General features: G+C 37.2%; 49 protein-coding genes, 18 pseudogenes and 1 other annotated feature (1 of these 68 running past the window's edge). Of the genes and pseudogenes, 28 read left to right on the forward strand and 39 right to left on the reverse strand.

Going from position 1 to position 57,671, the window contains the following annotated elements; all coding sequences use genetic code 11:
• The first annotated feature begins 174 nt into the window (after positions 1 to 174).
• The gene (locus FTU69_RS06370; protein WP_163143654.1) at positions 175 to 2,112 is read left to right on the forward strand and encodes an ATP-binding cassette domain-containing protein; all 1,938 of its coding nucleotides are present in this window, start codon (positions 175 to 177) and stop codon (positions 2,110 to 2,112) included.
• A 184-nt stretch (positions 2,113 to 2,296) separates the two neighbouring features.
• Entirely contained in the window at positions 2,297 to 3,019 is a 723-nt protein-coding gene (locus tag FTU69_RS06375) for an SDR family oxidoreductase (RefSeq protein ID WP_228722301.1), read from the forward strand.
• Between the two features lie 72 nt (positions 3,020 to 3,091).
• On the opposite strand, the pseudogene dnaK reads toward FTU69_RS06375, so the two are convergent.
• The 4 genes and pseudogenes from dnaK to FTU69_RS06395 form a co-directional block, all read right to left on the reverse strand.
• Positions 3,092 to 3,361, reverse strand: a pseudogene (gene dnaK, locus FTU69_RS06380) (molecular chaperone DnaK); the annotation flags it as partial.
• A gap of 656 nt (positions 3,362 to 4,017) precedes the next feature.
• Entirely contained in the window at positions 4,018 to 4,332 is a 315-nt protein-coding gene (locus FTU69_RS06385) for a hypothetical protein (RefSeq protein WP_104505826.1), read from the reverse strand.
• Between the two features lie 38 nt (positions 4,333 to 4,370).
• The gene (locus FTU69_RS06390; protein WP_104505827.1) at positions 4,371 to 4,685 is read right to left on the reverse strand and encodes a DNA-binding transcriptional regulator; all 315 of its coding nucleotides are present in this window, start codon (positions 4,683 to 4,685) and stop codon (positions 4,371 to 4,373) included.
• On the reverse strand, positions 4,666 to 4,989 hold the full coding sequence (locus FTU69_RS06395) for a transcriptional regulator (protein WP_104505828.1): 324 nt from the start codon (positions 4,987 to 4,989) through the stop codon (positions 4,666 to 4,668). The genes FTU69_RS06390 and FTU69_RS06395 overlap by 20 nt, the downstream gene beginning before the upstream one ends.
• 88 nt (positions 4,990 to 5,077) lie before the next feature.
• Here FTU69_RS06395 and FTU69_RS06400 point away from each other — a divergent pair.
• The 3 genes and pseudogenes from FTU69_RS06400 to FTU69_RS06410 all read left to right on the forward strand — a co-directional run.
• Positions 5,078 to 5,173, forward strand: a pseudogene (locus tag FTU69_RS06400) (transposase domain-containing protein); the annotation flags it as partial.
• A 133-nt stretch (positions 5,174 to 5,306) separates the two neighbouring features.
• The gene (locus tag FTU69_RS06405; RefSeq protein ID WP_179989130.1) at positions 5,307 to 5,720 is read left to right on the forward strand and encodes a hypothetical protein; all 414 of its coding nucleotides are present in this window, start codon (positions 5,307 to 5,309) and stop codon (positions 5,718 to 5,720) included.
• A 2-nt stretch (positions 5,721 to 5,722) separates the two neighbouring features.
• The gene (locus FTU69_RS06410; protein WP_070155405.1) at positions 5,723 to 6,037 is read left to right on the forward strand and encodes a hypothetical protein; all 315 of its coding nucleotides are present in this window, start codon (positions 5,723 to 5,725) and stop codon (positions 6,035 to 6,037) included.
• Positions 6,038 to 6,207: 170 nt separating this feature from the next.
• Here FTU69_RS06410 and FTU69_RS06415 read toward each other — a convergent pair whose 3' ends face one another.
• From FTU69_RS06415 to FTU69_RS06440, 6 genes are all read right to left on the reverse strand, one after another.
• Entirely contained in the window at positions 6,208 to 7,533 is a 1,326-nt protein-coding gene (locus FTU69_RS06415; RefSeq protein WP_096902756.1) for an ISNCY family transposase, read from the reverse strand.
• 144 nt (positions 7,534 to 7,677) lie between these two features.
• Positions 7,678 to 7,980 carry a hypothetical protein gene (locus tag FTU69_RS06420; RefSeq protein WP_136144098.1) on the reverse strand — a complete coding sequence of 101 codons (303 nt, stop codon included), beginning with the start codon at positions 7,978 to 7,980 and terminating at the stop codon, positions 7,678 to 7,680.
• Between the two features lie 91 nt (positions 7,981 to 8,071).
• Entirely contained in the window at positions 8,072 to 8,365 is a 294-nt protein-coding gene (locus tag FTU69_RS06425; RefSeq protein ID WP_004733298.1) for a type II toxin-antitoxin system RelE/ParE family toxin, read from the reverse strand.
• On the reverse strand, positions 8,355 to 8,600 hold the full coding sequence (locus tag FTU69_RS06430; protein WP_070154357.1) for a type II toxin-antitoxin system RelB/DinJ family antitoxin: 246 nt from the start codon (positions 8,598 to 8,600) through the stop codon (positions 8,355 to 8,357). The genes FTU69_RS06425 and FTU69_RS06430 overlap by 11 nt, the downstream gene beginning before the upstream one ends.
• Before the next feature lie 169 nt (positions 8,601 to 8,769).
• Positions 8,770 to 9,096 (reverse strand): hypothetical protein, encoded by a 327-nt coding sequence (locus tag FTU69_RS06435; RefSeq protein WP_004676063.1) that lies wholly within the window; start codon positions 9,094 to 9,096, stop codon positions 8,770 to 8,772.
• On the reverse strand, positions 9,093 to 9,515 hold the full coding sequence (locus FTU69_RS06440) for a hypothetical protein (RefSeq protein ID WP_004676061.1): 423 nt from the start codon (positions 9,513 to 9,515) through the stop codon (positions 9,093 to 9,095). Before FTU69_RS06440 ends, FTU69_RS06435 begins: the two co-directional genes overlap by 4 nt.
• Positions 9,516 to 9,618: 103 nt before the next feature.
• Here FTU69_RS06440 and FTU69_RS06445 point away from each other — a divergent pair, with 103 nt between their 5' ends.
• From FTU69_RS06445 to xseB, 4 genes and pseudogenes are all read left to right on the forward strand, one after another.
• Complete coding sequence (locus FTU69_RS06445) at positions 9,619 to 9,942, forward strand: hypothetical protein (protein WP_004676058.1); 324 nt, start codon at positions 9,619 to 9,621, stop codon at positions 9,940 to 9,942.
• Positions 9,943 to 10,127: 185 nt separating this feature from the next.
• A pseudogene (locus tag FTU69_RS06450) lies at positions 10,128 to 10,715 on the forward strand (recombinase family protein); the annotation flags it as partial.
• A 231-nt stretch (positions 10,716 to 10,946) separates the two neighbouring features.
• On the forward strand, positions 10,947 to 12,209 hold the full coding sequence (xseA, locus tag FTU69_RS06455; protein WP_180004301.1) for an exodeoxyribonuclease VII large subunit: 1,263 nt from the start codon (positions 10,947 to 10,949) through the stop codon (positions 12,207 to 12,209).
• Complete coding sequence (xseB, locus tag FTU69_RS06460) at positions 12,202 to 12,396, forward strand: exodeoxyribonuclease VII small subunit (protein ID WP_004644823.1); 195 nt, start codon at positions 12,202 to 12,204, stop codon at positions 12,394 to 12,396. The genes xseA and xseB overlap by 8 nt, the downstream gene beginning before the upstream one ends.
• Here the strand turns inward: xseB and FTU69_RS06465 are convergent.
• The 3 pseudogenes from FTU69_RS06465 to FTU69_RS06475 all read right to left on the reverse strand — a co-directional run.
• Positions 12,393 to 12,905, reverse strand: a pseudogene (locus FTU69_RS06465) (DUF4113 domain-containing protein); the annotation flags it as partial. The gene xseB and the pseudogene FTU69_RS06465 sit on opposite strands and share 4 nt — an antisense overlap.
• 75 nt (positions 12,906 to 12,980) lie before the next feature.
• Positions 12,981 to 13,430: pseudogene (istB, locus tag FTU69_RS06470) on the reverse strand (IS21-like element ISAba8 family helper ATPase IstB); the annotation flags it as partial.
• 85 nt (positions 13,431 to 13,515) lie between these two features.
• Positions 13,516 to 13,788: pseudogene (locus FTU69_RS06475) on the reverse strand (integrase core domain-containing protein); the annotation flags it as partial.
• A gap of 86 nt (positions 13,789 to 13,874) precedes the next feature.
• Here FTU69_RS06475 and FTU69_RS06480 point away from each other — a divergent pair.
• From FTU69_RS06480 to FTU69_RS06490, 3 genes and pseudogenes are all read left to right on the forward strand, one after another.
• On the forward strand, positions 13,875 to 15,311 hold the full coding sequence (locus FTU69_RS06480) for a phospholipase D-like domain-containing protein (RefSeq protein WP_174763292.1): 1,437 nt from the start codon (positions 13,875 to 13,877) through the stop codon (positions 15,309 to 15,311).
• The gene (locus FTU69_RS06485; RefSeq protein ID WP_180004305.1) at positions 15,304 to 17,088 is read left to right on the forward strand and encodes a hypothetical protein; all 1,785 of its coding nucleotides are present in this window, start codon (positions 15,304 to 15,306) and stop codon (positions 17,086 to 17,088) included. The genes FTU69_RS06480 and FTU69_RS06485 overlap by 8 nt, the downstream gene beginning before the upstream one ends.
• Positions 17,089 to 17,951: 863 nt before the next feature.
• A pseudogene (locus tag FTU69_RS06490) lies at positions 17,952 to 18,185 on the forward strand (integrase core domain-containing protein); the annotation flags it as partial.
• Positions 18,186 to 18,207: 22 nt separating this feature from the next.
• On the opposite strand, the gene istB (FTU69_RS06495) reads toward FTU69_RS06490, so the two are convergent.
• Together istB (FTU69_RS06495) and istA are read right to left on the reverse strand one after the other, a co-directional pair.
• On the reverse strand, positions 18,208 to 18,981 hold the full coding sequence (gene istB, locus FTU69_RS06495) for an IS21-like element ISAba8 family helper ATPase IstB (protein WP_180004306.1): 774 nt from the start codon (positions 18,979 to 18,981) through the stop codon (positions 18,208 to 18,210).
• Positions 18,981 to 19,826: pseudogene (istA, locus tag FTU69_RS06500) on the reverse strand (IS21-like element ISAba8 family transposase); the annotation flags it as partial. The pseudogene istA and the gene istB (FTU69_RS06495), both read right to left, overlap by 1 nt.
• Between istA and FTU69_RS06505 the strand changes: the two are divergent.
• Positions 19,824 to 20,042 (forward strand): annotated as a pseudogene (locus tag FTU69_RS06505) (IS66 family transposase); the annotation flags it as partial. The pseudogenes istA and FTU69_RS06505 overlap by 3 nt on opposite strands.
• A 370-nt stretch (positions 20,043 to 20,412) precedes the next feature.
• Here FTU69_RS06505 and FTU69_RS06510 read toward each other — a convergent pair.
• From FTU69_RS06510 to FTU69_RS06545, 8 genes and pseudogenes are all read right to left on the reverse strand, one after another.
• The gene (locus FTU69_RS06510; protein ID WP_016658816.1) at positions 20,413 to 20,688 is read right to left on the reverse strand and encodes a helix-turn-helix domain-containing protein; all 276 of its coding nucleotides are present in this window, start codon (positions 20,686 to 20,688) and stop codon (positions 20,413 to 20,415) included.
• A complete protein-coding gene (locus tag FTU69_RS06515) occupies positions 20,681 to 21,985 on the reverse strand; it encodes a type II toxin-antitoxin system HipA family toxin (RefSeq protein WP_180004308.1) in 1,305 nt (434 codons plus the stop codon). The genes FTU69_RS06510 and FTU69_RS06515 overlap by 8 nt, the downstream gene beginning before the upstream one ends.
• A gap of 214 nt (positions 21,986 to 22,199) precedes the next feature.
• Positions 22,200 to 22,518, reverse strand: a pseudogene (locus FTU69_RS06520) (helix-turn-helix domain-containing protein); the annotation flags it as partial.
• A 301-nt stretch (positions 22,519 to 22,819) separates the two neighbouring features.
• Positions 22,820 to 23,206, reverse strand: coding sequence for a carboxymuconolactone decarboxylase family protein (locus FTU69_RS06525; RefSeq protein ID WP_177155611.1), 387 nt, complete (start codon positions 23,204 to 23,206; stop codon positions 22,820 to 22,822).
• Positions 23,206 to 23,604 (reverse strand): annotated as a pseudogene (locus FTU69_RS06530) (aldehyde dehydrogenase family protein); the annotation flags it as partial. The gene FTU69_RS06525 and the pseudogene FTU69_RS06530, both read right to left, overlap by 1 nt.
• A 262-nt stretch (positions 23,605 to 23,866) precedes the next feature.
• Positions 23,867 to 24,925: a 2,3-butanediol dehydrogenase gene (locus FTU69_RS06535; RefSeq protein WP_004281883.1), complete on the reverse strand. Its 1,059-nt coding sequence runs from the start codon at positions 24,923 to 24,925 to the stop codon at positions 23,867 to 23,869.
• Positions 24,926 to 25,046: 121 nt separating this feature from the next.
• Positions 25,047 to 26,280 (reverse strand): annotated as a pseudogene (locus FTU69_RS06540) (IS3 family transposase).
• Positions 25,889 to 26,005: a sequence feature (AL1L pseudoknot), on the reverse strand. (Overlaps the previous pseudogene by 117 nt.)
• Positions 26,281 to 26,442: 162 nt before the next feature.
• Positions 26,443 to 27,615: a replication initiation protein gene (locus tag FTU69_RS06545; RefSeq protein WP_127800989.1), complete on the reverse strand. Its 1,173-nt coding sequence runs from the start codon at positions 27,613 to 27,615 to the stop codon at positions 26,443 to 26,445.
• A gap of 856 nt (positions 27,616 to 28,471) precedes the next feature.
• On the opposite strand from FTU69_RS06545, the gene FTU69_RS06550 reads away from it, so the two are divergent.
• The 6 genes and pseudogenes from FTU69_RS06550 to FTU69_RS06575 all read left to right on the forward strand — a co-directional run.
• Entirely contained in the window at positions 28,472 to 29,251 is a 780-nt protein-coding gene (locus FTU69_RS06550; protein WP_179990956.1) for a ParA family protein, read from the forward strand.
• Between the two features lie 7 nt (positions 29,252 to 29,258).
• Complete coding sequence (locus FTU69_RS06555) at positions 29,259 to 30,170, forward strand: ParB/RepB/Spo0J family partition protein (RefSeq protein ID WP_119879449.1); 912 nt, start codon at positions 29,259 to 29,261, stop codon at positions 30,168 to 30,170.
• A 430-nt stretch (positions 30,171 to 30,600) separates the two neighbouring features.
• A complete protein-coding gene (locus tag FTU69_RS06560) occupies positions 30,601 to 30,984 on the forward strand; it encodes a transposase (RefSeq protein WP_179990955.1) in 384 nt (127 codons plus the stop codon).
• Positions 30,981 to 31,316, forward strand: a complete 336-nt coding sequence (gene tnpB, locus FTU69_RS06565; protein ID WP_179990954.1) for an IS66 family insertion sequence element accessory protein TnpB — start codon at positions 30,981 to 30,983, stop codon at positions 31,314 to 31,316. The genes FTU69_RS06560 and tnpB overlap by 4 nt, the downstream gene beginning before the upstream one ends.
• A gap of 74 nt (positions 31,317 to 31,390) precedes the next feature.
• A pseudogene (locus FTU69_RS06570) lies at positions 31,391 to 32,749 on the forward strand (IS66-like element ISAba25 family transposase); the annotation flags it as partial.
• Positions 32,750 to 33,324: 575 nt separating this feature from the next.
• Positions 33,325 to 33,789: pseudogene (locus FTU69_RS06575) on the forward strand (reverse transcriptase N-terminal domain-containing protein); the annotation flags it as partial.
• 113 nt (positions 33,790 to 33,902) lie between these two features.
• Here FTU69_RS06575 and FTU69_RS06580 read toward each other — a convergent pair.
• The 7 genes and pseudogenes from FTU69_RS06580 to FTU69_RS06610 all read right to left on the reverse strand — a co-directional run.
• Positions 33,903 to 34,124 (reverse strand): annotated as a pseudogene (locus FTU69_RS06580) (cation transporter); the annotation flags it as partial.
• A 176-nt stretch (positions 34,125 to 34,300) separates the two neighbouring features.
• Positions 34,301 to 34,495, reverse strand: a complete 195-nt coding sequence (locus FTU69_RS06585) for a heavy-metal-associated domain-containing protein (protein ID WP_179990953.1) — start codon at positions 34,493 to 34,495, stop codon at positions 34,301 to 34,303.
• A gap of 748 nt (positions 34,496 to 35,243) precedes the next feature.
• A complete protein-coding gene (locus FTU69_RS06590; RefSeq protein ID WP_000934717.1) occupies positions 35,244 to 36,509 on the reverse strand; it encodes a type II toxin-antitoxin system HipA family toxin in 1,266 nt (421 codons plus the stop codon).
• Positions 36,509 to 36,814 carry a helix-turn-helix domain-containing protein gene (locus FTU69_RS06595; protein ID WP_000366814.1) on the reverse strand — a complete coding sequence of 102 codons (306 nt, stop codon included), beginning with the start codon at positions 36,812 to 36,814 and terminating at the stop codon, positions 36,509 to 36,511. The genes FTU69_RS06590 and FTU69_RS06595 overlap by 1 nt, the downstream gene beginning before the upstream one ends.
• Before the next feature lie 920 nt (positions 36,815 to 37,734).
• Positions 37,735 to 37,992 (reverse strand): hypothetical protein, encoded by a 258-nt coding sequence (locus FTU69_RS06600; RefSeq protein ID WP_004726728.1) that lies wholly within the window; start codon positions 37,990 to 37,992, stop codon positions 37,735 to 37,737.
• A 349-nt stretch (positions 37,993 to 38,341) separates the two neighbouring features.
• Positions 38,342 to 38,938: a putative adenosine monophosphate-protein transferase Fic gene (locus tag FTU69_RS06605; protein ID WP_179990952.1), complete on the reverse strand. Its 597-nt coding sequence runs from the start codon at positions 38,936 to 38,938 to the stop codon at positions 38,342 to 38,344.
• Between the two features lie 12 nt (positions 38,939 to 38,950).
• Positions 38,951 to 39,118, reverse strand: coding sequence for a YhfG family protein (locus tag FTU69_RS06610; RefSeq protein WP_000946583.1), 168 nt, complete (start codon positions 39,116 to 39,118; stop codon positions 38,951 to 38,953).
• 275 nt (positions 39,119 to 39,393) lie between these two features.
• On the opposite strand from FTU69_RS06610, the gene FTU69_RS06615 reads away from it, so the two are divergent.
• From FTU69_RS06615 to FTU69_RS06625, 3 genes are read left to right on the forward strand one after another with little or no spacing between them, the layout of a single operon-like run.
• Positions 39,394 to 39,885 (forward strand): hypothetical protein, encoded by a 492-nt coding sequence (locus FTU69_RS06615; protein ID WP_000943375.1) that lies wholly within the window; start codon positions 39,394 to 39,396, stop codon positions 39,883 to 39,885.
• Positions 39,872 to 42,211 (forward strand): hypothetical protein, encoded by a 2,340-nt coding sequence (locus FTU69_RS06620; RefSeq protein ID WP_127800787.1) that lies wholly within the window; start codon positions 39,872 to 39,874, stop codon positions 42,209 to 42,211. The genes FTU69_RS06615 and FTU69_RS06620 overlap by 14 nt, the downstream gene beginning before the upstream one ends.
• A gap of 4 nt (positions 42,212 to 42,215) precedes the next feature.
• Positions 42,216 to 45,416 (forward strand): site-specific integrase, encoded by a 3,201-nt coding sequence (locus FTU69_RS06625; protein WP_127800785.1) that lies wholly within the window; start codon positions 42,216 to 42,218, stop codon positions 45,414 to 45,416.
• 188 nt (positions 45,417 to 45,604) lie between these two features.
• On the opposite strand, the pseudogene FTU69_RS06630 reads toward FTU69_RS06625, so the two are convergent.
• The 3 genes and pseudogenes from FTU69_RS06630 to FTU69_RS06640 form a co-directional block, all read right to left on the reverse strand.
• Positions 45,605 to 46,739, reverse strand: a pseudogene (locus FTU69_RS06630) (IS256 family transposase).
• Positions 46,740 to 46,982: 243 nt separating this feature from the next.
• A complete protein-coding gene (locus FTU69_RS06635) occupies positions 46,983 to 47,201 on the reverse strand; it encodes a hypothetical protein (RefSeq protein WP_000550047.1) in 219 nt (72 codons plus the stop codon).
• A gap of 30 nt (positions 47,202 to 47,231) precedes the next feature.
• On the reverse strand, positions 47,232 to 48,614 hold the full coding sequence (locus FTU69_RS06640; protein WP_159153749.1) for an IS200/IS605 family accessory protein TnpB-related protein: 1,383 nt from the start codon (positions 48,612 to 48,614) through the stop codon (positions 47,232 to 47,234).
• A gap of 642 nt (positions 48,615 to 49,256) precedes the next feature.
• Between FTU69_RS06640 and FTU69_RS06645 the strand changes: the two genes are divergently transcribed.
• Positions 49,257 to 50,456, forward strand: a complete 1,200-nt coding sequence (locus tag FTU69_RS06645; RefSeq protein ID WP_005245164.1) for an integrase arm-type DNA-binding domain-containing protein — start codon at positions 49,257 to 49,259, stop codon at positions 50,454 to 50,456.
• A 41-nt stretch (positions 50,457 to 50,497) separates the two neighbouring features.
• Here FTU69_RS06645 and FTU69_RS06650 read toward each other — a convergent pair whose 3' ends face one another.
• Positions 50,498 to 50,911: a Cd(II)/Pb(II)-responsive transcriptional regulator gene (locus FTU69_RS06650; RefSeq protein WP_005245163.1), complete on the reverse strand. Its 414-nt coding sequence runs from the start codon at positions 50,909 to 50,911 to the stop codon at positions 50,498 to 50,500.
• A 79-nt stretch (positions 50,912 to 50,990) separates the two neighbouring features.
• On the opposite strand from FTU69_RS06650, the gene FTU69_RS06655 reads away from it, so the two are divergent.
• Together FTU69_RS06655 and FTU69_RS06660 are read left to right on the forward strand one after the other, a co-directional pair.
• Positions 50,991 to 51,395, forward strand: a complete 405-nt coding sequence (locus FTU69_RS06655) for a hypothetical protein (RefSeq protein WP_163146585.1) — start codon at positions 50,991 to 50,993, stop codon at positions 51,393 to 51,395.
• Entirely contained in the window at positions 51,382 to 52,269 is an 888-nt protein-coding gene (locus tag FTU69_RS06660; protein WP_127800877.1) for a cation diffusion facilitator family transporter, read from the forward strand. Before FTU69_RS06655 ends, FTU69_RS06660 begins: the two co-directional genes overlap by 14 nt.
• Positions 52,270 to 52,353: 84 nt before the next feature.
• Here the strand turns inward: FTU69_RS06660 and FTU69_RS06665 are convergent.
• Positions 52,354 to 52,578 (reverse strand): annotated as a pseudogene (locus tag FTU69_RS06665) (efflux RND transporter permease subunit); the annotation flags it as partial.
• Here FTU69_RS06665 and FTU69_RS06670 point away from each other — a divergent pair.
• Positions 52,578 to 52,721: pseudogene (locus FTU69_RS06670) on the forward strand (antitoxin HicB); the annotation flags it as partial. The pseudogenes FTU69_RS06665 and FTU69_RS06670 sit on opposite strands and share 1 nt — an antisense overlap.
• 252 nt (positions 52,722 to 52,973) lie before the next feature.
• Here the strand turns inward: FTU69_RS06670 and FTU69_RS06675 are convergent.
• A complete protein-coding gene (locus FTU69_RS06675; RefSeq protein ID WP_004658363.1) occupies positions 52,974 to 53,225 on the reverse strand; it encodes a hypothetical protein in 252 nt (83 codons plus the stop codon).
• 194 nt (positions 53,226 to 53,419) lie between these two features.
• On the opposite strand from FTU69_RS06675, the gene FTU69_RS06680 reads away from it, so the two are divergent.
• Complete coding sequence (locus tag FTU69_RS06680) at positions 53,420 to 53,641, forward strand: helix-turn-helix transcriptional regulator (RefSeq protein WP_004658364.1); 222 nt, start codon at positions 53,420 to 53,422, stop codon at positions 53,639 to 53,641.
• Between the two features lie 172 nt (positions 53,642 to 53,813).
• Here FTU69_RS06680 and FTU69_RS06685 read toward each other — a convergent pair.
• Positions 53,814 to 54,958 (reverse strand): IS3-like element ISAba14 family transposase gene (locus tag FTU69_RS06685; protein WP_099046175.1). Its coding sequence is split into 2 segments (ribosomal slippage): positions 53,814 to 54,694 and positions 54,694 to 54,958, totalling 1,146 coding nucleotides; the frame shifts between segments, so codons are not numbered across the junction.
• Between the two features lie 277 nt (positions 54,959 to 55,235).
• On the opposite strand from FTU69_RS06685, the gene FTU69_RS06690 reads away from it, so the two are divergent.
• The gene (locus FTU69_RS06690; RefSeq protein WP_038350081.1) at positions 55,236 to 56,024 is read left to right on the forward strand and encodes an aminoglycoside adenylyltransferase domain-containing protein; all 789 of its coding nucleotides are present in this window, start codon (positions 55,236 to 55,238) and stop codon (positions 56,022 to 56,024) included.
• A 126-nt stretch (positions 56,025 to 56,150) separates the two neighbouring features.
• Here the strand turns inward: FTU69_RS06690 and FTU69_RS06695 are convergent, their stop codons facing one another.
• Together FTU69_RS06695 and FTU69_RS06700 are read right to left on the reverse strand one after the other, a co-directional pair.
• Complete coding sequence (locus FTU69_RS06695) at positions 56,151 to 56,609, reverse strand: DUF523 domain-containing protein (protein ID WP_077170035.1); 459 nt, start codon at positions 56,607 to 56,609, stop codon at positions 56,151 to 56,153.
• Between the two features lie 234 nt (positions 56,610 to 56,843).
• Positions 56,844 to 57,671, reverse strand: a protein-coding gene (locus tag FTU69_RS06700; protein WP_119285041.1) for an IS3 family transposase; it runs 338 nt beyond the window's last position. Within the gene, positions 56,844 to 57,671 belong to an annotated coding region that runs on past the window's edge; the region does not span the whole gene.

Below are 57,671 nucleotides of genomic sequence, written 5' to 3' on the forward strand. Positions count from 1 at the left end.
ACTGTCTGCTAGGGAGAGTTGCCCTGTTTGTTTCCATGCCATAGTCGTGTTTTTTGCTAGGTGATTGATTTTATTGTATTATACCAATTTAATGAACTTTTGTGTGTTTATTCGTGCAAAGGTTTCTGAAATCCATTAAAATGCGCCATCCAATACTTATTTGTTTGAATATCTATGATTCAGTTAGACCAACTTACCATTCGCCGCGGCGGTCGCATTTTATTTGAAAAAGCGTCTATGCAACTTCACCCTGGTTGGAAGATTGGTTTAACAGGTGTCAATGGTGCAGGAAAATCGACGTTGTTTTCAGCATTACTTGGGGGCATGGAATCAGATGGTGGCTCATTGACACGACCATCGGTTTGGACAGTGGCGCATATGGCGCAAGAGATTAAAGCGCTGGATATGAAAGCGATTGATTTCGTTCTATCCGGTGATGAAGAGTATTGGGATATCCAACACAAACTTGAGCATCCTGACGGATTGTCTGATCAAGATTTGGCAAATTTATATGGTCGTTTTGATGAAATTAGTGGCTATTCAGCGCCGTCTAAAGCATCACAACTGATGGCTGGCCTAGGCTTCTTTGAACATCAGTCAGAACTTAGTGTAAAAAGTTTCTCTGGTGGATGGCGTATGCGTTTAAATCTTGCGCGTACTTTGATGAGTCGTTCAGATTTACTCTTACTTGATGAACCGACGAACCATTTAGATTTAGATGCTATTTTATGGTTAGAAGACTGGTTGAAAGCATATGAAGGCACATTGGTACTGATTTCGCATGACCGTGATTTCTTGGATGCCATTACCGACCATATTTTACATATCGAAAACCAAGAACTAACGCTTTATACCGGTAACTATTCAACCTTTGAACGTACCCGAAGTGAACGTTTAGCTCAGCAACAACAAGCCTATGAGAAACAGCTTGAGCTACGTGCACATCTGCAAAAATATATTGATCGTTTTAAAGCTAAGGCAACCAAAGCAAAACAGGCACAAAGCCGTATTAAACAGCTTGAACGAATGCAAGAGCTTTCTGCTGCGCATGTCGATACGCCATTTACCTTTAGCTTCCGTGAACCGACCAAAATGAGTTCTCCTTTGTTACAACTGGATAGTGCTGATATTGGTTATGGCGACAAACTGATTGTGACCAATGTGAAACTACAAATCACGCCAAACAGCCGTATCGGTCTGCTGGGTATGAATGGTGCAGGTAAGTCCACATTAATTAAATCATTGGTGGGTGATTTACCTTTAATCCAAGGTCAACGTAAAGCATCTGAACTACTTAATATTGGTTATTTTGCCCAACATCAAATGGATGCATTAGATGGTAATGCGAGTCCAATGTTGCAGTTATCTCGTATTGCAGATAAAAAGATTAGTGAAGCCACTTTACGCGCATTCTTAGGGAGTTTTGGCTTCTCTGGTGAGCGTATGGATACGCCGTGTGAAAGCTTCTCAGGGGGTGAGCGTGCACGTTTAGCATTGGCTTTGATTGTCTGGCAGCGTCCAAATGTTTTAATTCTAGATGAACCGACCAACCATTTAGACTTGGATATGCGTCATGCATTAACTATGGCACTACAAGACTTTGAAGGGGCAGTGGTACTGGTGTCACATGAACGTCAATTGATTGCAAGTGTCTGTGATGAATTACTCCTAGTGCATAACGGTAAATGTCGTGAGTTTGAAGGTGATCTGGTCACTTATGCAGACTGGTTACGTCAAGCACGTGCAGAGTTGATGAAGCAAGGGCAACAAGCACCTGAGCCAGTAAAATCTCAAGTGATCGATAAACCTGTAGTTTCTAAAGTAGATAAAGAAGCACAGCGTAAAGAAGCTGCGCGTCGCCGTGAAATGAGCCGACCAATTCGTAAAAATATTGAAAAACTGGAAGCTGAGATTGCAAAGATTCAACCACGTTTAGTTCAAATTGAGGATGCTTTAGGGGATGCATCACTTTATGATGCGTCTCGGAAAGATGATCTTTTAAAATTGATGAATGAACAAACGGAACTAAAAGGAAAATTAGCACAAGCAGAAGAAAAAATGCTTGAATTGATGATGGAACTTGAAGAGTTAGAAAGTTCGTTTGATGAGTAATTCGTGATAAAAAGCCCAATGTAGATTGGGCTTTTTTATTAAAATAGGCAGGTTATTTTGGTCATCGTCATAAAAACTGTCATTTTAATTTTTCTATTTTATTTGTGTTTTTAATTCAACTTGACCTCAAGCTAACTTGAGATTTGATCATAAGAAATCTAATAACAAAATTGGAAAAACGACAGTGCCATCATCAATCAATAAAACTTTTTTAATTCATGGTATCAGTTATGGTCTAGGAAAAGCGTTAGCTACTTTAGTTCCAAATGATGATGATTTAATCTATGGAATATCACGCTCAACCCCACAACTACCACGCCAGATTGAGTGGATTCAAACTGATTTAGCTTATCCTGTCCAAGCATGCAAGAAAATTAAAGACGTAATTGGAGATAAAGCATTAGATGTATTTATTTATAATGTAGGTGTTTGGGAGCAAGATGCTTTTACGCATGACTATGATTTTTCATCAATCTCAGCATTAGAAATTCAAACGATCATCAATACAAATATCACCAGTTGTATTTTATCTATACAATCCATTTTGGAAAATTTAAAGAAATCAGATCATGCCAAAGTGATCCTCATTGGTTCAACATGGGGTCTAGACAATCACAATGGAAAAGAAATAGTGTTTTCAGCTACCAAATTTGCATTACGTGGAATTTCTCATGCCTTAAGAGAGTTGATACGAAAGGATCGAATAGGGGTTACGGTGTTAAATCTTGGATATTTAGCATCTGATTTTGATCTACATACAACTACTGAATCTGTCCTAAAAGAAACAGACGAATCTTTAATTCCTATGTCTGATGTAGTTGCTGCCGTTCAGTTTGTGCTTAATACGTCTAGAGCATCTTGTGTGAAAGAAATTATAATGCCTGCAATGCAAGATACAAATATCTGATAATCATTTAAAAATTCAAAGAGGTCAATAAAAAACCGCGCTTTCGCGCGGTCTTTTATTTAAAGCGACAAATTATTTTTTGTCATCTTTAACTTCAGTGAACTCAGCATCTACAACACCGTCGTCCGCTTTTTGTTGTTGACCAGCAGCATCACCTTGGAATGCATTTGGATCAAAACCTTGCGCACCACCTTGAGCACCCTGCGCAGCTTCATAAGCACGTTGAGTGATTGGCATGATGATGTTTTGAAGTGCTTCAGTCTTCGCTTTGATCGCGTCAACATCATTTTCTTTGGTTGCAGCTTCAAGTTCTGAAACAGCAGTTTCAACCGCAGTTTTTTCTTAAATTATTAGTAAATGTAATACATAATTTTAATTTATATGAATAATGTTAATTTTAACTAAATCTTATTTATATTCCAAATTATTAAAAAACAGTTTTTAATTAGGATAGATGATCAAGTATCAAAAGCAGCTATTCTTAAAATAACTACAATAATTTTATCACTTTAAAAATAGATTTTCCCTCTATTTAACATAATGGATATTATACGAAGTACACTTGTATATTAATATAAATATCAATCACTTGAAAATTTAGCCATGACTAAGAAAAAGCAAAAAATCGGCTTTTGTAATAAGTTGGTGAGTTTTTAAGCAGATCTGTAATATTTTGCCAGTAAATTTGATTAAAAAACGATCAATTTGGCAATCAGTGCCCATTTCATCGGCTTTCAGGATCCGAAACTATCCCCAATGGCTGTGGATAAAATTTAGGCTATTTTGTACGCCCTGGCGCACAACAATCTCGGCTCTTTGCGGCTACCAGGAACAGTGGAATTTTCCTATGATGAACTCATCAGGAACAGGAAGTTCCAAACAACAAGAATAAGAAAGATCGCACCAGGAGCGTGAGGTAAGACAGGAGTCATACCTAGCAACCCAATATGAGAAACCCCGGCAGGATGCTGGGGTTTTTTATTGTCTGCATTTAAGGTCTAATCAGTCTTAGCCAATTCATTTTGGTTGATAAGTTTAATCAGCGCATTTTGAACAAACTCATCAAGTTCAATCCCTTTTTCTTTTATGATGGTTTCTATCTTTGCTAGCGTTTCACTTTCTAATTCGAACTCGATTTCTGCTGATGTTTCCATGAGTAAATCATAGTTATTTTCGACTATCTTTTTAAAGGTTTCTTCTAGATCTTTTGTTGATGGAATATTGAAAGATAAGCGTAATGAGCTATTGATAATTTCAATATGGGTATACCCTAAATATTCAGTACTTTTTCCCACAAATCCTAAGTGCTTCATAAAAAACCTTAAATAAATATAGTAGAGAGCTGTCTAAATTAAGCCAGACTCTCTTTTACAAATTTTGGATCAACAATAAATAATCGAATAAGGGATGTTGCTGCTCCTGATGGTCTTCTCGCACCTTGTTCCCATGATTCAAGAGTACGTCTTGATACGCCAAGAATCTTAGCAAACTGATCTTGTGTTAGTTGAGCCTTTCTACGAGCTAACGCTACATCTGTCTCAGTGATTACGGTTCTTTTCGCTGCATTACTAGTAAGCATATCGTCGATGCCTTGTAATATTTCAGCTTCAATATCCCTAGTTGCTTCAAAAGCCTCAAGTTCTTTTTCAGTCATTAAACGAGTCATTTAGTTTCTCCACTAATGCTTGAAGAGTCTTCTTACTAAGCTGTACAGTTTGCTTTTTACTGTACAAGGTTAATAACCAAATCTCTCCATTTGCTAAACGATTAAAGTAGATGACTCTGACACCACCACTTTTACCTCTACCACCGCTAGTCCATCTAATCTTACGAATACCACCTGCATTAGGCTCTACATCTCCTGCTTCAGGATTTAATGCTAAGAATGTTTTGAATTCCTCATATTCTTCCTGAGTCCAATAAACAAGACAGTATTTAGTAAATAATGGAGTCTCACATATTGTATACATTGATTGCATTCATACTACCTTGTAGTAGTTTATTTTATACTACTTTGTGGTATTTTTAAATGATAATTCTTAGTTCTCAGGATTAAATGCCTATTTAAGTGATGTGCTGAAAAGGTTGCCGACACATAAAGTGACTCAGATTGAAGAATTGCTACCACACCGCTGGAAACCTGAACCGAATTAAAAAATAGGCATGGGGTTCAGCGGACGCTTACGTTCAATTCGTATAACCACCATTATGTTAAATAGAATCAAAAAACCTCCAATAAAATCGTTATAGTATTATTATTTATTGAGTAGATAAGAGAATTAAATTAGTGAAATACTCAAATGAACAAATAGTAAAAGCACTCTTACTTGCTCCTTTACCTTTACTTTTTTTAACAACAGTCCTGTTTATCGCAGTGAATCACGAATACAGCCTATACTCGATTTTCGTAGTTCTTGTAGGACACGGTCTTATTTACTTGGCTTATTGTATTTTGACTGTGCCTTTTAGCTACATATTCTCAATTCTTTTAAATCGTTATAACAGACTTAATTTATTAACCATCTGTATTACCTCTCTAATTATTGCTACTCCATTTTTTATTCTTTTAGGATGGGGGCATACTGGAAAGATTGCTGAAGATTGGTGGAAGATGTATACCAATACATGGGCTAGCTTTCTGGCTCTATTTCCTGGCTTATGTTATTGGCTGTTTTTAATTAACTTAAAAGATAAAGAATAGTTATGAAAAAAATATTATATTTTAATTTTTTAGCGATTATTTTGACTTACGTATCTTTGCTTTATCAAAAAAATATATTAGTTGCTCGCATAGTTGTAGATAAGCTTGAAAAAGTTAAAGTCATAGCTGGGGGATTTCCTCTCCAGTTCCTTATAGATGGTGAAACCTCTCCAGTCGGAAGTATAAGTATCAATCCTTTATTTATTTTCATCGGCATGGATCAATTTGTTTTTCTCAATTTTTTTATTGATTATTTATTTTGGATAAGTATTTTATTTGCTTTTTCTATGATTGTGAAAAAGTACAGAATTGTATAGATCTTCTAAAATTAACATAATACACGTTATACGAAGTTGAAAAATTGAGACTATAGCCTTAATTTTTATGTATTTTTTTAATTTAACACCTAGGCCAGTGCCTAGGTTTTTTCTGTTATTCTGTTATTCCCAAGTAGAAATGTCCTACCTAATAACCAAATAGAAATGTCCTATATGGACATTTCCAAGTCAAGCACAGGATTTAGATTTCGTTGTTCAATCGCTGTTTTCTGTGCACGTCTGCTTGGCATCTTTTGAGAACGATTACGTTTGTTTTGCTGTTCCAGTTCTTCATGCTGTTGTTGGATATGATTCAGAACAGCACTCAACCGTTTATTCTCAACAATCTCTCGCTGATTCAGCTGACTTAATTTATCGAAGAGGCTGTAATTGATCTTTCGGCCATCATGCATGAGGGCTACAGTACCATCCGGGTATTCCAGGAACTCAAGATACTTACCGATCAACCTTTGATTTTCTTCGGTGTTTTCCAGGAGATATACGCATTTATCATAAGTAATCGTCAGGCTATTGGTGACTCTGCGGGGTTCACGCCAAGTAAAAATATCATCTAATTCTTCGGCTGTTTCAGTGATAGGCCGATGTAGATTCTTAGGATTAAAAGCCATCTTGGCGAACTTCTGATTGAACTGCTCAATGAAGCAGGGTAGCCAGGCATTAGCTTGCTCAATCGAACAGATGCCTTCCAAGCGCATTTCTTTGATCAGACGGTCCTGAAGCGTTCTATTCGCCCGTTCTACACGGCCTTTGGCCTGTGGTGAATTGGCGAAGATGATATCGATATTGAGGGTGCTGAGTACACGTCCAAACTGGGTAATCTTGGTGTCTTTCTTGCTGCTTTGATTCACTCTAAAGACTGAATGTTTGTCGCTGTAAAACGCTAAAGGCTTACCGTGCTGTTCGACATATAAACGTGTTGAAATCATATAGTCAAAGGTTGATTCTGATTCACAGAAGCGTAAATGCTGCAATTTTCCTGTCGCATCATCGATAAACACCAGCAAACAGCACTTAGCAGCGCGTCCTTCAAACCAGTCATGGTGTGAGCCATCAATTTGGATCAGTTCACCAAAGCAATCCCGGTTGTAACGAGGCTGATACGGGCGTTTCAGGCGCTTGGCGCGAGGAATCCACAGATCTGCTGCAATCATCCAGGAACGCAGTGTTTCAACTGAAATATCAAAGCCATGAACGGTGGTGAGCTTTTCATGCGCTAAAGTGGGTCCGAAACCATGGAATTGTTCAGCGACCAGATTGAGGCACTTGAGTCTGAGCTCTTCAGGAAGCCTGGAATTGCTGATTTGGCCACGTGCAGCATGGGCTAATGCAGTTGGACCTTGAGTTTTGTATTTTTGCAATAAACGTCTGATCTGACGTTCTGAAATATGAAGTAGCTGAGCAGCCTGGGGCTGGGTTATGCGTTGATCACAGATTTCTTGCAAGACCGACAATCGTTTAAGTTCTTTATCCGACATAGACACCAACATATCAAACCGTCCGCTAAGAAAATTGCAACAGCGCATATTCTAAAAGCGGACATTTTTACTTTGGAGAAACCGGACATTTCTATTTTGGAGTTACATATTCATCTCGTATAACAGCCATTATGTTAAATGGATTTAATTTTGCTTAGCCTTATATTCATTAAATGCTTGAAGCATTTCTTTTTTCTGTTCTTTGGAGGCATCTGTATATGAGTAAAATCTTTCATAATCTTTTCTAAATTGGCTACTTTCAATCCTTTTAGCTAAGCCATCAATAAAACCTTTTCCTTGAGTCTGATACTGCTGAATCGTTTGTTCATCTAAGCAGATAGTTTTCTCCCAAGAAATTGCACTCATATTTATAAGAACATTGAGATATATATTTTCGCTATCCTCATATAGTTCCCAAAAATAAGGTTCTATTTCTATAAGCTGCATTCTACTAGTATTCCTAAACTTTTAATTATTTCTAAAATTAACATAATACACGTTATACGAAGCCAAAAATGGGGGCATGCAGCTCCCATTTTTAGTCTTTTATCCGCTTTTTTGCTTCATCATAAACAATGCTATCAGCTCGTTTTCCAACGGTAATTAGCAAAATAACTACCTGATCATCTTTGACCTGGTAAACAAGTCGGACACCAGCTTTTAATAATTTTATTTTATAGCAGCCTGCAAGATCACCTTTAAGCATATTCTTTGGAATATGTGGTTGCTCTATTACCTTAGCTAATTTTTTCTTGAATTGATCTCGTATAGCACTAGGAAGCTTTTCCCATTCTGCAGTGAAGTCCTTATGACGTAAAAGCTTATAAGTCATCTAATGTGACTTCCTCGAACATCTCTTTAGGATCATTAACACGTTTGCGAACAAGAGCTAATAAATCAGCATCTTCCTCTGAGAGTAAAGCTTTTTGTACTGGAAGCTTTCCAGTCGTAGCAATATATTCAAGAATATTAGTAAAGAACTCAGTAGGTGCAATTCCTTGTTCTTTTAGGATGGAATAAGACTTTTCTTTAAGGGCTTCATCGACCCTGAAATTAACAGTAGCCATCATTTTCCCATTTATTGAATGCATGAGAATATTGTAATGCAATATGCATTACAAAGATAGTTCGTATAACAACCACTATGTTAAATGGATAGTTGTTTAGTGGGAAAATCAAGTTTTTGAAATTTCAAATTGAAGTTTTTTCGTTCAATTAGTAATTGTAATTTATATTCTATTGAATAACTATTTCATAACTTTTCCTATCATATTTGGCTGCATACGTAGCTACTTCTTGATTAATCTTTTTATGATTTTTATCTAAATATGAAAAGATTATTGAATCCTCATTGTGCCGCTCGTAATTGATGGCGTATTTATATTCTGAATAAGGATAAAGAGTACCTAAGCTATAAGTTTTTTGAGCACTAATATAAGTTACTTTAAGGTCTGTAATTGGATAATCAGTCTGATTTTTAATAAAAATATATCCATCCTTTTCAAATGGCTGGCATCCTATAAGTAGAACTAATGTAAGACAGTAAAATAGGCTATTCTTCATTTTGGTAGTTCTTCAATTGGTCTTATGAGTCGATTAATAACTATAACTTTTGAGGTATCACAGCTATGATCTACTTCAGTTATCCAAGAATAATTATTTTTTTCTAGAGGATAGGATTCTCCGCCTCCATATGCTGCTTTATCACCTAAAAAATAAGTATCCGAATCTACTTTTAGGCTCTTAGTTTCCGTATCCCAATCTAGAGTTTTTGTAGCAAAAATTGGCAGAACTTTAGAGCCATCAGCATGTTCTAGGTATAGGCATTTACCTTCCCTAATAAGCTTAGCCTCACTATAACTTGCATTATCTGCTCCCCCCGTATATTGAATACGTGGAACAACTATATTTGATTCAATTTTTTCTGTAACTGGACTGCAGGCTGCAAGTAAACTTAATAAAATAAATTCTAATCTTTTCATATTAAAGGAATTTTTTGAGAGAGTAATAGAGAAATTAAAGCAAATTATTCCAAAAGGCTCTGATTAAAAATTGTTAAAATTAGTAGATATATGAGAGGAAATTATGAAAAAATTTTTATACTTCAATTGCTTATCTTTTATTTTTACTTATTTATCTTTGTTTTATCAGAAATATACATTAGTGGATCGTATAGTTGTAGACAAGCTTGGAAAAGTTAAAGTCATTGGAGGAGGATTTCCCTTACAGTTTTTAGTAGATGGTGAAGTATCTCCAGGTGGGAGTATAGCGCTAGATCCTTTAAATATTATTATAGGAATAGATCAATTTATCTTCTTATATTTTATTTTTGATTATTTGTTCTGGATAAGTGTTTTATTTGCTTTTTACATAATTTTGAAAAGGTACAAACTAAAACAGATTTTCTAAAATTAACATAATACACGTTATACGAATTCCCAAGGCATGGCTTTTAGTTATGCTTTTTTTATCAAAAGAGTATACCCGAATGATAAGGAAACAGTTAGTTACAACGAAATATCATTAGAGTTGTTATGTTGATTTAATGATAGCTATATCATTGTAGTATATTCAATTATCTCAAATGATAAACCATGACGACTAGAATCTACTTAAGAGCTTCAACCAAAGATCAAGATGCACAGAGAGCACTAAACCAATTAGATGACTTAAACCAAAGGCTCAAGTTAGGTGAATCGGTTACCTATATTGAGAATTTCTCAGGGACGAAGTTGGATCGTCCTGAACTAAACAGGTTGCTCACAGAAGCAAACCAAGGCGACACGTTATTGGTAGAAAGCGTTGATCATCTGTCCCGTCTAAGCCAAGCAGACTTCCAAGAGCTTAAGCGTAGAATCCAAGAGAAGGGGCTTCGCTTAGTTGTTGCTGACCTTCCGACTACTCATCAACTAATCCAAACCAATGACAGTATTACAAGTTCGATACTAGATCTCATCAACAATATGCTGATTGATCTACTTGCTACTATGGCTCGTTTGGATAACGAGAAACGTATAGAAAGGATCAAGCAAGGCTTAGAGCGTTCAGGGTACAAACCATCAGGTAAGAAACCAAATGAAGCCAAGCACAAAAGAATCAAGGAGTTGCTTGCTACAAATAACATGACTAAGCAGGAAATTGCGAAAGCTGTTGGTTGTGGGGTAGCTACTGTGTATCGAGTAATGAACCGAGGAGAAGATGCAGGGCTGAATCAGCTTGTCGAATCTCGTGCACAACAAGGCAGGATTCGAGTAGCCATTGAAGACCTTTAGTTGAAATGTTAGCCACTTTTTTGGTCCTAACCGGCATGACTTGCGATACATGAAGTGGCATTATTATCATAACCTATAGGTGTTTGCCTATAAGCCAAACTTTCTATAGTCTTTGACAATTACAATTCATAAAAACTAAGTATGCCTGATCAACAGCTTTCCCTCAGTGAATACCTCGAAACAGTTCAAGAGATCGTAAAGATTGCCTTTGGTGATCCTGTATGGGTTAAAGCTGAAATTAGAAGCCTGAACACCAAGAGTGGTCACTGCTACCTAGAACTTGCTGAAAAAGAAGAGGGCACTGATAAAGTCATTGCATCTTGTAAAGGAACCATTTGGAAGTCCACTGCAGCTAAGCTTCTGTACAAGTTTCAGAACGAAAGTGGAATGGAGCTGTCAAAGGACCTGAATATTCTGATTAAAGTCAAAGCCAGCTTTAGCCCACAATATGGGTTCTCAGTAAACATTGAAGACATTGATTCAAGCTTTACGCTCGGTGATCTTGCGAGACGTTACCAACAGATCGTAAAGCAACTCACAGAAGATGGCTTGATTGACAAGAATAAGAAACTCCCTACACCATTTGACATGAACAAGGTTCTCGTCATTGCACCTGAACAAGCTGCAGGATTAGGAGACTTTAGAAAGGATGCTGATATTCTGTATAAAGCAGGGGTCTGTGAATTCATCTATCACTCAGCAACATTTCAAGGTAATACAGCAGCAGCAAGTATAATTGCTTCTTTAAGCCAAGGATTAAGACAGTGGGCCAATGAATACAAAACACCTCCTGACTTGATTGTCATCATTCGTGGTGGTGGTGCTGTCAATGATTTGGCTTACTTGAATGATTACGATCTAGCTGCTTTGCTTTGCAAACGATCAGTACCTATTTGGGTTGGTATTGGACATGAACGAGATAAGACCATTCTCGATGAAATTGCACATCGATCTTTTGATACACCAAGTAAAGTGATTGGCGGTATTAGAAACCATATTGCTGAACGTGTAGATGAGGTCAAGGTTTTCATTCAATCCATCCAACTGTACTCTCAGCAGCAGATCCAAGCGTACCAAAGCCAAAATGATCAGTTAATGCAAATCACCAAATCTATGGCTCAGGCACAACTTAATCAAGCCAGCAAACAAGCTGACCAAGTGAAGACGAATGTCCATTACTTTGCTCAGCAACAATTGAAACGAGCAACGCTTAATGTGGAAACGCTGATGCGAATGACGCTGATCCAAAACCCTACAAATGTATTGGCTAGAGGTTATGCCATCGTTCGTAGTGGAGGGAAGGCTATAACATCCATTCATCAAGCCAAGGATCAAACTTTGGCGATTCAATTACATGATGGTTTAATCAATACACAAGTTTTACAGGTGAAACCAAATGAGTGAACAACAACTAACATTTAAAGAAGGCTATGACATCTTAAAGAAGAATGCTGAGCTTCTAGAGTCTCAAGAGGAGCCGGACATTGATAACCTGATGAAAGTTGTTGAAGAATCCATGGCAGCTTATAAAAACTGTAAGCAACGCATTGATGCAGTACAACAAGCATTGAATGAAAGCTTTAAGGATTAATCTTTAATTGTTAGCAGTTGATCCCACTTAAAGTAGTTCTGTGTTAGCCGATCTCGTGACATATTCCATGTTCTGTTCGGCATTAAACTCGCGCCCAAGGCAATCTTGGTTTTGCCATACTTAAGATGAATCGCTTCAAGGGAATCCATCAAGGCATTGCTGACTTCGATGTGTTTCATATCAGTGAACATGTCATACACATGGTTTTCCTTTGGTTCGAGACACGTCAGAATCACGCCGCATTTCTTGAATGCTATATCCTTTGCATACAGGCCATCAATCATCGTTGTAGCGAGTTTAGAGAGCACTAATAAGTTGTCGGTAGGTTCTGGTAAAGCTAATGATAAAGACTTGTTGTAGAAGGGCTTTGAGCTATCAAATGGGTTTGATTGAACGAAACCAATCAGACAACCACACAACAAATTATCATCTCTCAGTCTGCTAACCGCATCCATAACATACAAGGAAATGGCTTCTTTAAGATCATCAATGTGGTAGATGCGTTGACCATGTCAACGGCATTCTAAAATTGACCCCTTTTACCTTTCAAATGGCAAAGTAAAATTGACCCCTTTGATCTCGTATTAAATTTCAACCTGGGGCTGAATCCCAATTCTTTTTTTATCCTTCAAACGATAACTCTCACCCGATATTTGTACCACATGACAGTGATGCAGCAACCGATCTAACATCGCAGCGGTCAACGTAACATCATCCGCAAATGACTTAGACCACTGGCTAAAGGGTAAGTTACTCGTCAATATCGTACTGCCTTTTTCATAACGCTTGGCAATCACGTTAAAGAACAGATTCGCTTCTTCACGTCCAAACGGTAAATAACCAATTTCATCGATAATCAGTAACTTTGGTCCCAGTACCGCACGCTGCATATAGGTTTTCAATTTACCTTGCTGATAGGCTGTACTCAGTTGCAGCATGAGATCGGCGGCGGTAATGAACTTGATCTTAATGTTGTTCATGATGGCCTTATAGCCTAATGCCATAGATAAGTGCGTTTTTCCTACTCCGCTAGGGCTTTGTTGCACAAAGATTTAAAAGACAGCACCTGCTTATCTGAACTGAACCGTACCGGGTTTGTCGGAGACTTTTTTATTTAAGTTAGGCCACCTGACCTAACGGGTTAATCTTATCATAGTACATTGCTTCAAACTCAAAAGGCGATACATAACCCAGTGCACTGTGTACACGCTTTTTATTGAACCAATCTACCCAGTTTAGTGTCGCAAGTTGTACATCTGCTAAACCTTGCCAATCTGCTTTTAGATATTCAATCACCTCTGTTTTGTATAAGCCATTCACTGTTTCAGCCAAAGCATTATCGTATGAATCACCAGTAGTACCGACTGATGCTCGTAAATTGGGTTGTGTGAGAGTTTTTCCTAGTATTGAGTAGTGATACATAGCAAAATAAGCATCTTATTGGTGATTAATATAGATATTTAAAAAGAGGTGGTTTCTTGAGGGTTAAGGCATATTTTGAAGATATACATAAAATTATTATTGCCAATTTGCGCTCTGCTGAAAAAGAAATACGAGTTGCTGTTGCTTGGTTTACAGATCCAGAGTTATTTAATGAATTGTGTAAGAAAGCACAACAAGGTATAGATATAAAAATAATATTAATCAATGATCAAATAAATTGTGGTCAAGGCAAGCTTAACTTTATTAGGTTAAAGAACTATGGTTGTCAGGTTGAATTTTTAGACGTTGAAAAATTTAATAAGATGCATCACAAATTTTGTGTGATTGATGGAAGTGTGGTGATCACTGGCTCTTACAATTGGACAAACCAAGCACGAAAAAATGAAGAAAACATTACCGTGATTGAGGGGAATGTTCAAATTTGTCAGGATTATTTAGATATTTTTGAAAAACTACTTAATCCATCTTCATCTAGCTTTGAGATCGCTATATCACCAAATGCAGTAAAAACAAGATTAGAAATAATCAAAAATAGTATTTTACTTGATGAAGTTGAAAATATAGCAGTACAAGTAGGTAAATTAAAACCTGTTATTCAAACATACTCTTTAGGGGGGATATGTCGTTGTCTAGAACAAGGAGAATATCAGCAAGCTGTTGAGGAGATCGCTAACTATCTTAAAAATTTTACAGCAGTGATAGTAAGTGAAGATAACGAAATTCTAGAATTAAAATTTGAATTAAAAATTCTCGAACTCCGACTTGAAGCAATAACTAATGAACAGTCTGATATTGAGCGTAATTTAATATTATTTAATCGCAGACAGTTTGAAATATTAGGCGATATAACAAAGGAAATTTTACGAGCTAAAGCTGAATATCACAAATATCTTTCAGACGAAAAAGATAATAATAAGGAAACTGCTAATTCAAAAAAAGAGGAAGCAGAACAAGCAGAGCAAGACTTCACGGATTATTCAGAAGAATATGAAGAAATACGACAAACTATTGTAGATAGTCTGGATGAAATGTCAGAAAAAGAGTTAAAGCTTATGTTTAAAAAGGCTTGTAACATTTGTCATCCAGATAAAGTACCAGAAGCTCAAAAAGAAGAAGCTAGTGAAATATTTATAAAACTGAAAGATGCTTATGACAATAATGATATAGCACAAGTAAAAATCATTTACGCTAACTTGCAGAAAGGTAATTTTACGCATACGAAAGCAAGTATCTTAAAAGAAAATGAACTTTTGCGTTCAGCAATAATGGAAATCAAATATAAAATTGAAAGCAACTTAAATATTCTTAAGAACTTAAAGCAAGATGATGTAGTGGTTGCAATGCAGAGCATTGGTGAGAATGAAGAAAAGTGGATTGCATTTTTCAAAAGCAAAAGAGAAAGACTTGAAAGTGAATTGTTATATTGGCTTGCTGCTTTAGATAATTTAAAAAAGGGAGAAAATTATGAGTAAGAATGAGATCGCCCTTAGTGTTTTGAATCAAACTCAGATCCAAAGAAGCAGAAAACAAACCTCTTTACTCTTAAATTTAATTCAAGAAGATGATGCCAGTAGATTCGTAAATATACTTAAGTTCATTGAGAGTGAATATGTATATACATACTTTTCTAAAAATACTCAGATAGATTGGACTAATGAATTAATTGAAAAATATGAAGCTCAGTGGAATTGGATACAGCTTTCACAAAATGAATCATTACCATGGTCTATTGAGTTTATTGAAAAATACAAGAAAAGATTGCCCGCCTCGGCAGTATCAAGCAATGAAGTTTTACAGTGGTCTGTCGAGTTTATTGAAAAGTATAAAGATAAGTTGGAATGGCGTAGGCTTTCACAAAATGAATCATTACCATGGTCAATTGAATTAATTGAAAAGTATAAAGATCAATGGGATTGGAATATTCTTGCAGAAAATGACTCATTACCATGGTCGGTAGATTTAATTGAAAAATATAAAGATAAATGGAACTGGGATGTTGTTGATGGGGTTAGAGAAGAAATTTGGACTACAGAATTAATTGAAAAGTGCAAAGATAAAATTTATTGGGAATATCTTTCATATAGTGAATCAATACCATGGTCGATAGATTTAATTGAAAAGTATAAAGATCAATGGGATTGGGAGAATCTTTCATCTAATGAATCATTACCATGGTCGATAGATTTAATTGAAAAATTTAAAAATCAATGGGATTGGGACTGTCTTTCGTATAATGAAGCCTTACCATGGTCTAATGATCTAATTAGAAAATATGAAGATCGGTGGGACTGGTATAATCTTTCAGGTAATGAAGCCTTGCCATGGTCAATTGAATTAATTAGAAAATATGAAGATAAATGGCATTGGGAGAGGCTTTCATGTAATGAAGCCCTGCCATGGTCAATTGAGCTTCTTTATGGGTTGCAAGATCAAATCATTTGGAACACACAGACGCTTAATAGATTTATTTTTAGTGATCTTTTTGTGTGGTCTATTGAGCTAATAGAAGAATTTAAATATAAATTGGATTGGATTTATCTTTCTCGAAACGAAAATTTACCATGGTCTAATGAGCTAATTGAAAAATATGAGGATGATTGGGATTGGGGGAGGCTTTCATGTAATGAAGCCTTACCATGGTCTAATGATCTAATTAGAAAATATGAATATAAATGGGATTGGGGGAGGCTTTCATGTAATGAAGCCTTACCATGGTCAATTGAATTAATTAGAAAATATGAAGATAAATGGGATTGGGGGAGGCTTTCATGTAATGAAGCCTTGCCATGGTCAATTGAGTTAATTGAAAAATATGAAGATAAACTATTTTTTGGAGGGAGTGTTTGGATAAAGGGTTTACCATCTTCTATGTATATAAAAGGCCTTACTGATAATGGGGCTTTACCATGGTCAATTGAGTTAATTCAAAAGTATATAGATAAGTGGGATTGGGAACATCTTTCGTATAATGAAGCTTTACCATGGTCTATTGAGTTAATTCAGAAATTTAAAGATAGATTATTTTGGGGTGGGAAAACCTTTTTTGGGGGAGGATGCATAATTAAATATCATGGGGGGCTTGTTGATAATAAATCTTTACCATGGTCTATTGAATTAGTTGAAAAGTTTAAAGATCAGTTGGATTGGAAGTATGTTCTAAGTGATGCAAATCTTAAATTCCCAACTCTAGAATATGAAATGATGTGTAGTGTTCTAGACCACCACAAATATATCGAGCAGAATATTTAAAGAATAGCTTAATGTTGTAGGGGTATTCCCTACAACAAAACATCTAACATAGTGTTTCTAAATTGTTTTCATGGTGAAATAATCACACTGTTTTCAGCACTTAAACTAAATATAGAATCTAGAAGCTTTTTCTAAAAACTTGGGATATTTGAGAATACATCCAATGACAGATAATCAAAAATTAGCTGATAATCCATCAGGTTTTTAATCCTCAAGGAATTTGATGTGTGCTGAATTATCAGGAGACTTTCCCTTGGGAGGGACGCCTAAAATCGGGAAAAAAGACGCCCGATTTTTTTACACACCATACGCCCCCTCCGGGATGCCATAAATCCAATTGAATTATAGAGTTAGATTCTTTTTTTCAAATCAAAGCTGTAGCAAAATGGTACTTAAAACACTGATTTTTAATAAAAATCTTTGCTAGAAGTAGCACTCATTTTTTAGTTTAAAAAAGCACTTTTAAAAAAAAGTTGCATGCTGTTGCATATTTTGGTTTAAGTTGTTGAAAGTAAATAAAATAAGTTTTAAACAAAAAAGTAACATTTTTAGTGCTTAAGTATTAAAAAAGCCCAACATCAAGTTGGGCTTATAGTCGAATTTCGAATAAGAGATTTTATGTTAAATAAAAAAGCTACCTCAATGGGTACTTAAGTTTTATACAATTGGACTAGTCCATTGCTTTAGCTCTATTTTCAATGAAGTCAATCTCATCCTGTGTCAAATTATATTTTTGATAAAGTTGTTGGTCAATCTCAGCAATAGATTTACTCCAATCAATATCAGAATTTATTGTGAAATCCTGCAGTGGTATATATGCCCATTTTAAGGGAGGATTATCTTGGGTAATTTTTAAAATTCCAGTCGGTACGACTGGTGATTCATACGATAATGCTTTGGCTGAAACAGTGAATGGCTTATACAAAACAGAGGTGATTGAATATCTAAAAGCAGATTGGCAAGGTTTAGCAGATGTACAACTTGCGACACTAAATTGGGTAGATTGGTTCAATAAAGAGCGTGTACATAGTGCACTAGGTTATGTTGTCAACGGCATTCTAAAATTGACCCCTTTTACCTTACAAATGGCAAAGTAAAATTGACCCCTTTGATCTCGTATTAAGTTTCAACCTGAGGCTGAATCCCAATTCTTTTTTTATCCTTTAAACGATAACTCTCACCCGATATTTGTACCACATGACAGTGATGCAGCAACCGATCTAACATCGCAGCGGTCAACGTAACATCATCCGCAAATGACTTAGACCATTGGCTAAAGGGTAAGTTACTCGTCAATATCGTACTGCCTTTTTCATAACGCTTGGCAATCACGTTAAAGAACAGATTCGCTTCTTCACGTCCAAACGGTAAATAACCAATTTCATCGATAATCAGTAACTTTGGTCCCAGTACCGCACGCTGCATATAGGTTTTCAATTTACCTTGCTGATAGGCTGTACTCAGTTGCAGCATTAAATCCGCTGCGGTAATGAACTTGATCTTAATGTTGTTCATGATGGCCTTATAGCCTAATGCCATAGATAAGTGCGTTTTTCCTACTCCGCTAGCCCCCAGAAACACCACATTTTCTGCTCTAGCAATAAAGCTCAGATTGAACAGTTCAATCACCTGTGATTTAGGGGCCCCTAGGGCATAATTAAAATCATAGTCTTCCAGGGTTTTGACTTGAGGCAGGCCTGAGAGTTTCATCAGTACCTGCTGACTGCGCTGTTGCTTGGCAGCATATTCATGCGTCAAGATCGCTTCAACAAAGTCGGCATAACTTCCATCTTGACCTAATGTTTGTTGTGCATGATGTGACCATTGTGATGCGATGGCAGGCAGATTGAGCTTTTGGCAAAGCTGCTCTATACGGTCGTATTGCAGATTCATCAGGAAACTCCCAGCAACTGGTCATATACCGATAAGGGATGCTGCAAACTCTCGTAGGGCATGACATGCTGTGCTGCTGCAACAGGTACAGTGCTAGAACCTGTATCTGATTGCGGTAATGGCGTAAATTTTTGCTGCTCCTGTTGCAGTCGAACAGCCGGTTTTTCTTGCGTGGTGGCATGAATCCGCTGATTGGCGGTTTCATGCAGCCACCGGCCAATGTGGGCATTGGCGACATCAACATCTAACAGTAAACCCGAAGTCTTCAGGCTTGCTTTCAATGGCACAATAAAGCTTGATTTGAGGTATCCATTAAAGCGTTCAACTTTGCCTTTGGTCTGTGCACGGTAGGGCTTACATACGCGAGGACGAAAGCTGTATTTCTTGGCGCAGTCGAGCAGTTTGGGGTTCCATTTATGCTGCCCCTCCTGATAGGCATCCCGTTCAATCATGATCGTTTTAGCGTTATCAAACAGGATTTCTTGAGGTACTCCTGCAAAAAACTGAAATGCATTTTCTAGACCATCGATCCATGCATCCGTACGTTCATGATCATAAAATTTCACGAAAGTCGCTCTGGAATACCCTAATGTTGCGACAAAAGCTTTTAAAGTCGTGTTGTTACGTCGAATCGTGGTGAAATCCACTTGCATTTGTTGGCCAGGTTGGGTTTCAAAACGAATGATCGGTTCCGGTTGAGCAACTGGTTTTAATGTTGCAAGATATTCCCTCAAGATCCTGATCTTTCCTGGATATCCCAACCCTAAAATTTCCTGGTAGAGCACAACAGCAGGAATCCATTCAGGATGAGCTGCGTTTACACGTTGGAGTAAATAGGGTTTATGCGACCTTGGGCCTTAGGGCGCAAGAACTGGCTGTTTGCAGGTTCGCTGCGCAGTGGTCAGCGAGCGGCAAACATCATGACTTTAATCCAGTCAGCAAAGCTGAATGGCTTGGATCCGTATGCCTATTTAAGTGATGTGCTGAAAAGGCTGCCGACGCATAAAGCGACCCAAATAGAAGAATTACTGCCACATCGCTGGAAATCCAACTCAAATTAAAAAATAGGCATGGGGTTCAGCGGACGCTTACGCTTTACAAGCCTGAACGATCTGCTGTTTAAATTCAGCACTGTATGTTCTTCGTTTTTTCGCAAGAGATGCGATGGATGTCTGATTATTTGTAGTCATAAATTTAAGTCCCCACTTGTTTCTAAGTGGGGACTAAATTAAGGCTTATAGGATGAATTCAGAAGGTGTGTTCAGCGGACGCTTACCGTTTTTTAGCAACAGGAGGTGTTGCTGAATATATATCCATGTTCATGGATTAAGTCCCCACTTGTTTTTAGGTGGGAACTAAATTAAGGCTTATAGGATCGCTTGGTAAGGCTGTGTTAGCCGGATGCTTACCTTTGAATTAATAACTTTTAACTCAATATCTAATAACAATCTTTAAACCAAAGGTGCTTAGGAGTTTCATCATAGATTCCAAAGTCGGATTACTATTGGGCTGTTCCATTTTTTGCAAAGTTTGGGGTGCTATTTTTGTGATTTTAGCCATTTCATTTAAAGTCAAATGAAGCTCAGTTCGGATATAACGAGCAACCTTGTAAAATGGCCAGTCAGGATTTTGATTAATCGTCTCCAATATTTCTTGGCGCTTTCTTAACTGCTCAATTGCCGTCATAGGTTTATAGCGCTTATCCACGTGCTAACTCCTGAATCTGCTGGCATATATTTTCAATCCGGTACTGACTATTTTGCAAAATCTCCTGAGAGATCTGCAATTTGTTCATTTCGGCCATCAATCCTCGATAGAGGGGTAATTGCTTGACTAACTCTGCCTGAATTTCATGATGTTCAATACCAGTTTTCGCTGTGACTTGTTCAATCACTGAACGCCAAATTGGCATACCACCATGATCATCTTTTTCCCAACGAGTCGTTCGTGCGATACCATCAGGATGTAACCACATCGGTGCAAAATCGTAGAGTGGAGTCAGTTGTATAATGCCATTATTCAAGCGTTGTATCGCTGTATTGCGGCTATGATTATCTTTATTGCCTAAGGCAACATTGGCCAAATCACGTTTAAGATATTCGAAGATCTCCTCTTTCGGATGACTACAACACTGTGTGAGTAATTCACAGATTTGATTATGAGTCATCCTAATACCAAAACCAGCTTTTCCACTTAGAGATGCAAGACTTTCCTGTGCAATACGCTGGACTTTTCCATCCTGTACGTAGCGATCAAATCTTGGAATAAACAGGGTTTTACCATGTAATTGTAATTCCTCATGTACGCGTAAACCCAAATAATGAGCAATTTTCATATAGTGTGCTTCATTAGTTAAAATTTTATTCAGGCTTTCGTCACTACCACGACTGAACTTCACTAACCAATGTTTTTTTACCTGATGATCTGCAAGTGTGTGATCTAAATAAAATAGGTCATCATGTCCTTGGGAGAGGAGTAGCTTTGGCCATTCACCTTGAACACCTGAAGAGCCGGCAATGAATAAGCCATAAGAGGCGAGCGATTCAATGAAGTGCTCTTTTCGTTCTATAATCTCACTTAGGCTAAAGCCTATATTTTGATCAGTCGGAAAGCTCCTTTGCAGCCACTCATGAGCTTCTTTAATACGTAAATGTCCAATCGGGTTGCCAGCTCCAGCTTTTAAAAGTGCCCAATCTGCTTGTTCTTGTGCATTTTCACTGTAATTTAGTTGTCTTAATAATTCTTTACGACCATAGCCCTGTGGAAGTAAATCCATTAAGAAAGCAGGCCAAGTTTCATTAATTTTATTTTGTACATTCACAGGAAAATGATAGGCGAGTGCATGGCCATCATGTAAGTCCATATAAGAAATTGCATATTCAAATAAATATGAAGTACGAGTTGGTGTTTGCCAACCATGCTCATTTTCACCCATCAACTCAACAATTGCACAGTCAAGCCACTGGTCATCCTGATAAATTTGAATGGTACAATATTTACTCATAACTTTATTAAAATAGTAAAATATATTAAATATTCTTATTATATACCTATTTTAATAAAATAATATTAATTATCTTTCTATTTGCTTGTTAGCCAGTATATTTCTACATGGGAATAACAAGTCATGTGAGTTGATCTCACCGGCTGCTATAGTTTGAGGCAACATCGTCAATAAACATTAGCAGACTACATTTATCAGCATGTCCTTCAAATTAATCATGATATGAGCCGTTAATAAGTCAGCTGCAATCATCCAAGAATGCGGTGTTTTCGTTAAAATATTGAATCCATGAATGCTGGTCAGCTTTTCATGCACTAGATTCAGCCACTTGAGTCTAAAAGGAGCTTGGAATTACAGGTTTGACCATGTGCAGTAGGAGCTGATGCAGATGGACCTTGAGCTTTATATTTTTTCAGTAAGCGTCTGATCTGGCGTTCTGAAATGTGAAGTAGCTGAGCAGCCTGAGATTGGGTGATGCGTTGATCACAGATTTCTTGCAAGACCGACAATCGTTTAAGTTCTTTATCCGACATAAACACCAACATATCAAACCGTACGCTTCGATAATCGCAAAAGCGAGTATTCTTTACTTTGGAGAAACCGGACATTTCTATTTTGGAGTTACAAATGTTGTTGCTGTACTTCGTATAACATTGATTATGTTAAATTGATATCAAGTGGCAAAATTTTCATTAATTTTGATATATGGTAATGATTTACTCACTTTAATTGTCAATATTTCTTATGCTGAAAGTATTCATAGGTTTCAATCGCAAATAGAATAACCGCATTTAATAATGCGGTTATAATTTTAACCTTTGATTGGTAAAATTTTTAAATATTTTCCTGTTCATATTCTAAAATTGCTTCTTTTGCAATACGGAAACTATCTACAGCAGCTGGCACGCCACAGTAAATTGCTACTTGCAAGAGTACTTCTCGAATTTTGTCTTTAGGCACGCCATTACGTAAAGCTCCTTTAACATGTAGCTTCAATTCATGCGGACGGTTTAAGGCTGATATCATAGCCAGATTAATTAGACTACGTTCAGGTTTGCTCAGTTCTTCACGTCCCCAGACCGCCCCCCAACAATACTCCGTGACCAGTTCCTGTAAAGGTAAGTTAAAATCATCAGCATTGTTGATCGAATTATTGACATAAGCTTCGCCAAGCACCTGTTTACGAATCGCTAAACCTTTTTCAAATTTTTCATTACTCATTAGCCTAATCCTCCAAATAAGGTGTATTTGATTTCGAGATAATCTTCAATGCCATATTTTGAGCCTTCGCGCCCTAAACCTGACTGTTTAATTCCACCAAACGGTGCAACCTCATTTGAAATCAAGCCTTTATTAATTCCAACCATACCGTACTCGAGTTGTTCACTCATGCGCCACGCACGACCTAAATCTTGTGTGTAGCAGTAAGCAGCTAAACCAAATTCTGTGGCATTGGCCATCTCAATTGCTTGTTGCTCAGTTTCGAACTTAAAAATTGCAGCTAATGGTCCAAAAGTTTCTTGAGTTGCAACATCCATCTCTGCAGTTACATCGGCAATAATGGTCGGTTCGTAAAATAACTCACCAGCGCTGTGTTGTTTTCCACCTGCAACGGCTTTGTTGCACAAAGATTTCATAACTATATGATTTTAAAAGTTTTGATTATTTTTTGATCTAAAATTAAATCTATTTAAATCAGATGCTTACATATTTATGCAACAAAGCCTTATATCTTTACTAGGCTCTATGATCAAAATCATACTGGCACTCAACACTGTAAATTTGAGAATGAATCTGTACGTACAGACTCATTCTCTATCGATAAAGATATTAGAAATAGCTACATAGAGTTTATTTCTAGCTTATTCAAATTAGGCTTTACTATGGATGAACAATAATTTTTACAGCAGACTCATTATTATGAATCAGCGTTTCAAAGCCTTTAGAAACAAGATCATCTAATGCAATACGTTGGGTAATAAAAGGTTCTAGATTAATCTTACCTTGCTCGACTAAACGGATGGTTTCCTGATGGTCATTGACATAAGCAATCGTTCCACGAATATCGAGCTCTTTCATGACCACACTATGCACATTAATTGTGGCAGGATGGCTCCAAATAGAAACGATAACGACTACACCAGTTGGTTTCATTGCTGCAACGAGTGTATCCATGACTTTATTGACACTACTACATTCAAAAGCGACATCTACACCGCGGTCTTCTGTAATTTTCATTACCTCAGCAACTACATCAACCTTAGATGGGTCTAGTACATAATCGGCAACACCCGCTTCTATCGCTTTTTCTTTACGTTTTGCACTCAGTTCAGTAATGATAACCGTGAGACCTTTAGCCTTTAAAATAGCAGATAAAAGTAAGCCTATTGGGCCTGCTCCACCAACCAGTGCGATATCGCCAGCTTTTGCGCCACTTCTGACATAGGCATGATGACCGACAGATAAAGGTTCTATCAATGCTGCTTGGTCTAAAGGAATATCATTTGAAATAGGATGTACCCAACGCCGCTGAACTGCAATTTTTTCAGAAAGACCACCACCGCGTCCGCCTAAACCAATAAAGTTCATATTTTTTGATAAATGATACTTATCATTGGGGCCAGTCGGCACATCGTCAGCAATAATGTAGGGTTCAACTACGACATGTTGCCCAATTTGGATATCATCTACACCCTCTCCAACTGCATAAACCACGCCTGAAAATTCATGTCCCATTGTTACAGGTGCAGATTCTCCCGAAATTGGGTGTGGGTGACCACAAGGTGGAATAAAAATAGGACCTTCCATGAATTCATGTAAATCCGTACCGCAAATACCACACCACGCAACTTGAATTCCAACTGTGCCTGGAAGTACTTTCGGTTCAGGGATATCTTCAATTCGAATATCCCCTCGGTCATAAAAACGAGCTGCTTTCATTTTGTATTCCTTATATTGATGTTAACGGTAAACCATTCCACCATCTGTCAAAATAGACTGACCTGTAATGTAGTTTGTGAACTGAACCGTACCGGGTTTGTCGGAGACTTTTTTATTTAAGTTAGGCCACCTGACCTAACGGGTTAATCTTATCATAGTACATTGCTTCAAACTCAAAAGGTGATACATAACCCAGTGCACTGTGTACACGCTCTTTATTGAACCAATCTACCCAGTTTAGTGTCGCAAGTTGTACATCTGCTAAACCTTGCCAATCCGCTTTTAAATATTCAATCACCTCTGTTTTGTATAAGCCATTCACCGTTTCAGCCAAAGCATTATCGTATGAATCACCGGTCGTACCGACTGATGCTCGTAAATTTGCTGCTTCTAAACGATTGGTATAACGAATGGAAAGATATTGCACGCCTCTGTCACTATGATGAATCACGTTCTTTGGCATGCCTCGATCATGCAATGCTTGCTCCAGTGCATCGAGCACCATATCTGTATTCATACGTGTTGATACTTTCCATCCAACAATTGCTCGCGAGAACACATCAATAATAAAGGCGGTATAGACCCAGCCTGAATGAGTTTGAATATACGTGAAGTCAGCGACCTGAGAAGCATTGCTTCGCAAGGGTCAGGATGATCTGCATTAAAATTGCGTTTTACTAAGTCATCTGCTCGTTTTTGATCATCTCGGCTACGGGTGGTTTGTTTATTCTTACCACGCCAAACACCTTGTATACCTAGCTTCTGCATCAATCGAGCAACTGTACAACGTGCGATAACATAACCTTCACGTTTCAATTGTTGCCAGACCTTACGCACACCATATCGACCTAAACTTTCTTTCCAAATACGTTTGATTTGCTCTGCATGATATAAATCATGCAGAGCACGTTTCGCTCGATGTTCTGGGTTATCAACGAGATCTAAAGCCCGATAATAGGTCGAAGCTGCAATCGGTAAAATTCTACAAATCGCTTCAACACCATATCGATCTTTATTGTTCTGGATAAAATCCACCATTATTTGTGTGGGCGGTCGAGCTCCGCCTGGGCGAAAAAAGCGGCTGCTTTACGTAGAATTTCATTGGCACGTTTTAATTCTTTAATTTCACGTTCCATTTGCTTCATTTTTTCTTGGTCAGATATCTGTTGTACTTTGGCAGGATTTAGTTGATCCATATGCTTTAAATACCAAACACGCAATGTTTCAGGAGTACAACCAATCTTAGGTGCAATAGCTGTGATTGCAGCCCAAGTAGAAGGATAATCTTTTTCAGATTCAATCAATAATTGAACCGCTCTTTCTCTGATTTCAGGGGTATATTTTGGTTTTGTCATTGGAACATTCTCTCAAGAAAGTTGGTCTCCGACAAACCCGGTACGGTTCAGTCTCAATTTTCACACTTTATGCAACAGAGTCGTTTTTATCCTAAGGTCCTTACCACTTGTATTCTTTACGAACATATATCTAAAAAGTGTAGCAAGTTGCTACACTTTTCGCTAGATCAACTCTTTACCAAAAATATCATTCAGTCTTTCACGAATACTATGGACGAATTCCGGATTACTTTTAAGTTTATGCTTCATATTTCGTTTAAAGTCATTCAACCCCATACCAATTTCAGCAAAATCCATTTGGAATAAAGTGTCATTAATGACAATATTTGCTTGAGAGTCAGTGAGGCATCCTACTTTTTTAAACCACTTCTTGAACTGCTGATAATTTTCATCATTATTAAAAATATACCAAGAACGTACATTCATATCGAATTTAGCCCCTAATTCTTTTACGGATGCATTGTCTTCAAATGGAACATCAAGATAGATTTTTTCAATCACTGCAAATTCATCCAGTGCCTTATCAGCAATCCGATGATGCAGTTTAAAATTCACACCTACAATTGGACGGCCTTTCTTAACGGTTTCATACTCTAACTGTAGATCTGTATTTTCGTTAATTTCTGCCACTATTTTGTCTAATACATAGCGTCTAAAATCTACCCAGCGATCATATTTGGTTTCATTAATATCAATCAGTGCTTTCAAGTTTTCTAAAAGTAATGGCACTTCATAACTCTTTTGATTGGCGTACTTAAATTCGTTTTTAATGAAATAAGTATAAAGACTCATACTGGCAACAGAATCTAGGGCAAAAAGATGTTTTAGCTGATAGGTAGTAAAATTACCCCCAGCCAGTTGAGTGAAATACGGCAACACCTCACTGGTAAAACGAATCTGAATCGCATTTTTAGAATCATCTTCCCATCTTAACTCACGGATAATGGGAACGACAGAATGTACTTTTTTAGTCTTTCTCTTACCATTATCAGCTGGCTCCTCAATAATAAAATGAGCTACCCGGGATGAAAGCTCTTTATAAATCCGATCTATTGCAACATTAATTGAATTACGTTTATTTAATCCTAGTAAATCTGCCAAATCATCCTTATACAAATAAATATAAGTTTGTTCGGTAATTTCACCATCTACCCTATTTTTCTCACTATAATTCGCAACCGCCATTGCATATAAAAGTGCCTTATATTCATTGGCTGATAATTCGATTGGGCGAATTAAACGGTTACTGGTACTGACAACGCCATTATGGCGAATGTTGCCTATACAGTAAGGAATATAATTCGATTCTTCTTGCAATGGTTCAGATTCTGTCATAACCGTGATATTTATAATTTAACTTAGTTTTTATATACAAAAGTGGAAAAACTTTCAAGACTTTCACCACAATATTCTAAAAGTGGAAAGTTTGTCATCAAAAAGAAGCATTTTAGCCGATTTCCTGCACTTAAAGTGGAATTAATTATAATCTTTCCACCCCATGATGACAGACCTTCCACCTTTAGTCTCGAAATTACAGTTCAGAAGGTCTATTTTTACTTTTTTCATTCAGGTCTAGTTAGGTTAAGTCAGATAAAAACCCTGATGTGACAAGGCTTCCACCTTTTTGTTAGATTTAAAAGGTATAACTGCACATATAATCATCAGGAAATATCCAATAAAAACAGATTATCCACAGGTTAAGAAGATACAGTGACAATCTTTCCACCTTTAAAGCTTAGTTATGAGACTTTATTAACAGCTTAAATATTTGTTTTTTAAATTATTTTTAAATAAAAATAGCAGTTATAAAAATAGTAGTGACAAACCTTCCACCCTAGTGACAGACCTTCCACTTTATAGTGACAAACCTTCCACTTTATAGTGACAGACCTTCCACTTTACGGTGACAGACCTTCCACTTTATAGTGACAAACCTTCCACTTTATAGTGACAAACCTTCCACTTTTAAAGTTACAAGCACTTGTTTTATATAATAAAAATATGATCCTAATTATTAATTAGCTAAATAACTAATTATTCTAATTTTTAATTAAGCTAGCTTAGTTAAAAATTTATTTTTTAAGTTGTTTTACAGCTGAATAAATAGGATTTATAAATTTAAAAACTATAGTAAGATGAATGAAAGTTATTTATATTACTAAACATTGAAATAAGGAAGCATCTGACACGCATGTCTGCAAAAATTATTACTGTTGCTAACCATAAAGGCGGATGTGGCAAAACAACGACTGTTGTACACCTAGCCTCAGAACTTGCCAATCTTGGCTACAAAGTTTTAGTCATTGATTTAGATCCTCAAGCAAACGCAAGTTTACACATTGGGATCCAACATCCAAGCGAAATTGCTGTCACTACAGCAGAATTACTAGTGGGCGATATTTCGTTGTTGGCAGATGCATTACAAGAAGAAACGAACTTTGAAAAAGTATCATTAATTTATGGTTCCTTAAATTTAGGAAAAACTGAAGATCAACTAAAAGAAGAAGCTCCCCGTCCTTCTGAAGAGTTAAATATCAAGTTAAAACTATTAAAAGATCTTTATGATTTTATATTGATCGACTGTCCACCTAGCCTTAAATTATTAACAAGCAATGCCTTGGCATCTTCAACACATGTCATTATCCCTATCGAATCAGGATCACAATATGGATTGTATGGGGTAACAGATCTTTTAAATCATCTTGAAAAAATCAAACGTATTAATCCAGATTTAGAGCTTTTAGGCGCTTTACTAATTAAGCATGATGAACGTCAGAATGTCTGTAAGCTGATTCGGGATGAAGCCTTGAAACAGGTAGGTAAAATTTTAGAAACCACAATTCCTCAAAGTACTAAAGTCAATCAAGCAGCGATTCTGCAACAACCACTTTTGAAAGTAGAAAAAAATTCAAAAGTACGTAAGGCTTTTGAAAGCCTTGCCAATGAAATTGTAGTGAAAATTAAAACCTGAGAGCATTATGGCAAGCACCAAAGAGCTTTTAGCTCAGAAACTGAAACAGAATACAGAAAAACATCAGCAAGCACAGAAAGACAATATTAAAGAGCCGAAAGAGTTTAGACGTAATGTCCCTATTGAGGATATCAGCCGAAGTCCAAACCAGCCGCGTAAAATATTTGAAGAGTCACAGTTAAAAGAACTGGCGGATTCTATTAATGAAATCGGCCTTTTGCAGCCCATTACAGTGCGTAAACTGGATAATCTGAAATATGAACTGATTGCAGGCGAGCGACGCTTACGGGCACATCAATTACTCGGAAAGTCTGTGATTGAAGCCATTATAATTGATGCAAATAATGTAGAAGCATCTTTGTTAACCCTGGCAGAGAATTTAAAGCGTCAGGATCTGACAGATTATGAGATTTTTATTGGCCTGAACTCACTTGATGAGAAATTAAAGAAAAACAAGCAACGTTTAGCCAATTCACTGGGTTTAAATCGCGAAGATATGTACAAGTATTTAGCATACGAAAAACTGCCGCAAGCAATTTTAAATGACCTTGATGTGGAACCAGGCTTGCTAGGCCGTACTGCTGCAACTGCATTCAAAAAATTTCTATCGGATCATCTTGAACAACTCTCTGAAGCCGAAGTGGCCTTACTCGGAGCTTGGGAAAAATTAAAAGACAAAAAACTCGAGCAAAGCAAAGTTACTACTTATGCTGAAAAACTATTGAGTCAGAATCCAGAAAAACTGACCACAACATCCGTGGTCAGAAAAATTGAATATGCCGGTAAGATTGCGGGGAATATCAAACTGAATCAAAAACAGCTTAAGGTTTCTCTGAATATCTCGGAAATTGACGAAGCCAGTCTCTTACAATTAGAAGATTTCTTAAAACAGCTGATTCAAAAAAGCGAAAAAGTGTAGCAAGTTGCTACACTTTCTTAGCACCCTGAAACTAATTACATCCTCATGCATTATTGAAATTTATTTTCTTAAGTATGCTTCTTTACATTTGGTCTTTGAGAGTACTGTTACTTCGGACTGAGATTAAATTCTGCCTTTCTTCTTGTGGAGTAGTTTTATATTTATCCGGAAATATTATATATGTCCATATAAGCACTCCCAGTTTTCAGGTTTTGTATCAAAATAATCAATTCTTATCAGATTTTTCGATAGGGAAGTATATGTGCTGGTGGAACATAAATAATTTGGTGGTGTTTCAAAAGGTATGCTGCCGTTAAAAAAATACGTTATTAAGGTAAAAGAAAGTAAGCATCCAGCTAACACAGCCTTACCAAGCGATCCTATAAGCCTTAATTTAGTTCCCACCTAAAAACAAGTGGGGACTTAATCTATGAACATGGATATATATTCAGCAACACCTCCTGTTGCTAAAAAACGCAGAACATACAGCAAAGAATTCAAATTCAGTATTGTCAATGCCTGCAAAAATCCTAATACCTCGATCGCTTCGGTCGCACTGCAACATAGTATTAATGCCAACCTTGTCAGTCGTTGGATCAGGATCTTCAGCCATCATGATGGTGCCGTGCAGGATCCTACTCATGTGAATCCAGCATTTATTGCTTTGCCTTACACTGCTGCAATCAGCCAACCTATTGATGAGAGGATCACGTTGTGTATCACCGTGCCTCATACGAATAATGATATTCAGCTAAAATGGCAGACATCAGAAATACCTGCCTTGGCAGAATTACTCAAGGCACTGGCAACATGATCCGTATCAATGAAATTTGGCTCTCTACCCAGCCCATGGACATGCGTGCAGGTATGGATACGACCATGGCTCAGGTGGTGAGAGCCTTTGGCTACATCAAACCGCATTGCGCCTACCTGTTCTGTAATAAACGTGGTCATCGTATGAAAGTGCTGGTACATGATGGACTGGGCATCTGGCTGTGTGCCAGGCGGCTGGAACAGGGAAAATTCCACTGGGCTCAAGTTCACCAAGGTGAAACCGTGGTCCTCAACCCGGAACAGTTACAGGCATTAATCCAGGGTTTGCCCTGGCAGCGCATTGGACGACAGCAAGTGGTAACAATGCTCTAAACCAAGCTCGGCTATTCTGCTATTCTCCAAACGTTCTATTTCATTCTCTTCATGACCTCAGGCATACTGCGGTCATGAATACGCTGCCTGACTTAAGCCAACTGACCCATGAACAACTGCTGGAATTTACCCGGCAGTTGGCGATGCAGCATCAGTCTCTAGCACAATCAAACCAGCAATTAGATTCTAAAGTTCAACATCTTTCTATTCTCAATCAAAAATACGAGCATGAACTGGCGCTGTTTAAAAAGCACAAATTCGCCCAAAAGAATGAACACTTAACGGCAAAACAAATCCATCTGTGGGATGAAGCGGTTGAAGAAGATATTGCCGCGGTTGATCTAGAACTGGAACGGCTAAATGCAGATAAAACTAATGCAGCGACACAGAAAGCCAAAACCAATAAACCTAAACGTCGACCACTGCCAGATCATCTACACACCATCCGTATTGAGCATGAACCTGCATCAACCCAATGTGCTTGTGGCTGCCAACTCCGTCGTATCGGCGAAGATGTCAGTGAAAAACTGCATTTCAGACCGGCACAGTTCTATAAGGAACAGCATGTGCGTGGTAAATGGGTCTGTGATCAGTGTGACACTCTGACTCAGCAAGCGATGCCCGCCTATGTGATTGATAAAGGCATTGCTTCACCTGAATTGCTCAGCCATGTGCTGGTATCGAAGTATGCCGATCATTTGCCGCTGTACCGTCAATGTCTGATCTATCAGCGGGCGGGAATCGAACTTTCTAGATCAACTTTATCTGACTGGATAGGTCGCTGCGGTGTAGAACTGGAACCTCTGGCCAATGCCTTAAAAGAGGTGGTACTACAACAGCAGGTGCTGCATGCAGATGAAACACCGGTCACCATCATGCGGATGGGTGAGAATAATAAAAAACCGAAGAAAGGTTATGTCTGGGCCTATGCCACTACACAGTACAATCCAGTTCAGGCGGTGATCTATGACTTTCAGGATAGTCGTTCAGGCCAGCATGCTGAAGAGTTCTTGAAAGGCTGGCAGGGCTATCTAGTCTGTGATGATTACAGTGGTTATAAAGCACGCTTTAAATCAGGCGATGTCATTGAGGTGGGCTGCATGGCGCATGCACGTCGTAAATTCCATGAACTGCATGTAACTGGGAAAAGTCAGGTCGCTGAACAGGCATTAGTGCTGATTCAGAAACTGTATGCGATAGAAGCAGAGCTCAGGAAAAAGACCGATGGTACAGCGGAAGACCGCCGCGAATACCGACAACAGCATAGTCAACCAGTGATGCAACAACTATATGAATGGCTCAACCAACATCATCTGACAGTGCCATCGAGTTCTCCCACCGCCAAGGCCATCAATTACACTCTGAAGCGTTGGCCAGCTTTAAGCCGCTATCTGGATGATGGCAATCTACCGATTTGCAATAATTGGGTCGAGGTGCGACACGAAGTCGCTTAATGAAGTTGTTCCCCCTGCGGGAACCACCCGTGTCACCGGGTGAATCTAGAAGGCTGAATAAAGAGCGCCTTCGACAATGTAACGAGGCACCGCAAGGTGCGGGGTATCAATCGTGAGAGGCGTACCCTTCTGGCAGCCATAGCCGGACAAGGGCTAGATAATCGGTATGGTGAACACATGTGAATCTGCGTAACGATCGTCAAGTTGAACGAGCGGAAATGGCTGATACGCTCGAACCAAAACGGTAATGGAGGTGGGAATTGCGTCTTTCGACTACGCATTCGTGACCCATACGCCTCCCGGTCGATAGCAGGCACCTAAGCCGATGTACTTCAGTAAGCGGAACGTGGAAATCCCGTATTACTCCCATTGGGAAAGCAGTTTGCAAAAACTGCCCATGGTGATGCGGGCGAAGGAACGAGGAAAAAGCGAATGCCAGTCTGTAATGGGTTGGATAGAGGTTGAAACATTACCCCACGCGAAAGCGGGCTGACGTCCTTATGGTCTCTCATCACAAGAGAGTGTGTAGAACCCTTTTAATGGAGGGAGAGCAAATGAATGCAGCAGTATCAGCGTGTGCACCTTCCAGCACATCGTGGGACAGCATCGATTGGATTGCTGTACAGCGTCATGTCAGAGGGCTGCAAGCGCGTATTGTGAAGGCGGTACAAGACGGCAGGCATAACAAGGCGAAAGCTTTGCAATGGCTGCTGACTCACTCGTTTAGTGGCAAAGCATTGGCCGTCAAACGAGTGTCTGAAAACAAAGGCAAAAACACGGCTGGGGTCGACAAGGTGACTTGGAATACACCCAAGGCCAAGACCGGTGCGATGATGTCGTTGAAGAGGCGAGGTTACACGCCCCTTCCGCTTCGGAGAGTCCTTATTCCGAAGAAAAATGGCAAGATGAGACCTCTCGGGATACCCACGATGAAATGCCGGGCCATGCAGGCGCTCCATCTGCTGGCTTTGGAACCCATCGCGGAGACCACTGCTGATCGGAACTCTTATGGATTCAGGGCTTTGTTGCACAAAGATTTCATAACTATATGATTTTAAAAGTTTTGATTGTTTTTTGATCCAAAATTAAATTTATTTAAATCAGATGCTTACATATTTATGCAACAAAGCCCTTCGTAGCCTGCTTTTTCTACGGCTTTAATTAAAGTAGCGCGATCAAGTGGTTGATGCGCATAAATGACTGCTTTTTCGGTAGCCAGATTTACATGAGCCGATTCAACACCCTCAACAGATTTTAAAGCTTTTTCCACACGGCCTACACAAGAAGCACATGTCATCCCCTCAATCTCTAATGTTTCACTGTAGTGTGGCGTATCAGTCATTTCGGTACTCATATACGATCTCTATCATTTAGATATGCTGAGTTCTATATGCGAAGATCAGCTCGAACCAAGATTAGGTGGAATTCAGGGATTACTTTTATTTCAAGCAAGTACAGGTTTTATCTGTACGATGAGGAAAATAAGAGAGTAAAAGTGGTAAGGAATTCCCACTGTTACTCTAACAGAGATTAAGCAGGATCAGCTGTAAATCCACGCTCACTGAGAGTGGCAATGACTTGATCCTGACTCACCGTTGTGTTGATTTCAATAATACGGTTTTGTAAATCAATATCGAGTGAGGCATTCGAGTCGAGCTCTTTAATTGCGGTAGTAATGCCGCGTGCACAACCACCACAAGTCATATTAGCGATGTGAAATTTCATATGTTGCTCCTTTTTAACAAAACATTTGTTTAAAACATTAGAACAGTAACTCTAAACTTTCACCATACAACCAGCCTTTTTCTGAATCAGTTACTCGCTGTAACTTGGTCTGTTTACAACCTTACAGTTTTCTTCAGAGTATTCCAAAGAAGAGTGTTCTAATGACTACAGTAAATAACACTAAATATAAAAAAAATGGAAGAATAATTTACTAAGTTATTGTTTTTAAGTTGATCCTTGTTTTATATGGGGGTGATAATAACTTCTGATTACTAGTTTTTACCTTAAATATACCGATTGAAAGATTCATTTAAAGGCTATGAATACATGAGTTTTACAGTTTGGCTAGGTCAGCATGAGTACTTTTCACAAGATTTAAGATCGACCATGAACGTGATTAAGTTATAGGGGATTGATGAAATAGTTTTTATGAATTTCTGGCTTTCTGGGCTGATTTTATCAAATTCATGTCTATGCAAAATTGCGACATATTTCTCGTGCTGGTAGTTATCCAGAGTTTGGTCTGCATCTATCCATAGTGCAGACCTTTTTTTGGTGACAGTTTTTTCTTAGTGATTTTCGATCTGGATGTAGTGATTTCACGTTTGCAGAATATATCTTGGCGGTGATCCATCTAATATTCGTGATTATAAAGAGAGCTAATTCACAGGTTCTACAGATTATGTAGCGACTAACTATATCAAAGTCTATTTGCAGTTGATGGTTGGCGCTTAGTTTATATTTACGCTTAGGTTTCAGTTAAAAAATCAATATTCTGTTGAATCCGTGATTGAATCATCTGTAGGGTAGATTCTCGAATTTGATGGGGATACAGGCGCTGCGCAATTTGACTAAATTGAAGTGCAATTTCACGCATGGTCAAGATGATCTCATCGACTTCTAGAGTAGTCAGATTAGCTTCTGAAGTACCGAGTTTATGTATGTCATTTCGGGAAATATTGAGCGCTTCTCCCATAATGTCCATTTGATGATAACCACCTGGACCCTCGCAGAAGGTCACATCATAGGCTGGAGCCAATTTCCATTGACCATTTTTCTCCATGAGAAATGAAAAGTTCTTAGTATGGTCATCCCGATTATTGAAAAGCACATTAAACACAGCACGTTTAAAAGCATGCAATCTTTCTCGTACATCTTGCGTACACATCAAGGTTGCCCGGAGAAAATTGCGATAGTCTAGGCTACCTGGAACTTTATAGTCTGCTCCTGTATATGCAGCCAAACTCTGCATTGGAATCCGCATACCATTTTGACGATCGAATCGTTTAGAAGCAAAAGCCGTTAAACCATTGGGCAAATTAAAGAAATGGGTATCTGGAGTCTCAATTGCACAAAGTCGCAAACATTCTGCATAGACGGCTTCAATGGCGCAGACTTCAGGATGCTCTTGCTGAGCAGGAAACTTAATCAGCCAGGCTTCATGTTGATCAGAATCTTGAGTCGAAAACTCTAAATTGACAGGATCTCGGTAAACCAACGCTTTTGGTCTGGCACCTTGAGGGGAGCCACCCATGACCAATAAATGCTGTAGAAATTCACCACCTTCACCTTTGAGTACTTCTTGAACTTCCTGGGCCAGTTGTTGTAAAGGGATATTTTCTGAGGTTTGCATGTCAGCAACACAAGGTTCAAAGGAGAGGGCACCCATTGCGTGACTACTAATATAGGTCAGACGCTCCAAAGGTCCAATTCGTGCTGAATTTAAGCCAATTTTTTTGAAATATCGATCCATCAACATCATGCCCCAACCATCTGGTAAAGCGTCATAGACTGGACCTGGGAGTCCCATTTGATGAGTAGGAAAACCTTGTCTGAATGGTAGACCTTTTAAAGGCAGCAAGTAAGAAGAGAGCTCAACACCTTGCTGTATTGCTTCTGGACTATATTCAAAAGCAATGGTGGGTCTACCTGTCGTGGCTGTTGAACTAATCAGCGTTCCCCATAACCATGATTCGCCCCAACCGTTGTAATAAACATTAAGTCTATTGAGCATTATCCCTTCCTCTTAATACGGTGGCGCTTACTTTGACTCTCATAGCGAAGAATGTCATTCACACTGTTAAGCTGAGGTTTAAATAGTTCCTGAAGTTCGTTTAATCGACCCAAGACCATTGCAATACGGACTAAATTTTCAACAGATACATTTCGTCCCGCTTCAAGATTCGAAACTGTATTCACGCCGACACCAGCGCGTGCTGCTACCTCAGCTTGAGACATCTCCAGAAAGAGTCGTTGCTTACGTAAACGCTCACCTAAAAGAGTCACAACTTCTTCTGGTTTAGTGAAATATAAATCCATTAAATTGGGTCTTAAGAATGAATAATTTAATTAAATCACAAAATAATGGAATTAATCTATAGCTATAGTGTGGCTAAGGAGGGCTTTGTTGCACAGCACATCAGAAGGGTAGGTATAGTCCTTGGGTATCGGTTACAGAAAATCATCAGGATGTACTTTGACTGATTGTTGATACGGAGATTTCAGTATTTTCATTTTTCCTAATAGGTCACATTACTTAGAAAGGGTTCTTCGAAAATTAGTTCATACTTTAAAAATCCTATAAATATTGAGGATATTTTCTTAATGCTTTCAATATAGCATGCGGCTATATGTAACTCGAACGGGCTTAATCTGCCTTTCAGTATAAATTTTTTGGGCGTGAGAGGGGAGAGGTGTGAGGGCAAGCAATTTATATCGTGGATACTTCTAAATTACTTATGTAATAGAAGGTGGTAAACATGGATTTAGAGGTAATAACACTAAATATAAAAAAATTGGAAGAATAATTTATTAAATTATTGTTTTTATGTGGTTATTGGTGATGTTATGAATAATAATAACTTTTTTCTTGATGAATTTTACCTAAAAAAATTGATCAGATAATTTTCTTTAAATGTCATGCATACATAAATTTGACAGTTTGAAGGGATCGGTATGTGCATTTTTCACAAGGTTAAAGATCGACCATAAATGTGATAAACGGCAGAGGATCATTGAAAAATGAATGGATTTAAACACTACATGTATGCACGAAAAAAAGTATCGCTGCGGTTCTGCTGACAGGCTGTATTGAGCATTGAATGCAAATGATGTAGTAATTGTCTACAGGCTATAGGACCAGCATGAAGAAGAATGAAATGTAGTTGCCAATTTATAACCTTGGTTGAAAAGCATAGCATTGTTATTCGGAGAAGTGAGGTAAGCCATCCTTCTCTTATTCATTTAAAATGATTCTTACTCAACTGATCTCGACTCATGGGCTGGTTCCAATTAGACGGATAATAACTTCCATCCCCTATCTTTTTCTTACCACATTTCTTGCATTTAATCCCTTCTTTGGAGATTTGATTCAGCATCACTGTTGTCGGTTGAATCAAATCAATGACATAGTTCGTTGGTTCAGGAAAAGCAGAAGAGGCTGCTTTATTGCAAAAGAGAACATTCGGATCAAATGGATTGGATTGCACAAAAGCCATGATACAGCCACAGAGTAATTCACCTGCATGTAATCTGTAACATCCATTCAGGTCATCAGACGAAGATTAATCTGAAATTTAAGCACTAAACACCATAAATCTATGTATGGGCAGACTTTTTTGAGACATATGTTGATAAACATGCGGCAAGTTACATTGCTTAAAAGTCTATCTAAGTTAACGATCTATTCAATTCTGGATAAGTAATCTGAATATTACGATCCTAAATTACCCGAAGAGTATTAAGATTTCTAAGAATCGTGATTGTTGGTTTATTTGGGAAATTAATCAGTGGATTGAAGCAAAGATGATGGCTCATTAAGGATTGTGGGCTTCGACTACTTAAATTTTAGGTATTTTGAATAAAGCATATTTCAAAAATCTTAATTAATGGATTTAAATTACCATAAAAACCTTCAATATTGGCTTGAATCCATTGTTGTTGAGAGTCAATGCGAGACCAATCAATACCATAACCACAATGAGCAATCAGATGCTCAAAGAAAATCCGTTGTGTACGTCCATTACCTTCACGGAATGGGTGTATGACATTAAGCTCACAATACAAGTCGGCAAGTTGAGGAATCAGTTGTTGTGGTGCTAAGCCTTGAAAGTATTTTTTTTCTTGAAGCGGTTTGAGTAGTTTATTGGTTTCAATTTCAATACGGGAAAAATTACAAAAACGGGTGTCACCTTTGGAAATATCGATTTGTCTTAACTTTCCTGCCCAGTCGTATAAGTCGCCAAAGAGCTGCGCATGAATTGATTTTAAGTATTGTAAGTCGTAAGGTGGTTCAGCATATTCAATTAAGTTACTTGCCAATCCAGACAGTTCTAGTTCAGCTTGTTCTAAAATTTGTTCATCACGAATATTGAGTTTGTTCTTTAGGATATTTGTGCCAGGGTAACAATACAGGCTGTCACCCATTTCCCCATATTTATCCATACATGCACCTGACTAAGATTCGGGTTGCGAATACTTCTTATATTTTTGCAAGATTTCAGCTTTACTTTGTTGAGTTGTTTGAGCTGTCGTTGTAATGCCTTCAAGCTTTAGGCTGGCTTGATAGTTTTGCGAACGTGTCGCTTGAATATATTTTCTTTTCTGTTCAGTGGTTCTGAGCATTTCGAAACTCCATTGATGCTACACGTGAAGTAAGTATAGCAGAGAATCTTTTTGATCAATGCTGCATACACAGCATTTCTAAAATGTAATACAACGGTATTGTTTCATGTAATAACAGAAAACTAAAAAAAAGTGGAAGAATTCTTAAAATTTAGACCGTCATAGATAAGCAAACCGTATGTATTTGTTGAGAATTGTAATTTTGAGAAAATTTAGTTGATAAATTAAATGAAGTTTCATATACAAAGATATGCTCATTTTTTAAATCGATAAAAATGTTAAGATTTGACTATTTGGTAAAAAATATAGAAATTTTTATGGGGCAATTTATCATGCCCTTTTGCTTTGACCGAAAAAATGTTCAACTTGAGATAGTAAAAATTAACTCAGAACTACTGAAAATCAAAAAGATTAAACAGAGTCAGAAAGTAGTAGTACAAGCAAAGTTCAAAATAATCTATGTGAAAATTTGGCAAAAAATCTTGCTATTGATGCAAACGGAGCCAGGCTTACGTGTGCATTCTAATTATGTTGCAATCTTACAGTTGATACATAATCTTGATGATTTTATCGAAAAATCACAACAACACTTGTGCTTTGAAAGAAAAGCTCAGAAAGAACTGGATGCTAAATTTTTTGCAAGATTTTTTAAGCTAACAAAGAATTCAATAAAGGATCAACTTTTACCAAATCGTTCTGATCACAATGAATTTAAACAATGCAACGTGATAAAAATATTAAGCGAAAATGAATATGCCAAACATTGAAACACAAGAGCAATTCTTAGATTTAGCAGAAAAATATCAACAAGATTATTGTCTATTACGTGATGATATTGTAAATACACAATTTGTCGATCTATCAGATGATTTGTATAAAGATGTCTACGCTCTATACAAATTAGCACAACAAATTTATAGCTATATATCAGGCTCCAGACAGATCGGTAAGTATTCTTTTTTAGCTGCTGTGAGTTTTTTTGCATGTCCAGATTCTAGTAATACACAAGAGCTGTCATCGCAACGTTATTTGATTCTACAAGCGAGTTTTTTAACATATCGGCAGTATCAAGAATTTGCAAAAATTGATAAAGCTGAGAATAAGCAAAAACATGTTTGTGACCTATTACGCTATGTCTCACGATATGTGCTGGATTCTAATCATGCTGAATTATTTCATGAATGTAGTAAGCTGCTAAATTGTTATGTCACGTACGAACGTAATTTGAAAAAAGAGGATCGTAATCAACTTTTTAATATTAAAGATTTCGAACAAGTACAAGTCATAGAGTATTTATCGGCTCTATTAATAATTTTTAAAAGACTAGATGATCGTCGTGTAGTTCATCGTCAGCGTAAGTCAAAAAAAAGCAAAGTTTTGCAATGGCCGACGAAAAATGAACTCAAAAAATTTCGTGAAATTAAAACGGGTAAGCAAGTAGATATTGGACATAACGCAAAGATTAGTATTTATGATGCCGCTCTTCACAAAGATGAAGAGGGTGAAGTTGATCTATTAGATCCTGAAATGGAGTTTTATTCAGAAGATGAAAAGTCTAAAAATTTAAATTATATACTCAGCGATAATGCGACGCATCTAATGCGGCATCGCCAGCGCCGTCATGCTCCTTTTGTTACAAATCCACATTATTTGGCGCCAGATATACTGAAGCAAATTGTTTATGTGTTGAGAACCGAGTTATCCGGGCACTGGAGGGATGCTGCAATCGCTGCAGCATGTTTATTGTCACTTTTGACGGGATTATCACCCGTCGCACTGATGGATTTTAACGAGCTTATTCAAGATGGAATTTTGATCCAGAATGGTTCAAGTAGACGTCGCGAATATTTACTCAAATTAAATCTTAAAATTACAGAGCAGAAGATTAAGAGCTTAAATCATGTGCGGTGGAATGAAGTGATGACACATCAACTACATTTACCTTCTGCTTGGTTTGACTATATAGAACAAGCATCGAATCCACTAATTTCATCAACACACATTAATACGAAACTTAAGAATTGGCTTGATAATCGGTTTGTAGGTTCGATCACTGTAGAAAAACTGCAGGCTCAATTATATTTTCATATATATTATGAAACATATAATGAATATCTTGCTCATGTAATTGCTGGGCGGGATAGTCAGCATCACATGCCTGGTATCTATTATGGCGGGCTACCGAAAACTCAACTCAGTAGCACATATCTAGCCTTTTTAGAAAAAGCACTTACACCACATTCCACACATTTTACTGAAGACACGGCTGAACTAAAAATATTGCAACAACAATTCAAAGTGCAATCTGCATTATCTATAGGAAGGATAGGGAGCCAACTGGCACTTGAACCCAATTTTGTGAAAGAGCAATTCCATATTTTACATAGACATTGTCACGAAAACATCCAAGAAGATAAGCACATTATTAATCAACTTAATGCATATGCGTGTTGGATGTGGCATATCAGTTTGTTGAGTTTGGCAAGTCGGCCTAAAAAAAACCTGTTGGGGAATTTGGATGATTATTGTGTTGAGCTCAAGCTTTTATATGTGAATGATAAAAAAAATAGTAAAGCAAGAAAAGATGGTCGTTTTATCCCTTTATCTGATTTTTTCATAAAAACACTGCAAAATTACACTGCCTTTTTAGAACAAATTATTGAAGCGTACGGTTCATTTTTTAGACAAGTCTTTGCAAAGAAGAAGATAACTGTAAATGATCTTTTTGGTAAGGTCATTTTTAGTAAAGATATCTTGCCGATAACTGTCAAAGAATGGCAGAGCAGGAAAATTAAGTTAATCCCTTTATCGAGAAAATGGGTGAATTCATATATGCAAGGAGTCTTTCCAAAGAATATGTATTCGAATTGGTTACGTCATTTTGACATGAACTTTTTGATGCATGAGCAGCAAGAGGGTAAACCAGCATTAGCTTTTCACTTAATTCAGGCCCTGTATGGTCATGACCAACGTGACCGAGAGGCTTTTCATCCGCATTCTTCACTTATCCCGAATGTCTATGTACAGCAAGCCCGCCAGCAATTGCAAGATAATGTCAAATCTTTATCGATTAAACACTTAGAGCGAAAATAGTTGTATGCAAAAAATCAAAGAACTAATAAAACCACAACTAGATGATCTATTTGTTGATATTCATAAAATGGTGAAAAAGTCGCTAGATAGACAGCCTTCTCCACCTGAAGTATTGACGAAAGAAATGCAGCAAAAACTTGATCAGCAGATCGCTGAAAAATGGCATGACATTAAAGATAGTGTTGATTGTTTGAGTCAAAAGTTGAGCCGAGACGAACAATCAAAACTGATGCAATTTACTGAAGATGAATTTAATAAAAGAAGGAAGCAATTCAACCAGAATGTAGATAAAAAATCATACAGAATTAAGCTAAATCCACATACTAAACGGATCGTACTGCCTAGAAAAATTGAGAGTACAGAGTCACGGTTAGAACAGGGGCATCTACATATCCATGTACTTAAGGAATTAAGGCAGTATTGGCAAGATTCATTTGAATATTGGAATGAACCAAAGTACTTATGGGGAAATTTATGCTTAAGTTTTATATATATTTCAGGCTGTGCAGATGAACAGCATTTGATTGCTATTCAGAAGCAATTGCAGGAGGCCATTGAGCTTGGTACAGATCTGAATTGTTTTCGGTTATACCATTCGGACTACAAAAAAATCACTAATCCATTGTTACTACATTATCGTGTTGAAAACTCTCAATATGGCAACGATGTAGAACAGGGAAAGTTGTACCAATGGAAACATGTTTTTTTTAACCCATATGCGCAGTTCATTTTGCAATATTTAAAAAAGTTGAAAGCTGCTCAGAAAGAATTTTGTCTGCAACATTCAGTTGAAGATTGTATTTTAGAAAGCTTGAGTAAGATAGGCAGGAAAAAAAGTCTTGGGGATCTGCAATATCAAATTAAACGCCGTGGATTTCGTGCATTTAATGATGTGCAAATGGTACTCGAATTTAATCCAAACCTCAGCATAGATATATTTTTGAGTAATGTGCTTCAGCAAGAGATTAATACTGTTGCTTTAAGGCCATCCGAATTTAGATTGCTGTGGAATAATGATTACAATCAAGTCACAGAACCAGATAATCGCCCTATTCATTTTGAACAAGAGCAGTTACTTCCTGAAGTTCCGACTGTTCAAAGCAAATTACAAACGATTCCGTATGAGTTGATGTTGTTTGGTCAAAAGAAACGTAAAGGTCAAAAAGTTGAGCGTTTAGATAAAAAGAGGAATAAAGAAGAACGCACGCTACGTTTTTGGCAAGAAACTAGAAGGGTGTTAGAGGAGAAGATAGTTGATGCTAATACGGAGGAAAAGTCTTTAATTGATGCTCAACTACGCTTAATTCACTGGTTAATGCATTTAAAAAAACGAGGGCTTCAATTATCAACTATTGAAAGCTACTTAGGATCGTTTGGCAAAGAATTTATATTTGAGATTTGGCTCAATAAATTAGATTTAAAGCAACAATCCATAGATGACTATGAGGATTTATATCGGCAGCTATTGAAATACAGCAGTGAACGTGATGAAAAAGCAGTTCAACGAGATTCGGTGAAAGGAAAAACCTCTCGTAAGATGCACCAAAGCGCAGAATACCGTTTTGGTCGCCTAAAAGATTTTCATCAATTCTGTATAGAGAATTATGATGCTCCAGGGGTATTGGTGTTACAGAATTCAAGTTTTAAGCATTTACAAATTTGCAATGCACGGCTAGTGAGTCCTTTGCTATTTGGCAAATTATTGGAAAAACTAGAAAATTTAAGTCAAGAGCCAACGGCATCAGAGTGGGTCGATCATCTGAGTTGTTTAAAGCTGATGTATTTACTAAGTTATAGAACTGGACTTCGATTAAATGAAGTTCGTTGTCTTAAAATACAAGATATTATTTGCCCAGAGCTACTTTATAAAGAAAAAGAAAATACAGTTTTTAATAATATCACGCTTCATATCCAAGACAATTCATATCGCCGTCTGAAAACGCGAAGTGCGAATCGTCAAATACCATTGAAAATTGCATTGTCAGAACATGAGTTTTTAGTAGTACAACGTTACATACAACATCGTTATGAGCAATATTTGGTTAATCAGCAGGATGATCTACTTTTTAGTGTGAATCATCGTGTATTAACTGATCAATGTATCAGCAAAATTACAGTAGATTTGTTTAGTCAAATATTAGGTATGCATCATGGCTTTAGTTTTCATACATTACGCCACAGTGCTGCTAACTATCTAGCAATAACTTTGCTCGGTTCAAAAGAAATGATCAAGACCTACACAGATTGTCCTTGGGTAAAAGCAAAAAAGATGAGGGATTTATTGTTTGGTATGAAAGCACGTGCTCAAGAAGAGATTATTCAACATAAATGGCAGGTGCTCGCCTCTTGGATGGGGCATAGCAGTATTGAGCAAACGGCTTCAAATTACCTTCATGTTTTGGATTTATTAGCAGTCGATCGAATTTATAATTCGCCGTGTATCATTTCAAAAAAAGTATTAGAACAGTGTTTTAGTCCAGTGAAGTCAAGTACAGACTACATAAACCTAAATCGTTATACTCAGCAGCAGAAATGGTTTAATTCTTATCAGCAAACACAGCCAGTTACGATGGCTGGCCGACAAGAAAAGAAGTTTAGTATAGAGAAGAGTACTCTGACACCTTTTCAACGTTTGATAAGTTTTAGAGAAGGTCGATTAAGCGAAGATACCCAAGCTCAAGAATGGATGCAACGATGTCAATGGATGAGCACTAAATGGATGGATCGCCAAAAATTTAATTTAAAAACGAATTATGTTTATAGTAAGAATTTAGAAGAGAGTTGGTTTGATGAACTTTACGAAAAGGCTAAAAAACTGACTCGTCCAGATGAAATAATTCCTCTCCTTGATTTTCATTATAAAGATGATAGGCAGCAAGATGCACTGAAAGAAAAGAACATGGTTAAGGCGCTTAAAATATTATTATTATTTGGAAAACTGCGTAAGAATTTTCTACATTTTCAATGCCGAATGAAAGGTGATGAGCAACAAATTGTTAATTTTATTACTGGTATAGAGCCAATGTTAGGAGATCATCTGTATTTAGAAAAACAAAACTACCCAGTTAATTTGGATGCTCCTGAGCGAACCGTTAAATTTAGTTTTCAAAGAGTTGTCGGCTCTAACAAAAAAAATGTTACTCCGCTGGTTATATTTAATTTAATGTTAAAAATGATGCAAAAAGATGAACTCTGGATCAAATAGCCTAAGCATGTTAAAGGGGAATTGTTTAGAAATTTCCCTGTTTATAAGTAAACTGCCTTTATGAAAAGCACCATGCTGACTTGGATTAATAAGCGGAATGTAGTATCACAGTTTGATCGCTGGATTTACGAAAATGGTGTGAAGATTAGGAGCCTGTAAATAATTTTGTGTAATTGCTTTTCATAAATTTAAAGGTGATTGCTTAAGCGGTCACCGAATTCAATAATAAAGCGGCTCATGGCTAAACGCCAGTCGCGAATAGGCATATTCCACTTTTTAGACGCTGCATCAATTGCCAGGTAAATCACTTTACGTACAGAATCATCCGTTGGAAAGACTTTACGCTTTTTGATCGCCTGACGTATTACGCTGTTTAATGATTCGATCGCATTGGTGGTATAGATGGCTTTGCGTATCTCGGCTGGATAAGCAAAGAAGGTATTTAGATTCTCCCAGTGTGTACGCCAGCTTTTGCTGATCTGTGGGTACTTGTCATCCCATGTTTGGGCGAATTGATCCAAGGCCATCAAGGCTGCCTCTTCAGTAGGTGACTGATAAACGGCTTTTAAATCCTGAGTGACGGCCTTGTAATCTTTCCATGATACGTATTTCAAGCTGTTACGCAGCATATGGATAATGCACAGCTGGATATGGGTTTGCGGGTATACGCTGTTAATGGCATCAGGAAAGCCTTTTAGTCCATCCACACAGGCGATCAGAATATCCTGCAACCCTCGGTTTTTAAGCTCAGTCAGGACATTCAGCCAGAACTTTGCACCTTCATTCTCAGCCATCCACATGCCGAGCAGTTCTTTCTGTCCATCAAGATTAATGCCTAAGGCAAGGAATACAGCCTTGTTGATAACACTGCCATTCAGCGACTTGCTCCTTAACAGCATCAGTCACCTTGGAAATAAGCGTTGGCGATACATCAGCATCGTACATTTCTTTGAAAGTAGCCACGATTTCACGGGTAGTCATGCCTTTGGCATAAAGGGATAGAATTTGGCTATCCATTTGCGTGATACGAGTCTGATTCTTTTTAATTAGCTGTGGCTCAAATGTGCCATCACGATCTCGTGGTGTGGTGATCTCAATCTCACCATCATCGCTCAGCACGGTCTTACTGGAATAACCGTTACGAGCATTTGAACCGTTCTTACGAGCATTCTTTTCATGTCCGAGATGTTCGGTAAGTTCGGCATTGAGAGCCGTTTCAACAGTGAGTTTAGTCAACAATCGGGTGAATTGATTGAGATCGTCTTCTGTTTTGATTCCTTTAGCAAATTCTGCTGCAAGGTCTTTTAGTTTTTGTTCGTTCATCATGTTGCCTGACTCCGTTGTGAATATGAACATAGCAAATTCAGGCAATTACACAATTTAATTTACAGTCTCAAGATTAGCGGTATGGTAAATCGATGAGCTAAAGTGTTGTAGTCCAAACTCGATCTGACAATTACCCATTTTTTAGTGTGCCCGTCAGGTTAAATTTGAACTGAATTTTTCTCAGCCCAAATTCATTTCCAATCAAGTTATGTTTCAAGTGGCGTGCGAACACTGCACAATTTAATTCACGGTGCCTAAGACAGGTATCAACTTCGGACCAGCCATTCTAGCTTTGCTAATGATTTCCACCAGCTCATCATAAGTCAGTTCAAACTTATCCTCACTATCAAATACATAGACCATATTCTTGCCTTCATGTTCAGGTGGAGTAGGTGGTACAAATCGTTTCGGGATAAGAATTTGTGCGAGTTGTTCGTCAGTTAATTTAAATAAGTGCATGTTTTTATCCTACTGTTCCTTAAAATGTATTCAAACATACTCAAGGACTAATTCGCACTCTGTTAATGTCTTGTTGCCAAGCGTGTAACTAGAGCCTGAGTCGGTCAGTTCCGACTTGTAGCGGTCAGTCCGTTCTTGCAATATACGCTTTACAGTTTTGTAAGGCGTATAACGACTTATCTCATTGTCGTTTAATCTTGCAAGCACGTTTCTCGCAGCATTCCAATCAGCTTGCACAACTTCCCCATTGAAACGGTGAAAACGATCTCCCTTACGTGTACCTATTAAAAGGCCATGCAAGAAAGAATCACTTTGCGAAGTATATGCAGAATTGACTAGATGCACCGTAGAACCTCTACGGTGAGATATAGAAGTTAGGGCATTAGCTAACAAACCTTTAGCCCATGTATTTAAGCGTCTATTGGTGTTTTTGCCATAGTTGCGTTTACTTTGAATTGGGGATGTTAAATCTTCCGCAACAATCACTTTGGCTTTATCAACCAACTTGTGAGTTGCTGTAAATATTAATGTTTTGAGCTTTGCTTTTTGAGTATCTTGTCGCTTATCTAGTTTTTTTCGACCTAGATTATTTAACTCAATTTTCTGTTTCTTGTGTGGTTTAGCTTTAGCAATCGCTCTGAGCTTGTTTCTGTGCTTGTACTTTTGATTTAAATAATCTGATTCACTTGAGATCAGCTTGCCTAGACCACTCCCATATACATCGCCATCAGAGTCCACAAAAGCTTCTGAGTACCCTTTATCAACACCTACGGTTTCCTGACCACAATCCTGTGTTTCAACTGCATCATAAGTTGAGTGAACTTCAACATTACCGTTTTTTAGAATGATTCTAAGTGTGCCTTGTGGCGCAAAATCAACAGTCGTATTTAATGGGATTTTAATGGTTTGTCGAGGGATTAGGCTTGGTACTTTAAGCCAACATTGACCATTTAACTCAAAGGTTTTACACATATCCGCACGAACAATAATTTGATTATGTGTGTGATTAACACCATGCTTAAAGTGATTACGCATTTGACGATGGAGGAAATTATCAGTCATCCATTCATCTTTTTTAAGCAAGGTGTATAGTCTTTTTTGTTCATTATTACAGGAGGTGCGTTTTCGGATCGCCTGCTTTACTTTGTCTTTTGATGCTTCTCGATAGGCTTTAATATCACCTATGCAATCACGTAGCGTTTCTTTCCACGCATTTGCAGAAACACCAAAGTCACGACTTTCTTTCATCCACGCATCACGAATAGCTCTGTCACTGATATTCAAACCTGAAATAGCACCATATTTAGCCCACACCTCGCTACGAATACGACCAAGTAAAACAGCTTGTTTCTCAAGCTGTTTGTACTTTTGCACATTCAAGTTTTTACAATGGTGGATGCGTGTTAATTTCACAAAGTCATGCCTAGGTTAAGGGATTGGATAATCAATAGATATGGATGCTAATATACCAAGACACTCACCTAAAATACAAAAGATAATCATTTAAATCTCTAATAAATACCCACCTTGCCACTACTGAATCGACATAGACAAAATGAGAACTTATGCAAATATTTGTCTATATTTTTAGTTATAGTTAATTACTCTCGTAAAACAGCTGACGAAGTCCGAGATAGAATCATTGCGTCAAAACAAACGTGATGCTTATGCACTTATGATGAAAATGAATTAATTATTATTTAATTAAGTTAAAAGACTGCTATATAGCGGTCTTTTTTGTTTTTGAGCTCTACAAATTTTAATGAGTACATATAGTTACTTTTATAAAAATGATAATAAAGGGTAGAGGAGGTCATCTAAGAATTTAAAGCACAAGACTTATTTAACATTGATGACAGAAAAAGTGAGTTGTTGGGAACTTAAAGAAGAGGTGGTACTTATAATGGTTACTAAAATACAAATACTTAAAATATTAAATATATAAAACAATATATTACAAATATATATGATGCGTAGTGTACGCATCATACATAAAGCGTTCTATTTTGATATAATTGATCCAATCAACCCATTGTTAGGTTTCATTTAAATTCCATGAGTCTTACTGAAATTAAAGTTCGCCAAGCTCATTGTAAGGAAAAAACCAGTTTTTTATCCGATGAAGATGGGCTTAGCCTGAAGATTGAGCCGAGTGGAAGAAAATCTTGGTGCTATCGCTATACAGATCCACAAACTAAAAAACGTCGACGCATTCAGTTAGGTCGTTATCCTGATTTATCGCTGAAAAAGGCACGACAAGTCAGAGATGACTTTAAAGACAATGATTTCTGTTTTGAACAAGATACTGCCTCTAATGTCATCACCTTTGGTAAGGTCGGGGAGGAGTGGTTACAGTTCAAACTGAAAAATGCCTTCAACGATCTACCCCGCTGTGGTGTACTACAGTTAGCAGAAAGATGCTTACAGCAAGATATTTATCCAGACCTTCAGGATCTACCTTTTCAAAACATCAAGCGTTATGACCTGGTTTCAGTAATCAAAAAAATAGAGGGACGCCAAGTAAAAGAACCTGTCAAGAAAGCTTGTAGTTATTTGAACCAAATTTATGACTACGCTGTAGCGATGGGTTATTGTGAATTCAACATCGCGCATGGTTTAAATAAAATCGCCATTAACAGTAAAATCAAGAAAAATTATCCGTATTTGAAAGCGGAGGATATATCTGATTTTAAGTATAAATTACAAAAATTGGATGCCCATCCGATTATTAAAAAAGCACTGCTGTTCAAATTACATACTGGCGTGCGAGGGGCTGAATTGTTATTGGCTGAGCCTCATCATTTTGATTTAAATGAAAAAGTCTGGAAAATACCTGCCTTGCATATTAAACAGTTTCGACGAAAAGTCATATTAGGCCATGAGATTCCCGACTTCTTAGTTCCACTTTCAGATCAGGCTTTAGATATTTTAAAAGACGTCATGCAATGGTCATACGGTGAAAAGTACATTTTTGCTAGCCCACGGAAACATAATCAACCGATTCATTTTAATACATTAAATATGGCTATACGTAAGATGGGCTATGGAAAACATCAATTATCCTCTCATGGACTACGTTCCACTTTTAGTACCATTTTGAATGACTCAGGTTTGTTCCAGGATAACTGGATTGAGGCACAACTTTCACATATTGATAAGAACCGTACCCGTGCCAGCTATAATCACGCTGACTATTTAGCCCAGCGGACTGAAATGATGCAGTGGTGGGGTGATTATTTAAGTACTGCTAAGTGAAAATCGTACTTTTATACATAGACTTAAAACATTATGGGGTTTCAAATGGATAGTAAACAATATACTTGCCGTGTTACATGGTCAGCAGAATATAATGAGTATGTTGGGTTGTTCGAACCACAAGCACTAGCCATTTGTTGTAATTCAGCTTTAAGCGCCCTTAATTCTTTCATGCGTTTATTCACTAGTGCAAGTTGCTGATCAATTAATGCATTAACGCTAGAGCAGCTTTCTTCTGGCTTATTTTTTAATTCGATAAGACGTTTAATATCATTGAGTGATATATCTAGGCTGCGACAATGCTTTACGAATTCCAATTGTTTAAGTGCTTTGCTATCATACAGCCTGAAATTACCTTCTGAACGATTTGGATTTAACAGTAATCCTTCTCTTTCATAATATCTAATCGTTTGTATTGAACAGCCCGATTTTTTTGACAATTCGCCTATTTTCATCAATTTCCCCCAGACATTTGACTCTATAGTTACTATAGAGTCTATAGTATAAGTATGCAACGAAAAGGATATATAAAAAATGACTGAGAAATATTTAAACAATACGAATATCGTTAATTTTGAACACAAAGATATCCAATCCTTGATCGATCAACGTAGGTGGAAAAACTTGGATAACTTCAACAAAATTGGTGCCGCTTATCAGTTTGTAAAAGATGATTTTTGTGGTTATGGTGTTGCAACAAAGTGCTTTTCATCACCAGATACAGATTGGCGTGGAGAAAATACCTATATTCAAAAAGAAGGTATTCATGATGACTTTGGGCTTTATGATTCCCCTGATGAGTTCTATCTCGAAAAAGGGACTAACTTGTCGGGGTTCAAACGCTGGATATATCAACGCTTGATACGTCACTTGATTAATATGAATGTATCAAAACTAAGAAATAGAAAAGTACTAGAGGTACAAAATGCACAACCATAATCATAGTCATCAACATGGTAAAGATGACCGTATTGGTTGGGCATTTTTCCTTAATGTGACATTCACTATTATCGAATTTATAGGTGGTTGGCTCACTAACAGTACGGCGATAATGGCAGATGCAGTTCACGATCTTGGTGATAGTCTTTCAATAGGTTTTGCGTGGATTTTAAGTCGTTTTTCAGATAAAGAAGCATCAGATAAGTTTAGTTATGGTTATCGTAGACTTACTCTCTTTGGCGCATTGATAAACAGTATTGTTTTAATCATTGGCTCAATTTGGATTTTATTTGAAGCAATTCCAAAGCTGTCCAATCCTGAAATGCCTGTAGTCGAGGGGATGTTAGGGCTAGCGATACTCGGCGTTGCCGTTAACGGATATGCTGTATTAAAATTAAAAGCGGGTGAAACATTAAATGAGAAAGTGCTGACATGGCACCTTCTTGAAGATGTACTTGGATGGGTTGCCGTTCTTATAGTCTCTATCGTACTGTTGTTCGCTGAACTGCCGATATTAGATCCCCTTTTATCAATAGGGTTCACGCTGTTCATCTTGTTTAATGTTTTCAAAAACCTGAAATCAACACTCGTTTTATTTCTTCAAGCTGCACCCGATAAAGAGACTCAAAAGCGTATTAAACTATCACTAATGGAATTTCCTGAAGTTAATGGTATCCACCACATGCACTTTTGGTCACTAGATGGTGAAAGTCACGTTTTAACAGCGCACCTTGAGCTGAGTGACAACTTTGACGTTAAAGAATTAATTAGGCTTAAACAAGAAGTTGCAGCTAAATTATCTTCCTATCATTTATCGCATACAACGATAGAGTTTGAGTTTTTAAATGAAAATTGTCGGGATGAAGCGCAGTAAGCTTTATCAATAAAATGTTGGGCATACAATATTAAAAGCAGCTTAATTAGGCATAACCTAGTAATTAAGCTGCTTTTTTTGATTTTAAATTTCGTCGGATTGCTGTTTGCTACTCTCAGAGCCATGCGCCCATTGATATAAAATAGGCAATACAAACAAAGTTAAAATTGTAGAAGATACAATACCGCCGATAACAACTGTTGCTAGTGGTCGTTGTACTTCTGCACCAATTCCAGTGTTTAACGCCATTGGAATAAAACCTAAACTTGCGACCAGTGCCGTCATTAAAATAGGTCTTAAACGAATGATGTGCTGAGTTTCCATCATTGTCTTGGCTTGATGCGGATCAGTCTAAAGCATTCTCAGGAATAGAGGAGCTCGTTGCTGATGTTGTCGCTGATATGATTAGCAATAATGAAAAAGTTCCTACACCACTCTCCGGGAAAATATAGTAGGCAGTTTGTTGTCCTTGTTCTCAGTGGTTCAACAAAAACTAGCCCTCGAAGCCGCAGAACGTGGCGTGGACATAAATTGTTTAGTATCAGTAAAAAGAGCGATGTAATTTTAGTACGAGTGAGTGATAGAGCAGGAACCTATGCTTCATATATTCAGTAAATGGTATGTTTTTGAATTAATAGGTATTTTTAAATAAAGCTTTCTTTGATTTAGTGCTTTTTATTTAATAAATTAATTTTAAAAACAACTTAGGCTAATTGATAAACACTATCTGGAAAGATTAAAAGAAAATATTTTTTAATTTCTGCTAATTCATTTAAGGCAGGTTCCCTTTCAAGCAGTTGAAATGTCCAAATAAGTACAGCCTGATGATTATCATAGCAAGTATTTACTCCAAGAAAATTAGCCATTCCATAACTTCTATTGATGTTCATTTCTTTAATTAATTGATTTCCTAAGTCACGAGCTTGCTGGCTGATCAATAACTCATTTGGTAACACGGCGGTCATCTCCACAAAATAATCTAATGCAGGTTCAATCCTTATATTTAAAAAGTTATAATTTAGTTGAAATGGATAAAATATACTTTCTATAAGTTGTAATAACCTGCTGTAGGTTAATTTTAGCAAAGTATTACTCAGTCAACAACTTCAAATAACCCACAGCAAGTTATTTTTTGTAAATTAATTTAAATATGATTACTTGTAAGTTATCTAGCCTCATGGGCGATAGAAAAATTTTAAAATTAAGTGAAGTGGTGCATGCAACAGGTATCAATCGCAACACGCTCACAAGTATGTATTATGACCGTGCTGTACGTATTGAATTACCAGTCGCCGATAAGTTGTGTAAGTACTTTAACTGTACGATGAATGATTTGTTTGAGTTTAAGGAAGAAGTTGAAGAAAAAGATTAACTTAATACTTCGTTTGATAAGTTTTTCGAAGAAAAAGACTAGCCAATACTTAGTTTGATAAGTTTTTCTCTGCAGATCTAATATTGAATTTTATAAAATATCATTACAAACAGAGGTGGTTCCACTTGTTTGAACAACTAAAAGCGTATTTATAAGTGATATTCCGCTCTAGTTAAGCCACCTTGTTTTGTTGGGGTAGCTGATCATAGTAAAACTCATTTGGTGTCATTTTGTCTAGACTCGAATGAGGTCGTTTCAGATTATAAAACTCAAAATATGCACTCAATTGCTTTTTCGCATCTGTGACACTGCTATAAGCTTTGAGATACACCTCTTCATATTTAACGCTCCGCCATAATCGTTCAACCATCACATTATCTACCCATCGACCTTTACCATCCATACTGATTTGAATGCCATTTGATTTCAATACATCAATAAATGCATCACTGGTGAACTGACTGCCTTGGTCTGTATTCAATATTTCAGGTGATCCATATTTTTCAATCGCTTCATTTAAAGCCGAAATACAAAAATCCACCTCCATACTAATCGATACCCTATGCGCAAGTACCTTGCGGCTATGCCAATCAATCACAGCACATAAATAAACAAAGCCTTTTGCCATAGGGATATACGTTATATCCGTAGACCACACTTGATTACTGCGCTGAATAGCCAATCCTTTGAGCAGATATGGATATTTACGGTGAGCTTGATTAGCCTGGCTTAAATTTGGTTTGCAATATAACGCCTGAATACCCATTTTCTTCATTAAAGTACGTGTATGACGTCGTCCTATATGATGCCCTTGACGATTCAACAAATCACGCATCATACGACTGCCTGCAAAAGGATATTGCATATGTAATTCATCAATACATCGCATCAGCTTCAGATCTGATGAGCTAACAGGTTTTGGGCGATAATAATAACAACCACGAGAGACTTTCAGTAACTTAGCTTGTTTAGATACTGAAATCTGAAGTGAGTGATCGATTAACTTTTGTGGTTGAAGCGGCCCAGTTTCTTCAACACACCTTCTAAAAAATCAATTTCTAATGCCTGCTCACCGATTTTTGCATGTAACTTTTTAAGATCAATGGGAGGTTCTGATGGAGCTTTTGATTGATCGAAAGCTTGTGAGGAAGCTGAGATCAATTGATTTTTCCAGTCAATAATTTGGTTTTGATGAACATCAAACTCAGAACTCAATTCAGCAAGTGTTTTTTCTGCTTTGATCGCAGCAAGTGCTACCTTAGCCTTAAAGTCGTTTGAATGATTTCTTCTTGGTCTACGTGCCATAAAATACTCCATATATTGATGTTTATAACATCATTTGAGGAGCAGAGTATCACTTATAGGAGTTGTTCAAATTTCCGGATCCATCTCTAAGTGAGGAGGAAATGACTCTTACTATTCAGATGTTGTTTCAAGCTTTTTTTGATTGATAGAGTTTTATGTATTAAACTCTATATTGAAAGTAAATATATTGTAAAAATAGTATGTTATTTACTAATTGATTAAATTATTTACACTTATTCTGTATAATGCTCTATGAATTCATTACTTATTTTTTTAAATTAAAAATCATATGCAAAGCTTAAATGATGAAGAGTGTCGCCAAGTTGAAAGTGTAAAACAGCTTTTACAAAAAAATTTTAAAGATAAGCTTTATGCTATTTATTTATATGGTTCGTATGTTGATGGTGGTTTAAAACATAAAAGTGATCTTGATATTTTAGTTATTATTGAACGTGAAATTACCGATCAGGAAAGAAAACAATTAGCGCAGAATTTTCTAAATATATCTGTTCCGATTGGTCATGCTACAGCGCGTGCCTTAGAAATTACGATATTAGAAAAAGGGAGTATTACCAATAAAAATCATCCATATACATATCAGCTACAATATGGCGAGTGGTTGAGAGAAGAATTACTCAAAGGTGAATTACTTTATAGTCAATCTGATCCAGATATTAGTATTTTACTTAAAACTGCCCAATTACATAACATTACTATCTTTGGACCTGATATTTGCGATTGGTTAAATCCAATTAGCTATGAACAATTAATATTTGCCATGCAAAAAACTTATCCACAAATTATTGCTCATTGGAAAGACGATCAGGATGAATGTAATCAAATTTTAGCGCTATGCCGTATAGCTTATACATTAGATCATAAAACAATAGTTGCCAAGGATGTTGCTGCGACATGGTTTTTAGAATTCTTAAGTCAGATAGATCAAGACATTTTGCAACTCATAATAGATGAATATATTGGGCAAGGTCATGAGCAATGTTGGTTAGTTTTACATGATCAGCTTGCTAAAATTGTTAAAGAATTACAGCATAAAATTGAACCACTACTTTTTAACTGATGTGGAAGTAATGGATATGCTTCTTAGATTATTACCTCACTATATCTCTAAATACCGAAGAGACTTGATATTGCAAAGGGGGGCGTGGTTGGAGTTGCATGAAGATTTTAAATAAAAGCGGAGGAACTAGGGTAAAAGTTGCCAAAAAGTTTCTTCTGAAATGACTTTTATATTATGACGTTTAAGCAAAGCGGAGGTAACTCCATTGCCATAGATCTTATTCCCATTAAATTGACCATCGTAAATCATTGAACTACCACATGAAGGGCTATTTTCTTTAAGCACTACCAGAGTAGCTTTTAATAATTGAACTTTTTTTAAAGTTCTATATGCCCCTTCAATATAGATTGAAGTCACATCCTTTCCTGATTTTTCAATTACACAGGCTTTTCCATCTAAGACATCATCGCCATTACCTCCCGAAATCTCGGCAGGTTCGCGTGGTGTTGATAAACCGCCAAGAATCTCTGGACATACCATAGTAGCTTTTCCATCTTTGACTAATTTTTCGATTTTTTCGTTTAAGCTATGCGTCCCGTTATAACGTACCTTTAAGCCAGCCAGACAAGAACTTACTAAAATCATATTTCCTCTATGAAAAAGATATGTATCGATTTGCTATTTAGCCAGTACCTATTATTTTTTAAAATTAATAGGTTAGTGCTATGGATAAAACAAGAATTTAAATATGATCAATGCAAAGTGAGTTATTTTTTTTCTAACCCACAAAGCTTATAGATTAGTTTGATCCTTTTTGTTTAGAAAATTTATCAACAGTGATGTGTGCTGAATTAGCAGGAGACTTTCACTTGGGAGATTCTAGGCAGCTAACCGATAAAAGTCTTCTGCCATTTGATTTGGTGTCTTAAAATCCAAGCCTTTTTGAATTCTTCGCTGATTATAAAATAACTCTATATATTTTGTAATATCCGCTTTGGCTTCTTCCCTTGTTTTGTAGTTGCGATGATGGACTAGTTCATTTTTGAGTATGCCCCAGAAACTCTCTATCGGTGCATTATCAAAGCAGTCGCCTTTTTTGCTCATTGAACCCTGAAAATCAAATTTCTCAAGTAAGTTTCGATATTCATTACTGCAATATTGGCTGCCTCTATCTGAATGTACAATGAGATCTTTAGCAGGTTTCTGATTGCGAATAGCCATATTCAATGCATCACAAACAAGCTTGGCTGTCATGCGCTCATTTAAGCTATAGCCAACAACCTGTTTCGTGTAAAGATCTTTGACAGCTGCCAAGTACAACCAGCCCTCAGCCGTCCAAATGTAGGTAATGTCACTCGACCACGCAAGATTAGGCTTCGTCATTGAAAACTGTTGCTTGAGTAAATTGTCATAAATAGAACGGTTGTGATCACTGTTCGTGGTTCTTTTGAAACGCTTATGGCGCTTACAATACAACTGATTTGATTTTTTTATTTGGCGCACAGCATACGTACTTATTTTGATACCTTGCGCTTGTAAATGCTTGGTTAATCGAACATAGCCATAGCTTTGTTTGGTTTCTTCATGGGCTATTTTGACCAAAATTGTCTGCTGATTTCGCTGAATTGATCTTTTACTCATGCCTCGCTTTAGCCAATCATAAAAGCGAGAAACGGATACACGAAGTAATCGAGCCATTAAAATAAT

The organism is Acinetobacter sp. YH12134 (assembly GCF_013418555.1).
Classification (GTDB): domain Bacteria; phylum Pseudomonadota; class Gammaproteobacteria; order Pseudomonadales; family Moraxellaceae; genus Acinetobacter; species Acinetobacter indicus.

What these genes read in the sequence shown, in the direction of transcription:
- FTU69_RS06370 (WP_163143654.1), top strand. Translation starts at nt 175, where the DNA reads ATGATTCAGTTAGACCAACTTACCATTCGCCGCGGCGGTCGCATTTTA.
- FTU69_RS06385 (WP_104505826.1), bottom strand. Translation starts at nt 4,332, where the DNA reads ATGAAGCACTTAGGATTTGTGGGAAAAAGTACTGAATATTTAGGGTAT.
- FTU69_RS06390 (WP_104505827.1), bottom strand. Translation starts at nt 4,685, where the DNA reads ATGACTCGTTTAATGACTGAAAAAGAACTTGAGGCTTTTGAAGCAACT.
- FTU69_RS06395 (WP_104505828.1), bottom strand. Translation starts at nt 4,989, where the DNA reads ATGTATACAATATGTGAGACTCCATTATTTACTAAATACTGTCTTGTT.
- FTU69_RS06410 (WP_070155405.1), top strand. Translation starts at nt 5,723, where the DNA reads ATGAAAAAAATATTATATTTTAATTTTTTAGCGATTATTTTGACTTAC.
- FTU69_RS06415 (WP_096902756.1), bottom strand. Translation starts at nt 7,533, where the DNA reads ATGTCGGATAAAGAACTTAAACGATTGTCGGTCTTGCAAGAAATCTGT.
- FTU69_RS06420 (WP_136144098.1), bottom strand. Translation starts at nt 7,980, where the DNA reads ATGCAGCTTATAGAAATAGAACCTTATTTTTGGGAACTATATGAGGAT.
- FTU69_RS06425 (WP_004733298.1), bottom strand. Translation starts at nt 8,365, where the DNA reads ATGACTTATAAGCTTTTACGTCATAAGGACTTCACTGCAGAATGGGAA.
- FTU69_RS06430 (WP_070154357.1), bottom strand. Translation starts at nt 8,600, where the DNA reads ATGGCTACTGTTAATTTCAGGGTCGATGAAGCCCTTAAAGAAAAGTCT.
- FTU69_RS06435 (WP_004676063.1), bottom strand. Translation starts at nt 9,096, where the DNA reads ATGAAGAATAGCCTATTTTACTGTCTTACATTAGTTCTACTTATAGGA.
- FTU69_RS06440 (WP_004676061.1), bottom strand. Translation starts at nt 9,515, where the DNA reads ATGAAAAGATTAGAATTTATTTTATTAAGTTTACTTGCAGCCTGCAGT.
- FTU69_RS06445 (WP_004676058.1), top strand. Translation starts at nt 9,619, where the DNA reads ATGAAAAAATTTTTATACTTCAATTGCTTATCTTTTATTTTTACTTAT.
- xseA (WP_180004301.1), top strand. Translation starts at nt 10,947, where the DNA reads ATGCCTGATCAACAGCTTTCCCTCAGTGAATACCTCGAAACAGTTCAA.
- xseB (WP_004644823.1), top strand. Translation starts at nt 12,202, where the DNA reads ATGAGTGAACAACAACTAACATTTAAAGAAGGCTATGACATCTTAAAG.
- FTU69_RS06485 (WP_180004305.1), top strand. Translation starts at nt 15,304, where the DNA reads ATGAGTAAGAATGAGATCGCCCTTAGTGTTTTGAATCAAACTCAGATC.
- istB (WP_180004306.1), bottom strand. Translation starts at nt 18,981, where the DNA reads ATGAATCTGCAATACGACCGTATAGAGCAGCTTTGCCAAAAGCTCAAT.
- FTU69_RS06515 (WP_180004308.1), bottom strand. Translation starts at nt 21,985, where the DNA reads ATGAGTAAATATTGTACCATTCAAATTTATCAGGATGACCAGTGGCTT.
- FTU69_RS06525 (WP_177155611.1), bottom strand. Translation starts at nt 23,206, where the DNA reads ATGAGTAATGAAAAATTTGAAAAAGGTTTAGCGATTCGTAAACAGGTG.
- FTU69_RS06535 (WP_004281883.1), bottom strand. Translation starts at nt 24,925, where the DNA reads ATGAAAGCAGCTCGTTTTTATGACCGAGGGGATATTCGAATTGAAGAT.
- FTU69_RS06545 (WP_127800989.1), bottom strand. Translation starts at nt 27,615, where the DNA reads ATGACAGAATCTGAACCATTGCAAGAAGAATCGAATTATATTCCTTAC.
- FTU69_RS06550 (WP_179990956.1), top strand. Translation starts at nt 28,472, where the DNA reads ATGTCTGCAAAAATTATTACTGTTGCTAACCATAAAGGCGGATGTGGC.
- FTU69_RS06555 (WP_119879449.1), top strand. Translation starts at nt 29,259, where the DNA reads ATGGCAAGCACCAAAGAGCTTTTAGCTCAGAAACTGAAACAGAATACA.
- FTU69_RS06560 (WP_179990955.1), top strand. Translation starts at nt 30,601, where the DNA reads ATGAACATGGATATATATTCAGCAACACCTCCTGTTGCTAAAAAACGC.
- tnpB (WP_179990954.1), top strand. Translation starts at nt 30,981, where the DNA reads ATGATCCGTATCAATGAAATTTGGCTCTCTACCCAGCCCATGGACATG.
- FTU69_RS06585 (WP_179990953.1), bottom strand. Translation starts at nt 34,495, where the DNA reads ATGAAATTTCACATCGCTAATATGACTTGTGGTGGTTGTGCACGCGGC.
- FTU69_RS06590 (WP_000934717.1), bottom strand. Translation starts at nt 36,509, where the DNA reads ATGCTCAATAGACTTAATGTTTATTACAACGGTTGGGGCGAATCATGG.
- FTU69_RS06595 (WP_000366814.1), bottom strand. Translation starts at nt 36,814, where the DNA reads ATGGATTTATATTTCACTAAACCAGAAGAAGTTGTGACTCTTTTAGGT.
- FTU69_RS06600 (WP_004726728.1), bottom strand. Translation starts at nt 37,992, where the DNA reads ATGGCTTTTGTGCAATCCAATCCATTTGATCCGAATGTTCTCTTTTGC.
- FTU69_RS06605 (WP_179990952.1), bottom strand. Translation starts at nt 38,938, where the DNA reads ATGGATAAATATGGGGAAATGGGTGACAGCCTGTATTGTTACCCTGGC.
- FTU69_RS06610 (WP_000946583.1), bottom strand. Translation starts at nt 39,118, where the DNA reads ATGCTCAGAACCACTGAACAGAAAAGAAAATATATTCAAGCGACACGT.
- FTU69_RS06615 (WP_000943375.1), top strand. Translation starts at nt 39,394, where the DNA reads ATGTTAAGATTTGACTATTTGGTAAAAAATATAGAAATTTTTATGGGG.
- FTU69_RS06620 (WP_127800787.1), top strand. Translation starts at nt 39,872, where the DNA reads ATGCCAAACATTGAAACACAAGAGCAATTCTTAGATTTAGCAGAAAAA.
- FTU69_RS06625 (WP_127800785.1), top strand. Translation starts at nt 42,216, where the DNA reads ATGCAAAAAATCAAAGAACTAATAAAACCACAACTAGATGATCTATTT.
- FTU69_RS06635 (WP_000550047.1), bottom strand. Translation starts at nt 47,201, where the DNA reads ATGCACTTATTTAAATTAACTGACGAACAACTCGCACAAATTCTTATC.
- FTU69_RS06645 (WP_005245164.1), top strand. Translation starts at nt 49,257, where the DNA reads ATGAGTCTTACTGAAATTAAAGTTCGCCAAGCTCATTGTAAGGAAAAA.
- FTU69_RS06650 (WP_005245163.1), bottom strand. Translation starts at nt 50,911, where the DNA reads ATGAAAATAGGCGAATTGTCAAAAAAATCGGGCTGTTCAATACAAACG.
- FTU69_RS06655 (WP_163146585.1), top strand. Translation starts at nt 50,991, where the DNA reads ATGACTGAGAAATATTTAAACAATACGAATATCGTTAATTTTGAACAC.
- FTU69_RS06660 (WP_127800877.1), top strand. Translation starts at nt 51,382, where the DNA reads ATGCACAACCATAATCATAGTCATCAACATGGTAAAGATGACCGTATT.
- FTU69_RS06680 (WP_004658364.1), top strand. Translation starts at nt 53,420, where the DNA reads ATGATTACTTGTAAGTTATCTAGCCTCATGGGCGATAGAAAAATTTTA.
- FTU69_RS06690 (WP_038350081.1), top strand. Translation starts at nt 55,236, where the DNA reads ATGCAAAGCTTAAATGATGAAGAGTGTCGCCAAGTTGAAAGTGTAAAA.
- FTU69_RS06695 (WP_077170035.1), bottom strand. Translation starts at nt 56,609, where the DNA reads ATGATTTTAGTAAGTTCTTGTCTGGCTGGCTTAAAGGTACGTTATAAC.